This window comes from Chryseobacterium sp. WX (genome assembly GCF_029542485.1).
GTDB lineage: Bacteria > Bacteroidota > Bacteroidia > Flavobacteriales > Weeksellaceae > Chryseobacterium > Chryseobacterium cucumeris.
The window spans coordinates 3,285,524-3,343,194 of sequence record NZ_CP120710.1; the positions used below are offsets into that span (position 1 = coordinate 3,285,524).

A 57,671-nucleotide genomic window follows, 5' to 3' on the forward strand; every position below is an offset into this window, starting at 1 on the left:
TTTCTGACAATGCTTCAGAACCTACTCAGGCGATGCCACAGCAATCTGCATCTCCAGTTTCTAATGAGAATCCGTTTGCCGGAGACGACGATGATGATTTACCTTTCTAATTAAAGAATAAAGATCAAATATAAATCCTGCTTTTTGAAGTGGGATTTTTTTTCTAAAAATGGTCCGATTAGACAAAAACGAGATTTCATTTCCTGACCCTGAGCTTTATGATGGTCATGAGGGAGTGGTTGCTTTTGGTGGCGACCTGTCTGTAGAACGTATTTGGTTTGCTTATCAGCTGGGCATTTTTCCATGGTACAATCCCGGAGAGGAGATCCTTTGGTGGTGTCCAGATCCAAGATTTGTTCTTATTCCTGAAGAATTAAAAATCTCAAAATCAATGAGAAAAATCTTAAATAGGAATGTTTTTACTTTTTCTGAGAATAAGAATTTCAAGGAAGTCATCAGGAACTGCCAGCAAGCCACCAGAAAAGGGCAGTCAGGCACATGGCTTTCTGATGAACTGATGGAGTCTTTTGTTCAACTCCATGAATACGGCCTAGCCAAAAGCATTGAAGTGTGGCAGGATGAAGAACTTGTAGGGGGTTTTTACGGATTGCAGATTGGAAATGTATTCTGCGGAGAAAGTATGTTTGCTAAGGTAAGTAATGCTTCAAAGGCAGGATTTATCAATTTTGTGGAAAGCAACAAGAAAAATATTGAAATAATTGACTGTCAGTCACATACCGAACATTTGGAGAGTTTGGGGGCAAAAATGATTCCCAAAAAAGAATTTCTAAAAATCTTACACGAAAATAATGAACGCAGATAAAGAAAAGTGGGTTCTTCTGGTTGTCCTCAGCATTATCTGGGGATCATCCTTTATTTTAATCAAAAAATCACTGGAACACTTCAATCCGTTTCAGGTTGGATCTTTAAGAGTTCTTATTGCCGGCATTATTCTGCTTCCGGTTGCTATTTCCAATTACAAACTTTTCCCTAAAAAACATTTGAAATGGTTGATTCTGGCTGCTTTCACCGGAAACTTCATCCCCATGTTTCTGTTTCCGATTGCTGAAACCGAAATAAGCAGTAGTATTGCAGGGATTATCAACTCCATGATGCCTATTTTCGTCATTATTGTTGGAGCTTTGGTATGGAAGTTCGAAACAACTAAAAAACAAATTGTGGGCACATTGATAAGCTTCACCGGAGTCTGTATCCTCGCATTTGGAGGCGGAGACAGCGGAGAATTGAAAATGATCCCGATTCTGTTGCTTTTATTGGCTACTTTATGCTACGCAATGAGCACAACGACCGTGAAATCCAGACTAATGGAGGTATCTTCCACGGTTTTATCTGCTTTTGTTTTCTCATTTGTTTTATTACTTCCGTCCATTATCGCCTTAACAGGCACAGGATTCTTTTCAGAGTTCAGCTTTTCAAAGGATAATCTGATGGGACTTATGTTTGTCAGCCTTTTATCTGTTTTCGGAACCGGATTGGCAATGATGATGAATTATCGTTTGCTGAAAGTTTCCTCTCCTCTTTTTGCTTCAACGGTTACTTTGGTAATGCCAATCGTTGCAATTATCTGGGGAATCATTGATGGTGAAAAACTCACTTATTTACAATTTATAGGAGCCGGAGTTATTATTGCCGGACTCATATTTTTAAGAACAAATACAAAAAAATAAAATCATATTATAAATTAAATTATATTTGGATGATTTAACTTATAACTATGAAAAAACTTCTACTTTTTGGGGCTATAGCCTTATCTACACTTTCTTGTTCCAACTCTGATGACACTCCTTTCGACAACAGTGATCCGTCTAATCAAAGCGTAATTCTTCCCACGAAGATGACAATGGATGGTATTGTAATGAAAATCAATTACAACGGAACCAAAATCATCAGTATGATTAACAACATTAATCATGGACAAAGAGTGGAGTTCTCTTATACCGATGATTATGTTTCCGGGATTAAACATTACGAAAATAATGTTCTTGAAAGCTCTGTAGAATATGGATATTCTAATGGGCGCATGGCTTCGGCTGTTATAAAGGAATATTCCACTACCGGAACTGTACAGAATACGATTGCATTTACTTATAACTATACCAGCAATACGGAAATCAATGTAAAAAGACAGACGAATTCAGGAACTGCCGGTTCTTATACGATCAACAGTGTATTTACGTACAGCAATGGAAATATGGTAAGTAACGTAGGATCAGGAAACGGAATCGTCAATGGAAATACGGTTAATTATACAGAAAAAGAGACTTATACCTATACTGATAAGAACTATCCTTTCAAAAATGTCAAAGGTTTTGACAAAATCATATTCAATGGAAATGAAAGCAGTGATGGGATAAGCATGCTATTTTCGAATATTAAGAACAGCTTAAGCACTTATAAAGGAGAGTTTACCAATACGACTGCCGGAGGAGGAACAGCAACCGGAACAACGTCTCACAAGTATACAACTACTTTTAATACTGCCGGTTATCCATCTGAAGAAAGCAGACAATCTCTTGATGTGAATGGAAATGCAAATACCAGTGTTCCGGATAAATTTTTCTACGAATACAACTATCAATAAAAAAACCTGCATTTCTGCAGGTTTTCTGTTATTTGTTAGAGACATCTAGTTCTTTTTCTTCACTTTATTGGCCTTGACCTTTTTCACTTCGTCTTTAATGAAAGGATATTTTTTCTGCATATCCTTAGCTAAAGAAGGATCAAGTTCCAATGCTTTTTGAAGAGATTCCATTCCTTTATCCTGTTCTTTCAGATTGTAAAAACAATTGCTCAATTGATAAAACAGCTCGGCTCTGTGATGTTTTTTAATGGCTCTGTTCAAGACTGTTACCGCATCTTCATACTCTCCTACTAACATTAAAACTTCTGAATAGGCATACCAGTTGTAGAACCTTGAAGGTTCAGCATCCACCAGTTTTTTAAGACAAGAAAGGCTTTCTTCAAACTTCCCCGAATCGATGAATAAAAACGCCAGTCTCTTCTGATAGTCAAGATTGTTTTCATTCAGCTGGGTAGCTTCTTTGGCAAAATGTAATGCTTCAGACATTCCTCCCATTTCTTCATAAAGATAAGACTGTTCCATCATCGCAAGATAAAACTGAGGGTCTTCTCTCAATGATTTTTGGAATGAATTTAAAGCTAAAATAGGCTGTTTTAAAGCCTTGTTGCATAATCCGATCTTATAAAAAGTAAATGCTTTTGTATATTCCAGCTCCAGCATTTCTTCATAAGTTTCGATGGCCTTCTGGTATTGTCCCAAAGCTTCATAACAGGCTGCTTTATTGGCATATACTCCTACAGAGTTTGAGTTGATTGCCAGTAAATAGTCATAGCCTCTTATCGCTTCATCATAATTTTTTCTGTTGAAATAGAATTGACCGTATTCAAACCAGGCGGTTTCAGAATAAGGGAATTCATCTAAATATTCATTAAGAAAGGCAATAGCCTCCTCACTCTTATTCAGGTCACTGAAACACACCATACAGTTTTCCAGCGAATATTCATCCGTAGGATCTTCTTTCAGTGCTTTTCTGTAATGTTTAAGAGCGTTAAAAGGATCTCCGAGATTCACATATTCATCCGCAATAAAGTTGTGGAGAAAGTTTTCTTCTTCCTCTAATGTCAAAGCTTTTTTACAGATTTCAATGGATTTTCTGGGATTTCCTAGGTTCGAATAATACTTGGCGTAGCAAACCAAAAAGTCTGTATGCTCCATAGAAGCACCTTTCAGTTCGTCAATAAGTTCTTTCGCCGTATTATACTCTTCCCACTCCAGAAGGATCTCAAGTCTTTTGATCTTGATATCCAACGAATTGGGATGAAGCTTTAGCCCATAATTAACAGCCATGTCAGCGTAATTAAAGTCACCAAGCTCCAAATAATAAACAATAATGTCTTCTAACTCTTCGGTATCGAAGTAGAATTCGTCATTGTTTTCCATCATTTCCTCGAACTTTTTTACAAGTTCATTTCCAAAATACTCTTCCAATAGTGTCCTCTTTGTCGGCCCAACGCTTGAATTTGCTTACAAACCTCGGCAAACGTTTAGTTAATAATACATCTGAAACTGATATTCAAATATTTATGCAAAGTTGCAACTTTTTTTTGAATATTCCATTTCATAAATTTCTATTATAAAAATAGTAAAAAAAGAAAACCGATAAAAGGATTGTGGATAAAAAAACGGAAATTGGGGTTAAATTCTTATGACCAGACGTTTTCCGCTTTCTATTTCAGCGTTCCATATGGTTTCGATATCTTTAATATCAACTTCGTGAGTTTCCATTTTAATTTCCCCTTCAACTGCTGCCTGAAACATTTCCGGGATAATTTCCGAAAAAAGTAGCGCTGATTCTTCTTTTGTCCAGCTTCCCAATCCTGATCCTGAAATCTGAATATCGGTTCCTCTGAGGATCTGAGAAGACAGCTGAATGGTATCCCCGCTCATTCCTCCTATCGTTACAAGCTTTGTTTTATGGGAAAAGGTTCCGTCTCCTTTGAAAGCAGACAAAATCATTTCTACAGAATGACCCCAGACATAATCTATGATAATATCTATCGGTGTTTCCTGATGAATTTCTTTTATTTTTTGTTTAAAATCATTGTCCTCCAATTTTAGAGAAACGATCTCATCAGCACCCAGTTCAAGTAAAGACTGCAAAGATTCTTCATTTCTTCCTGTAACAATAATTTTCTGTGCTCTATATAATCTGGCGATCTGGACAGCAATTCTGCCTGTAATTCCTGTTGCTCCATTAATCAGTACAGTATTTCCAGGCTGTATTCCTGCTTTGAACTTTAATGCCATTGCTGAGCCCATAACGGCGTTGGGCAATGCTGCAGCCAGAGAAAAATCAAGTCCTTCAGGAATTGGAATGATCATCTTTTTATCTGCTACAGCTTTTTCGGATACAGTCCCTTTTTTGCTGAAAAAATAGACTTTACTTCCGTTTTCCAGATATCCTGCGCCGTCTGTTCCGATAACCGCTGGCTGGTGTTTCTGATTTTCTGTTGAATAATGATTTCCACCTGCTCTGGCTCTGTCGAGATTTTTAATTGATGCGGCTTTTACTGAAATCAAAATTTCATTTTCCTGTACTTCAGGCTCCTGGAAATCTGCATATTGAGGAATGCTTCCTTTTGCAAATACTACGGCTGCTTTCATTCTTTTAATTTTTATACAAAATTAGGAGTGTAGAAGGCTGTGAAGCGATAACATTTGTTATCAGTTTGGAAAAGGGAGCTGGAAGCGGGAGGTTGGGAGTTTATAAAGCCGGTAACAGAGTTAACAAACGCAGCAATCGCTAGGAAACATGATATTGTTATTATTATTTGTTCACAAGGACATTTCGTTCAGCAAAGAATAGCTACCCTTGATGAGTGGAACACCTTTGCGAGCATTTTTATTATTCTTCGCGAACATCGCGTTTAAAATTTAAACAGGACAAATACAAAGTAATGCGGTGTCTTTTTAAATCTCCAGCTTCTGGCTTCCATCTTCCATCCTCTTAAAGTCCTTCTTTCAATATTTTGCTTTTGATTCTGCTGAGATGTACAGTAGTAATGCCAAGATAGGAAGCAATATAATGCTGGGGAACTCTTTTGATGATCTCAGGTTTTTGTTTAACTAAATTCAGATATCGCTGCTGCGGAGTATCCTTAATGAATGAAAAGAAATGCTTCATATAATCGAATACCCTTTCGAAAAGAGCATCCATAAAAAGATTTCTAAGCTCCGGATTTTCGTAAACTTCTTCCAGAAAAGCTTCCACATCAGGTTTATTAATTTTGTATAAAATACAGGGTTCTATGGTCTCAAATGAAACCATACTTGGTAAACCTTTTTTAAAGCTTTCAAGAGAGGAAAACATTGTGTTCTCAGGGAAAAACTGAAAGGTAACATCTTTTCCGTCATTATTATACCAGGCTCTTACCATCCCTTTTTCAAGATAATAGGCATTGCAGGAAACTTCACCTTCTTTTAAAAGCAAAGTCTTGGCAGGAACATCCATACGCTGGAAGCTGCCCAGAAATTTTCTCCACTTTTCTTTAGGGAAAGGAAATCTGTTTTTAATATGTTCAAACATTTCTGGTATAAAAAAAGAACGGACTGTTTGTCCGCTCTTCATATATTTTTAGATTAAACTCTTGATTTTAGCAATGATATCATCTCCCAACTGATCTGCCTCTTCCTGAGATTTAGCTTCAGTATAAATTCTGATGATTGGTTCTGTATTGGATTTTCTAAGGTGAACCCAGTTGTTTTCAAAGTCTATTTTAACACCATCTACTATAGAGACTTCTTCATTCTGATATTCCTGTTCCATTTTGCTTAAGATCGCATCTACATCAATCTCCGGCGTAAGTTCTATTTTCTTTTTACCCATGAAATAGCTTGGATATCCTGCTCTTAATTCAGAAACGGTCTTGTTTTCTTTAGCTAAATGTGTTAGGAATAAAGCGACTCCTACTAAAGAATCTCTTCCGTAATGCAATTCAGGATAAATAATTCCTCCGTTTCCTTCTCCTCCGATCACCGCATTTTTCTCCTTCATCAAAGTAACAACGTTTACTTCTCCTACAGCACTTGCAAAGTATTCTGAATTGTGGCTTTGTGCTACATCTCTCAATGCACGGCTTGAAGAAAGGTTGGAGATTGCTACTCCATTTTTATTTTTCAACAGGTAATCTGCAACGGCTACCAGGGTGTATTCTTCCCCGAACATTTCTCCTTTTTCATCAATCAAAGCCAGTCTGTCTACATCCGGATCTACCACCACTCCTAAGTCTGCATTTTCTTTTTTCACAAGATCACAGATATCTCCCAAATGTTCTTTCAACGGTTCAGGATTGTGTGGGAAGTGTCCCGTAGGTTCACAATATAATTTGATGGTTTCACAACCTAATTTATCTAAAAGCATTGGAATAGCAATTCCTCCTGTAGAGTTTACAGCATCAAGAACTACTTTAAAATTCTTTGCTTTGATTGCTTCCACGTCTACCATCGGTAAATCCAGGATCTGCTGAATATGGATATCAAAAGCATCGTCTCTTGTTTCATATTTTCCAAGATCGTCTACTTCTGCATAGTTGAAATCTTCGCTTTCTGCCAAAGCCAGTACTTCAGCTCCGTTTTCACCACTGATGAATTCTCCTTTTTCGTTTAATAATTTAAGGGCATTCCATTGTTTTGGATTATGAGAAGCAGTAAGGATGATTCCACCGTCTGCATTCAGCTCAGGCACCATTACTTCAACAGTCGGGGTTGTAGAAAGACCCAGATCTACCACATTAATTCCTAATCCCTGCAATGTAGCTGTAACTAAAGAGGAAACCATCTGGCCAGAAATTCTGGCATCTCTTCCGATGATAAGGGTAAGATCTTTTTTGTTTTTATTATTTTGAAGCCAGGTTCCGAAAGCGGATGCGAATTTTACAACATCCAGCGGTGTTAAGTTATCATTTACTCTTCCACCAATGGTTCCGCGAATTCCGGAAATAGATTTTATTAATGACATGATGTTTTTGCTTTTATTTTGTTCTTTCTGAATTTTTCCAACGCAAAGATACTTAAAAGACCCTTCAACTTATAGAACCGGAATCTTTTTTTGGACTTTATCGTAGGTATTTTTCACAACTTTCGGTGGTGCAAAACGATACCCAATATATAACAGTCCATAAAGGTTATTATTTTCAACTGCTTCTCCGTTTTTCTGATACGTGTAAGCCCTAAAGTTCATCCTTCCCCCAAAAAGAAAGCGGTCTGAATTATATCCCACGTGAAGACCTCCTTCCATTCTCAGGGTTACAAACTGTTCGTTTTCTTTCTGCTCATTGTTCTCCTGGGAGCCTGAAAACTGTCCTCCAAGTCCTACAGAAAGGTAGGGAGCAACATTCACTTTATCTCTTATAATCCAATTATAAAAGTATCCCATATTGGCCCCTATTTTATACTGAACTTCCTTGTTTTTCACTTCATTTATTGTATTGGTGAAAAAGCTGACATCATAATCCAGATAAGGAATCCAGCTTCCACTGCTTTTTTTCTGCCATTCACTGTGAGTATATACACTTTTGGCTGAGAAGTTTTTATTGAACACATACGATGTTGTTCCTCCAAAACTCACCACTTTTAAGTCTGGAAACTGTAAATAAGCATCTGCTTCCTGCCAGTCCGGAACAAAATCTTTCATATTTTCCACGTAAAACCCTTTTACTTTTTTATAATAAAAAGTCTGGATAAATCTTTTTGGAAAAAACCTGAAGCTCAGATCTGTATAAGAACTTTTCCCTTTCAGATCATCCTCATTATTTCCCGGGATAAATTTTGGGGAAAAAGAGAGGGTTGCACTAATGGCACGGTAGTCAATAGATACGGACGTTCTTGTTTTGTTATTGATGGACAGTTCCATTTTATCATTTCCTCGCTGGGAAAGAATATACTTTTCAAGATTGGTATCCAGATTAAGGCGGATCATCACCTGATCTCTATACGATTTTACTAGTGTTGTATCTGTCTGACACCTAGCGTAAAAAATGCATGAGAACAACAAGAGAACTGAAATTGTGTTTTTTAGAGTCAAAATAATTAATATTTTCAAAGGATGAAAATACTATTATTTTTTGATTTCTATTAAACCTTGTTTAAGAACAGCCGCAATCTTTATCGCAGTTGGTTCTTTTGGAGCTGAATTTCTTAGGAGCGAAATTTTTTTTAAGTACTTTAAATAAAGAGTAACAAGCAAATGCTACAATTAATACAATAAGTACGTACTGAATGATTAATGATGAGTCCATTACTTTAAAATCTGATATACTATCATCGACACAAAATATGCCAAACCTGTCATCATGACTACCTGAAAGCCAGTCCATTTCCAGCTTTTGGTTTCTCTGTAGACTACTGCAAGTGTAGAAACACACTGCATTGCAAATGCATAAAAAAGAAGCACCGAAATTCCGGTTGCAAAACTGAAGACTTTTTCACCGTTTGGTTTTACATCTCTTCTCATTTTATCAATAACTTTCACTTCCGGAGCATCATCTTCCAGGCTATAGAGCGTAGACATTGTTCCTACAAAGACTTCCCTTGCCACGAAGCTTGTAAGGATTCCTACTCCCATTTTCCAGTCGTAACCAAGAGGAGCAATTACAGGTTCTATTCCTTTACCCATCTTAGCAAGGTAAGAATGGTCTAAGTGAACATCTGCAGCTACAAATTCATTTGTTTTCTGGCTTGGCCCGAAATAGCTTAAAAACCAGATAATGATACTTACGATGAAAATTATTTTTCCGGCTCCGGTAATGAAGTCCCATACTTTTCCTAAAACCATTTTAAAGTCATATCCGAAAAGTGGTTTTTTATAGGCTGGAAGATCCATTACGAGATACGTCTTTCCTTTACTTTTAATAAATCTTTTAAGGATTGCTGCAGAGAATAAAGCGACTAAAAACCCAAGGAGATACATTCCCATCAGGACTAGTGCTTTGTATTTGATTCCTAAAAATGTTCCTTCTGATATAATCAGTCCGATAATGATGCTGTAAACAGGAAGTCTCGCAGAACATGTCATAAATGGGGTTACCAATATCGTAAGCAATCTTTCTTTTACATTTTCAATATTTCTTGTAGAGATCACCGCCGGGATCGCACAGGCAGTCCCTGACACAAGGGGAACGATACTTTTTCCGTTAAGCCCGAAAGGACGAAGTAATCTGTCCATCAGGAATACTACTCTTGCCATATATCCTGAATCTTCCAATAAATAAAGGAAATACAAGAGAATTCCGATCTGTGGTGCAAAAACCACAATTCCTCCGATTCCGGGAACGATTCCATTTGAAATCAATGAATTAATTGGTCCTTCAGGAAGATGTTCGCTTGTAAATGCGGCCAGCCAGGAGAATGTATCTTCAATCCAGCTCATCGGGTATTCTGCAAGGAAGAAAACACTTTGAAAAATAATCAGCAGAATAGCTAAAAAGACCACATAACCCCAGAATTTATGAACCAAAACTTTATCCAGTTTCTCGGTTAATAATTCTTTGAACTGAGCCTTTTTAAAAATAACATCAGCCAGTATTTTGTCAACATTCTGGTACCTTCTTACAGTTTCCTGAACCTGTAATCTTTTAGGAACCAAACTTTTAGAATCAGGTTCATTGAGCTGTTCCATTACTCCGCCGATTCTTCCAAGATCTGTTCCCAGAGAAAGGCTCATCCATGCTTTATATTCGTTATCGAAACCTTTATGTGCTGCCAGTTTCTGAATAAAGTCTCTGTGTTCGTTTGGTGTTTCAAAAGAAAGTTGATCTGTTTTTACGAATTCATTGTTATAAACAGCTTCCCTTACTTCATCAATCCCGATCTGTTCCTTGGCATTGGTCTGAATAATTTTAATGCCTAATGCTTCGGAAAATTTTTGAATATCGATAGTAATTCCTCTTCTTTCTGCCTGGTCAATCTGATTGACAATCAGAATCATTGGAATGCCAAGGTCCTGAATCTGCTGAAACAACAGCAGCCCTCTTTTTAAACTTAATGCTTCAAGAATATAAACAACTCCTGCGTAGTTTTTCTGCTCGTCAATAAGATATTTGGAGAAAATGGCCTCATCTTCTGAGCTTGGGTATACACTGTAAGAACCTGGAAGATCTATCACCTCAACTTCTTCATTTTTGTATATGTAGTTTCCCGAATGACTTGCAACGGTAACGCCGGCGTAGTTCCCGGTCTTCTGCTTTTTGTTGCAAAGCGTATTAAAAACCGTTGACTTTCCTACATTAGGATTCCCGACTAAAAGTATCTGTTTTTTCTTGTTTTCCTGCATTAATTCAATTCTTCAACAATGATGTAATCTCCTTCTTCCTCACGAAGAGCAATCCGGCTTTTTTCTGCTCCAAATTCTACATACATTGGCCCGCTGAACGGAGCCTGATACAAAATTCTGAAAATGGTCTCCGGAAGAAGCCCCATTTCAATAATTTTATTGGGCATTTTAAGATGGTCGTTATCATATCCCAATATCTTCCCCATTTTATTTTTAGGGAATCCACTTAATTTATGTAATCCTTTCTCTTTCAAAGCCTAATTTTTAGTCCTGCAAATATACGCTATTTAAATTTAATCTAAATAACGTTTTGAGATAAAAGAAATAAGCCCAGACACATCGTTGTATCTGGGCTTATTTATATCTTATTAAGATTATCCTTCTGCTCCAAGCTGAAAACAATGAACAGGAGGCCCCGCAATTACAGGACCAACAGCAAGTTCAATAGCGCATTTTTCTTCTGTAGTCAATTCCTTTTCCCTCTCTTTTGCAGTTGTGGATAATGTAATAGGTTTTTGTAGTTGATCTGTTTTTTCAATAGTCTTCTTAGTGACTAAAACAGTTTCTGTTGCCTTTTGGGGCTCCGTATTTTTATTTGGAGATTCATTTTTAGCAAATAGCAATGCAGATGTTGTCAGCAGAACTGCGACAATAGATTTTTTCATGGTATAATTTTTAAATTAGTTTTAGCAAACATATGAGAATAAAAAATAAAATCAAATTTTTTCAGAGAATTTTTTAAAAATTCTGCTGGTCAAACGTAGAATTTACCTGATAAAAAGAAATCAACCCAAACACATTGCTGTATCTGGGTTGATTCAAAATATAATTTAGTTGATATGAAGTCTTACTTTTTCTTCTTGTCAGAAGGCTGTTCTTTTTCTATGGGATTATCATTGGACCCGAAGAAATCTTTCACCTGCTTTTCCAGCCTTTTCATGAAATCTCCTACAGTTCCGTCTGTTCCCGGCATGGGTCTGCTCATATTCTCTGCAGTCATATATGGACGGGATTCTGCAAAAGGATCTGCTTTGTATCCTTCATAAGATTTAAGAAACTTTTCTTTTGATGTAGGTGTTACTGTATTGCTCATCATTCCCATCTTAGCATTGATCTTATCGGCATATGATAATTCATCATAATTTTCGATCTTTTTATTTCCGCTCAATTGCCATGAATAGTTTTTATCAGCGTCTTCGATTTTTACAATCAGACCAGGAAGTCCTTTAAATTTGTAAGGTCCATCCTGAAAAGGGATATCCGAACTGAACCATGCAGTCCATGTTCTTCCTCCAAATTCAGTAGTTGCTTTCTGAGCATTGTACGCGCCTATTTTTTGTTTATCTGGTAGAATACTCCATTGCAGCTTCGGATCGTCTTCATATGAGAACAGATTTCTGCTGATTCTGTCTACATACTGTACTTTCATGTCAGGATAAGTCTTAATAATTTTATATGAAAATTTCGGCCACCTAATCAACTTGGTCATATCCTTAAAAGATTTGGTTTTCTCCATTTCTTCTATCTGAACTTTAATGATAGAATCCTGAGCCGGCATTGTATAATCCTGGTAGATTGATTTCTTTGGGGTAATATCAAGAATAGTAATAATCTTATCCATTCTTGCCGAATCTTTTTTCGGCTTAAAAGTCAGTTCATAAAAGAAACGGTTGGCTGTTTCTTTTGACTCCTGAGCTCCTGCAAATGCAAAAAGAGCAATAAGAAATACTGAGAATAACTTTTTCATTGTAGCAAGTTTTATATAATTAGTAATCACTTGTCTTCTTTTGTTACAGTTTTTCTGAAATTTTATTTTTCGGTAAAAAATATTCACCTGTTTCAAATCTTTACTAATTAAAAAATTATGATTCTCTTAAAACAGTTTCATATTTAAAACGCTTACCTTTAAGTTTCTAAAAAACAAAATATTATGGATACCTTATCTCAATTAAAATCCGAACTGGAGGGAGAGTTCCAAACCACAAAAAAATTTATTGAACTATTCCCTGAAGGAAAAAACGATTATGCTCCGCATGAAAAAAGCATGAAAATGATGCCTCTTGCTACCCATCTGGTAGAAGTTTTTGAATGGCCGAACACTATTTTAAAAACTTCGGAACTGGATTTTGCCAAGGGAGATTATAAACCTACCATTCTTTCTACAAGAGATGAACTCATGAAAAAACTGGAAGATGATTACCAGTCTGCAAAAACAGCATTGGAAAACAGTACAGAAAACGATCTGAATCCCAGCTGGACGATTAAAAATGATGGGCACGAACTGGCAAGCTGGAGCAAGTACGGAGCCATCCGGCATGCTTTAAACCAGATTACGCATCACAGGGCTCAACTGGGAGTGTATTACAGACTAAACAATATTCCTTTGCCGGGAAGCTATGGGCCTTCAGCAGACCAGCAAAGCTTTTAATTTCAGTATATCTCAATAAAAAACCAATCCGTATGGATTGGTTTTTTTTTATTTAAAGTTGAATTTTACACTTAGCATCACCTGACTTGGGCGGAGTTGCATACTTGTTTGTGTGATATTCGTATTATCAATATCGATTCTTTCAAACACTCTCTTATTTGCTATATTCATCCATTTTAATTCAAAATCAATTTTCTTTTTAGCCCATGAGAACTGATATGAAACATCAAAGAAACCATTATTATACTTTATGTCTGCAGATTTTGAATTGATCTGATCCCAATAAAACCCTATGGTATGGTTTTCTAATGGATAGAAAAATACGTTAAGATTGTGGCTGTATCCTTCTGACTTTCCTTTATTATCTGTAAGGAAAATATTAGATGTCTTATTCCATGTTTTAGATGCGTTAAAATCTACACTCATCCATGAGAAATAAGTATTGTTAAATTTAATTCCTAGCGTATTTCCATTTGTTTTATTATCAATATTATCAGTATTTCTGATGGATTGAGATTTAGAAATGGTATTGTTATAACTTAATGAAGCATTGGTTTTAAATTTTGGAAAATACTTTCCTATTTCTGCATAATAGGTATTGCTGGTCCTTTTATTTTCTTTCTCCAAGTATTCTGTTACTCTGAAGCCTGATTCATTAACGATACTTGAAGCAATAAGGTTATTTTTTGCATCACTTATTCTATATCCAACGTTAAAGAAAAGGTTATTTAACGGATTTCTGTACTCCAATCTTGTTCCTGCATTTTTAGTAGTAGTCTGAGGGATCGGATTTTTAGGGTTCATCACATTAAATCCTCCTGGACTTGTGAGAATATATCCTGCATAAGCTGTCTGAATATCTCCGAAGTTATTACTAATTCCTCCATTCAAACTCGCTTTGAAGAAGGAAGCAAATGAATATTGAGCAAAAACATTAGGAGTAAAAGTTACTTTACTTAATGATTTGGAAACATTTCTAAATGCATCTTCAGCCTTAATATTATTGAAGTTTACAGGGAAACTTGAAAATAAACTCCATGACTCAGATTTATAATTGATTCCTACGGAAGCCGATGGATTAACTCTCGTAAATTTCAGATCATTTTCATAAGTTAAATTTGCAAAATCCGGTTTATTATCTACAGTACTTCCATCAAAATTTGTTGTCAAATTATCAGTTGAAAAATCAAGTCCTACCTGTGGTGTGAATGTCCATCCTTTTGAAGTGAAACTGATATTTGCAGAATGTGATGTATCTAAAGATTTAATCCTGAAATATTGCAAAGCAGTACTGCCTGGTGTGAATTTTATGGTTGTAAAATCAGTACTTCCAGGTTCTTTATATGGAAACTGTAAATAATTGGCAGGAGAAATTTCTAAAATCTGTTTATCATTCTGATAGCTCAGATAGGATTTGAAATTCACCATTTTTTCTTTCCATGGAATAATTGTACTTAAGGAGTTCTGGAAAGATGTTGTAGGTGATTCCAATGCTTCGTTTCCTATCCTGTAACCCTGCTTATCATTTCTTTCTGCAAAAGCCCTATCTGCATTCCAGAATTGAGAGAATGTTGTTGTATTTTTAAAGAATCCTTTTTTTGCATTTTTTGTAAAAATCAGTTCTCCTTTTAATTTGTCTGTATAGAAATTGTTCAGGAACCTTGTTGTATATTGTGTACCCTGCTGGATATCTCTAGTAACACTATTAGACTCTCTTTCCACCGCATTATTGGTATAGTTGGCATTGGCTTTAAGCTCCCATTCTTTCTTTTTATCAATATTGGTAAGATAATTTGCTGACAGATAATGAACACTGTTCATCAAATATCTTTTTACAGGAAGATCAGGTACGGATGCATTCTCTACACTTAGCCAATTATTTTGCGAGATGTTACTTCTTCTTCCTTCCCATGAGCTTCCAAAAGCCAGAATATTTCCTTCATTTTCCACCTGCTCACCCATGTTATTGGTTTTATAATTGACAACCCATTGGCTTTTCTGCCCGAAAAACATAGGCGTCAGTTTTACATTCCAAAGCCACGGATCTCCAAATCCGGTTCCTACTTCTCCTCTTCCAGTCATGGTGACAGAGTTTTTCAGTTTGATATTGATGGCTGCCTGATCTGAAGGGACTTTATCCTGAAGGATTTTTACCGGCTGGTGGTTCTCCAGAACTTCTACTTTCTGTACAGCATCTTTAGGAAGGGAATTGTTGATGGTTCCATAACCTCCTTCCATAAGGTCTTTTCCGTTGACGTAGAATTTATTGATGGCATTTCCCTGATAAAGAATTGTTCCGTCCTTGTTTACTTCAATTCCCGGAATCTTTTTCATTACATCAGCAAGGGTTCTGTCGTTTTTACTATTGAAAGCCTTAAGATCGTAAGAGATGGTGTCGCCTCTTGCGGTGATCATTTTGGTTTTCAGCTGTACTTCTTTAATTTCTGTAGCTTCAGACTGCATTTTAAAGTTCAGAGTCTGATCGCTGTTATTAATTTGCTTCGTAAGAGGTTTCTGATTGAATGCTTTCACTTTTAAATCCACATTGGATTCAGCGGATGTAAAAGTTACTTTATATTCTCCTTTGGAATTCGTAATGGCATAAGCAAGAATAGCATCTTTACCGGGCTCTTCTATCGTTACACTGGCGCTTGGTATTGCTACCCCGTCATCATCCGTGATCTTTCCTGAGATCGTTTTCTGGGCGAAAGTAAGCACCGTAAAGAAAAGCATCAGAAATAAGGAAATATTTTTTTTCATACTTATTATTTGCTCAATTAGTTAATGGATATTGTTTTTTGTTACACTTTTATAAAGATGAATTTTATAGATAAAAGTTAAACCATTATCACTACAAACATAGTGATAATTTTTAAGCTTTTGATTTTCTTTGAAAAAAAGAAATCTTTTTAAGCAGATTCACAATCTGTTTATCCGCTTTTGCGAATATTTAATTTATCATAAAATGATGTTTGGCATAAAAAATTTGCAAAAGAAGTGATGATTTATTTTTTGATTTATGTAACATAATCTGAATAGATTTTGTCTTATTGATTAGATAAAAGAACAATTTTAAGCAGGAGCTAAGAAATTAATAATCTTACTTATTCTAAATAGGAAAATCTGATTTGAATCATAGATTAAAAAAAAATTAAACACTGGTACATCAATATATATTTAATAATTTTGTAACATAAAATTTATAAAATGGGAATTATTTTAAAGCCTATAGATGTTGTAGATGACATTTCGAAAGAAGAATTCTACGAAAAATATCTGAAGCCAAGAAGGCCCGTTGTCATCAAAAATATGGCAAAAAAATGGCCTGCTTACCAAAAATGGACGATGGAATATATGAAGGAGGTTGTAGGAGATGTGGAGGTCCCGCTATATGACAGCTCAAAGGCAGATCCTTCTGCTCCCATCAATGCATCAGCAGCAAAAATGAAGTTTGGAGATTACATAGATCTTATTCAGCGAGAACCTACTGATCTTAGAATTTTCCTATTCGACCCCATAAAATATGCTCCTAAACTTTTGGAAGATTATATTTCTCCTAAAGAATTAATGGGTGGCTTTCTTGATAAATATCCGAATATGTTCTTTGGAGGAAAAGGTTCTGTAACCTTCCTTCACTTCGATATCGATATGGCCCATATTTTCCATACCCATTTCAATGGAAGAAAGCATATCCTTCTTTTCGACTATAAATGGAAAGAACGCCTTTATCAGATACCCTATGCTACGTATGCACTTGAGGATTATGATATTGAAAATCCGGATTTCACAAAATTCCCGGCACTGGATGGTGTAGAAGGTATTGAATGCTATCTTGAACATGGTGATACTTTATTTATGCCTACAGGATGGTGGCACTGGATGAAATATCTGGACGGAAGTTTCTCAATTTCCTTAAGAGCATGGGACAAATCATGGGCAGTAAAAGCACATTCTCTATGGAATCTTACCGTACAGCGTAAATTTGACGACATTATGAAGTCGAACTTTAAAAAGAGCTATATGGACTGGAAAGAGAAAATGGCAATTAAAAGAGCAGAAATGGCCTTGAAGAGAGGCTTACCAAAATAAAAAAAGACGTTTCACTTGAAACGTCTTTTTTTATTCTATTATAAATGTTATTTCTTAATCATTTTATAGCCTTTTTCAGTCTCTTTATCTTTGACCTTCACTATATAATTCCCTGCTGCAAGTTCACTTACATTTACAGTTCCGTTTTCTGTATCCATCGTTTCTTTTTTCACTAGCTTTCCGTTAAGATCATAGATGCTAATTTCAGAGATCTTAGTTTTATTTTTGATGTGTAAAACATCTTGTGCCGGGTTTGGGTAGATGGATGCACGGCTCTTATCCGCTTTTGCATCAGAAACCGATAAACTGTTTGTTGAAATCTGGAAATCGTCTATCCCTATAAACCAAACATCTTCTGTAGTGGAATGAAAAGCAATATAAATTGTTTGTCCTACAAAAGGAGTCAGGTCGTACGTATACTGATTCCACGAAGTAGGAGGTTTTACTGCTGCTGCGAGCGTGTTGGTAAGGCCTGCAATAGTAGGAGTTGTGGTTGATACTTTTATATCCACCGTCTCAGCAAGTCCTGCCCCTCTGTTTCTTGCCCAGAAAGTAAGCTTATCAGATACTCCTGCGGTGACCACTATAGCAGGGCTTATGGCATAATCATCATGGGAAGTACTGCCGTATTCCAATCCAAGGAAGTGGGTCCCAGAATGAGGAGCGTTGAATGAAGAGTCATAAGAACTAAAGGTTTCCCAGGTTCCAGGATCTCCACCATTAATTATTGTCCAGTCAGCAGGCATTGTTGCCGAATCGAAACTTTGAGAATATTGCGCCAGTAAACCTATTGGTATAAAGCACAGCAATGTTACGAATTGATAAATTTGTTTCATAGTGTTTGTTTTTGATACTAATTTAATAAAAATATAAAACATTGATTAACAAATTACTATAAAAAAACAAAAAAATCATCAGAATTTTTGTGAAAAAATATTTACAACACTCTGTAAACGGGATACTGTCTGAATGTTTTTTCTTCAAAATAAGGAGAATGTCTGTACACCCAATCTAATTGTGCATCTCCATCTTCTGACAGCTTTTTATCCGATGCTTTGGCAGCTTCAAACGCTTCTTTCAATTTTTTATCCTTTTTCAAAAGTTCAGCAGCTGTATCTTCGAAAATATAAGCGGAATAGTATTCTTTCTGTGCCAGAATTCCGTCAAAGAAATTCCAATTGAAAAATGAGTCTAATGCTTCAGGTTCAAGGGTTTCTATAATATATTTTACACCAGGCTGATTGGTTGAAACCAGATAATCTCCGGCTGTAAATACCCTATTTTTCTGCGTAGCATCAACCGTAGTTTCAAAATGCAGGTAGTGCCCTTCATAAGGATTTTTAACGGTTTTAAAATCTTTAATTTTATAGGACTCAACCGTTAAAGTACTGTCTTTCTGTATCGGTTTCATCTGAATATTATTTCTTTTAAATTCTTCAATCACCCGGTACTGCGACTGCGGAATTACATAATATTTTGGAATGGTAATATATCCCGTTGGAACAGCCGTCGTAAAGAGTTTTATATTCTTCGTAAAAGGCTTATTTCTGTCATAATACAGTCTTGGTTTGCCTGAAACTTCACTGGGCTTATATTTTCCTTCATAACCTTTAAAATCCATAGTAGAGAACTTCGTAGAATCTATTTTCCAACGGATTCCGTATTGTTTTCCAGCCTGATATTGTTTTAGATTTTCTATTCGAAGCTGCTTTATTTTATGATAATCTTTATCTAAATTCCGTAGATTCACCTGCATATATTTGTAAGTGGCATCTACCCTTTTATCATAAGGCTTCAGCATATGGGTTTCAGGAACTGTTCCCAGAGAGTTGAAAAGGGAAGTATATCCTGTAGAATATCTCGGAGAATCTTCAAATGAGGCAAATCCTACTTCCGGAACATCTCCGTGGATATTGACATAGGGAGTACTATCATACCCCAGTTTTTTCATATCCTCAATATTTTTAGCCTGATAATCATTGTAGAAATAATTTCCAAGGGTATTTCCCAAACGTTCTTTAAATGTAGAAATATAGGTGAACGTACATTGATAATCTGCTCCGTTGCTGACATGGTTATCGATAAAAATATCCGGTTTCAACCATTGATAGATTTCCTGAAAGCTTCTTGCATTTTTAGAATCTGCTTTGATAAAATCTCTGTTCAGGTCATAATTCCTTGCATTTCCTCTGAAACCGTACTGCTCCGGTCCATTTTGATTGGCTCTCGAGTAAGATCCTCTGTTCAACATTCCACTGACATTGTAAGCGGAAATCGCAGCAATAATAAAATTCTGCGGAGTTTTAATTTTTTTAGCCGCAAGATCTCTCATCAACATCATGGTAGCATCTATTCCATCCGGCTCTCCCGGGTGAATTCCATTGTTGACAAAAAGAATGGCTTTGTCTTTTCTTAATTTTTCAAGGTCTTTTTCAGGAAAGGGATTATAAACCACTACATAAATTGGCTTTCCGTTGTCATCTTCTCCTTTTTTAAGGTACTGAATAGTATTGAAATTTTTCGCCAGATCCTGATAATAGCTGTTCATTTCGTCGTAGGTAACTGTCTGATTTCCGTTCCCTTTTTCAAAAGGGGTCTGAAATGATTTTTGAGCCAAAAACAAGGTAGAACTTAAGGTGAATAAAAGATATTTCAGTTTCATTGAAGTCATATTTTCAGACTTTAAAATTAATCATCTTTTGTGAGAAACGGGGATGTGCTGGCAGTCAAAATTGCAAAAGATTGAAAAGTTAAAGTTGTTTTGCAGATAAAAACCTAACAGGTTTTGAAAACCTGTTAGGTTTGTTCTCAACAGTATTAATTTCGCCCTTTTTCTTTTGGATATAAGGAAGGAAGCGGATCACTTTGCCAGAATTGCTTGGAGTCAATATCCATGATGGATAAAGATCCGGTATAGGCTGCTCCGGTATCCATATTCCAGATATTAGCTTTATTGGCTGGTATTTTGATCCCAATATCAAGAGTAGGCGTATGTCCGATGAATATTTCTTTATACAATAGCAGTCTTTTAGGATATAATTCAGAATTTTTCGACAGTTTTTTATCCATTGCCACGGCAGTTTCCCAAAGCGTTCTGTCCCAACGGTAATTGCTTGAGTACACTTCTTTTTCAGGACCGTGCATGGAAGCGTATCCGGCATGAATAAACAACCGGTTCTGATCATCAATATGATAATTTTTCATCCTTTGAAAGAATTCGAGATGAATATCCAGATCTTCAAGAGAATAATCAGCATAACTTTCTACTGTACTTTTTCCTCCATTGAAAAGCCACAAATCAGGTTTTTGTCCTAAATTCAACCAATCTTCACACCATGCATCATGATTCCCTTTGATAAAAATACATTCCTGTCTTTCAGAAAGCTCCAGTAAGAACTGTACGACTTGTGAAGATTCGCTCCAACCATCTACATAATCTCCGAGGAAAATCAGTTGATCATTTTTCATCACTCCTGCTCTTTCAAGAACTTGTTGTAAGGCTTTAAACCCTCCGTGGATATCTCCTATGACTAATGTTCTGCTCATTTTACTTCGAAATATATTTTGCATCTACGAAATCTGTTAACCAAACCCCGTTTGCAGACTGAAAGAAAGATAATCCTTCCTGATGCATTGTTCCGGTTCTGATCGTAAGAATCACAGGTTTGCCGTGTCTCATTCCGACCTTTGCAGCAGTCTCTTTATCAGCACTTAAGTGTACATGCTGACGGCTTCTTTTTTCAATTCCTTTTTCTAAAATAGAAGAAATATTGGCTTCTGCTGTTCCATGGTACAGAAATTCCGGAGGCTGTTTGGCTTCCAAAGCCAGGTCAATATCAATAGAGTGTCCCTGACTTGCTCTGATCATTGTTTTATCTTCATTAAAAGCAAAACGTTTTTTATTGTTGGTTTCTACCACCTCATCTAATTCTTCGGAGGTAAAATATATTCTTTTCTTTGCTGATTTCTCCCGCAGTTCTTCTATATCTGCCCAACCGTTTTCATCGAGCGTAAGCCCAATGCTTTCAGGCTGATGCCGCAGGATCAGGCTTAAAAATTTACTTATTTTTTTCTTTTCTATTTCGTTCATGGATTGTGTTTTAATTCATTAATTTTTGGTGTAATTTCTCACACAATGCTTCAATATCATCCTTTCTCACCAGCTCAGAAAGCCATTCTTGTGGAATATTTTCATATCCATAATAAATTCCGGCAATTCCTCCTGTGATAGCTCCAGTTGTATCGGTATCTTCCCCGAGATTGACGGCCTTCAAAACAGCTTCAGAATAGCTTTCTGAGTTTAAAAAACACCATAGAGAGGCTTCCAGGCTGTGAAGAACATAGCCGCCGCTCTTAATTTCATCTTCAGGATATTTGGAAATATCATTTTTTAAGATCCTTCTGAAAAGTTCAATTTCATTAGGATTAAATCCTTGTTCTTCAGCATATTTTAAAGTGATATTCTGTGTTTGCTCATATGCTTCTTTTTTATTCTTTCCTTTCAACAGTTGAATGGCAAAAATGACATAGATGAAACAGGCAAAAACAGAACGGAAATGGCCGTGAGTTATTGTAGAAACCTCTTTTACCGTCAGATAGAGTTTCTGAATATCATTTTCCTTCTCAAGATAGAAAGCGAGGGGAAGAATTCTCATCAGAGAACCATTCCCGTTATCTTCTTCAAAAATATTTCCTGAAAATCGTGCACTCTCACCTTTGATTAATCTCGCCAGAGAATGTCTTGTCGTTCCTCCAATGTCAAAAAGCCTTCCATGGGCAGTCCAGTGACCGTATTTATTCCATTTTACGAAACTCTGTCCGATTTTTTCCAGATCATATCTTTTGGAAAGTTCATCAGCAAGGCAAAGTGTAAGAGAGCTGTCATCACTCCAGGTTCCTTTGGGTTGGTTCCATGACATATACTCCAGCATTTTCGTTACCGGAAAACGTTTTAAATCTTCTCTTTTTTTGAATTCTACAGGAACGCCAAGAGCGTCACCTATGCAAACACCCATAATTCCAGCTTTTACCTTATTTTCCATCAGGCTAAATTGACTAATTTATCAAATAATATTTTCATTCCCTGAGTGGCTGTTTCCTTCATTACTACAGCTCTCTGTCCGTATCCGAATCCCGTTTCATTAGGATTGATGACGATTAAAAGACAATCGTCCTTGATATCATGAATCAGTCCTGCTGCGGGATATACCTGCAAAGAAGTCCCGATAACCAGAAGAATATCCGATTCTTTTACGATTTCTCTTGCAGTCTGATATAAAGGAACATCTTCTCCGAACCAAACGATAAAAGGTCTTAATTGCGCTCCATCTTCAGCTTTATCACCAATTTTAATATCATCCTTCTGTTCATAAATCAGGTTTTTATTGTTGCATGAGCATGATTTGAACAGTTCTCCATGAATATGAAGAATCTTTGTAGATCCTGCTCTTTCGTGAAGGTCATCAATATTCTGGGTAATAATCTGAACATCAAAATATTTTTCCAGCTCAACCAGTAATTGATGCGCTTCGTTAGGTTGTACTTCATGCAGCTGGCGTCTTCTCTGATTGTAAAATTCCAGAACCAAAGCTCTGTCTTTTTTCCAGCCTTCCGGACTTGCTACATCCGTTACATTATGATTTTCCCAGAGACCGTCTCCGTCTCTGAAGGTTTTTATTCCGCTTTCGGCACTGATTCCGGCGCCGCTTAATATGGTTAGTTTTTTCATTGGTTTTTAATTTTTTCTAGTAAAACCTGGCCAGCAACAATAATCAACACGATTATAATAAAAGGAGCTACCAGAATCCCTAAAAGGGTATTTCCTATTCTTTTAAGTCGCTTTGGTCCAAATTTATCTTTCGTTTTATAATTGATAAAATCTACAAAATTTTCTTTATTTGTAAGCTCTTTATCATATCCTCGCCAATCAAAATTGGTCATAAAGTCTCCAAAAATATACAGATCGGGAGATTCAGGATGTGATAAATTGAAAAAATAAAAGGTTTCAAAATCCTGTCCCACCAGAGGTTCATACTCTATATTATACTGAAAACAAAAAAGACTTTCGGTGCTCAGTAAGCCTCTTTGCTTCAAAGCATCTTTCAATTGATTTTGGTATTTTTTCAGCTTTACAATATCATTTTCCACAGGGAAAACATTTGATTCTTTTCCAGCATGTTGAAGATAATAAATATAAATTTCAGGAAACTGCAGATTCAATTCTTTCTGAAGAAAAGCAATTTCTTCATTTGCCAATCCCACGTTAGGATCTTCAGGTTGATCTACGAATCTGAAATTATTTTTTTTCACAGTTGTAAAAGGTCTTTATAAATATTTTCATTTTCATCATCAAAACAGACAAAAATAACTTTCTCAATATTATATGAATGAAATTTTCTGACTTCATCTACCGCAATTTTTCCTGCCAGTTCTTTTGGAAATCTATAGACTCCTGTACTAATATTAGGAAAAGCAATCGTCTTCACACCAAGGCTTTCTGCCAAATTCAAAGAATTATGATAACAGTTTGCCAGAAGAATGGATTCCTTTTCTTCGTGACCGTTCCAAACTGGTCCTACTGTATGAATAACATATTTTGCAGGGAGATTTCCTGCATTTGTTACTACCGCTTCTCCCGTTTTGCATTTTCCTTGTCTATTTCTGATCGCAACACATTCTTCCAATATCTGAGATCCTCCCACTCTGTGAATAGCTCCATCTACACCGCCTCCCCCAAGTAAGGATGAATTGGCAGCGTTAACTATTGCATCAGCTTGGATTTTTGTGATGTCTCCTTTTATTAGTTCTATTTTCATTGTATTTCTTCAAATGGTTTCAGCATTTCTTCTTTCTTGGTAAGCACTGCGAAAACCACTCTTTTAAATTTATTTTTATATTTTCCCTGAAGATATTTCCCGAATAATCCTGCAATTTCTTTTGGATCATTTTTGAAGACACCGCATCCCCAGGCTCCTAAAATCAGAACTTCATTTCCTTGTTGTAAAGCCAGTGAAAGCATTTTATCCATTCTAAGATCCATTGCATCAAGAATTTCATGTGCTCTTTCCGGTTCCTGACGTTTTACCACCCCTGCATTGACTGCCGGAGACGTGATGAAATTACACAGAACAGGCTTAGGAAGCAACTCTCCCTTATCTTTCCTGAAAACAGGAACTTTAGGACTGTAAATCATTGTATCGGTATAAAAACAGGATTCCATTGCACGATGAATTGTGTAATAATCAAATGCCTGAAGTAAGCTTTCATACAGTCCGGAAGTTCTTGCCAGACTTTCTTCCTGTGCTTCTGCTCCATTGATAAATCCTCCACCCGGATTTTTTGCTGATGCAAAATTGAGACACATGATCTTCTCCTGATTTTCTTCTTCGGATAATTGTAAAATTGCTTTTAAAGAACTGCACTTCCAGGTTTCAATTTTTGTTTCAAAACTGATTTCCGGCAACGGAGATTCTTTCATTTCAGAAAGCTGTTCCGGAGTGAAAAGAGAGGTTTCTTTTTTACTGATTTCCAGCTCGTTTTCTATATTTATTTTTTCGTTATGTTCGTTAATATAATATTTTTTAGCTAAGATATCCAAAGTATCTTTTGCCATTCCTTTATTAGTCATAGTTAGTTTTTTTATTTTGATCATCAAATCTTCCAACTCAGCACTTGCAGCCTTCTTAAAGTCATCTCCTATAAAGACTTTGATTACTTTGATATCTCCTACAATTGCCTTATTAAAGCTGTTAAGATCCTCAGAAGGAACCCATAATTCATTGTGATTTCTAGCCCCGACATTCTGTGCAGGATATTGATCCGTCACTTTTTCCAACACCTCAAACCGGGTTACAAAACCAAGATAGTTTCCAGCTTCGTCTCTGGTGTTCCATTTTTCTGCAATCTCTGAAGCATATTCTTCATTAAGAACGGGGTAAAAAATGGGCTGCCATTCCAGTCTTGGAGGAAATTTTTTAAATCCGCTTTCCATAATCAAGATCATTTCTTTTTCTCCTACTGGTCTATATAATGTTGTTGTTTTCATGACGTTCGTTTATTTGGTTATACTGTGGCTCCAATTCTGTAAGCCAGTTCTTTTGACAGAGGATAGTTTTTTTCTACCGGCAGCAGTTTTTTTGCCTTATCAAATTCTCCCGACCTGGTAAGATTCAGAATCTTCTTAACCAAAGGAGAATAATCCTCTATTTTTACAATCCATTCTTCATTGAACTCCTCAATCAATGCGCGGCTGATTCCTACCTGAATGGAACGGTAATTCAGTTTTGCTCCTTTAATATTCCTTTCAGGATCCCACTGCACATATATTCCGGCATTTTCAAAATCTTTTTCCCATTTTCGGGGATCGGGATAGACCCTTTTTTCAGGTGAAGTAAGAATTGCTTTGCCTAAAGCTTTCTCCCAGGCTTCTCTTTTAATATGTAAGGCCAGGGTACATTCCTGATTGCATTTCTGTCCATAATTGCTGCGCTCCATCATCCAGAGAAAAGAAGGCTTTATCCAGGTCATCCTGCTGAATGAAAAAGGAGCTGTAAATTTCTGATTCTCTACGGCTGATTTTGCAATTGCTTTATTATAGGCTTGGTAGACAATCAGCGTGTCATTTTTATAATCTGCTCTTATTTCAAATTCTCTCATTGTTGGTTAATTTATTAAAAATCATACACATATACCTCCACATTCCTTACAAGCAATGTTCTTTCGATAATAGGTTCAATTTCTTCCCATTTTCCTCCTGCCAGTCCACATCCGATTCTTGGCATATGAACGCTTGCGTTCAACAGCAAAGCTTCGTTGGAAAGTTTTTCCAGAGCTTTTTCAATGGCATCATACCGAACAGGGACACCATTACTTCCGGTTTTTATTCCTTTTTGCCCGATTATATTGGCTACAAAAATGTATTTTTCAACCTGAACCAATTGAATTTCTCCTAAAGCAAAATTATTTTTACTTCTGAAACGGTGCCAGTTTCTATATTCTTTTTCCGGCTCTTCCCATCTTTTGGAAACTGCCAGTACAAAACCTTTTCCCCAACCTCCGATATCATTGCAGATGTGGGCGATGATCTTTATTCCTTTGGCCTGTGGGACCGTAGCATCCCCTTTTAAATATTGTATAGTTTTCATGGTTATTTTCTTTTATTCTCTATCATATCCTCCTCTCCAAATAAAATTAACATTTTTAACTGCTGAATTTAAAAAATCCGTTTAAAATCTTTAGAATAAGGAGAATAGGATCCATAGACAACATCAAATTCCTCATCAAGATTTTCTACTTTAAATTCCTCATCAATCTGATCCAGACAAGTAATGACAAGATTTTTTTTAACCGGAAATGCATAAGCTCCATCCAGTTTTAAGGCATAATTCAGCAGTTTGTAATCTATTTCTCCGGTTCTTAGCTCCTTTTGATATTCATTGAATATACAGGTTTCTTCTTCATTGTTTTTCAGATTCATTTCTTTTTCATTGCTCATCCAGCCGTTTCCATGACGGGTTGCATAACTTCTGGTCACATAATACATTTCAATATCTTCAATCTTTAAAAGCTTACAAATCTCACAGGCATTTTTTGAAGTCGTATGTGCATAAGTCACATTGGGAAAAACGCCATGGTCCATATCGAGTAAAATACCCTGACTTCCTTCGAAAATGAGGTGATCAAACGAAGCCAGGTATTTATAATCATTTATCTTCCAATCAATAGCTTCAATAGCATTTAAGAAAGGTTCTAAAAGTTCACTGATCTCGCCTTCTTCTACAAAACCATAGTAATAGGCAATTCCTTTCAGTTTTTCTATCAGCATTTCTCTGGGTGCTATGAGGTCTATAGCAAATAGTTTATAAGGACTTTCGTTTCTTTTCATCGTGGCTCCCACTCCTTTTCCGCAGGTTCCGTGTTCCAGATTACGGGCATTTGTTCTGTTCTGCCATACATCGAAAGGAGTTGTCAGCTTTGCCAATGGATGGATATGCAGCTCAATGTTTCCGTTCTTTGCTTTTAACTCTTCTCTTTCATTCAGAAGAAAAACCGGATGAATCGTACAATGCTCGGTAAAGTAAGAAGGCAGACCACGAAGTGCACCACTGGAAAAACTGGAATGCACATGCTTTCTTTCATTCATCATTACGGTATGGGCAGCCTGCTGTCCTCCTGAAAATCTGATCACAACAGCTTCCGGATTCTGAGAAGCCAGAAAATCTGTGGTAATTCCTTTTCCTTCATCACCAAAACCAAGTCCTATTACTATTTGCGCCTTTTTCATGTCTTTTAATTTTTGAGGTTTCTAGTATTATCATTCCTATTTTAGGACGACATTGACAGGTTTCTAAAGCATCTGAAACTGATCCAATCCTCCTGTTCCTGTTGTTCCCATGCTTTTGCTTTTAAACTTATCACAGATAATGTTTTTAATAACATTCGGAATGTCCCTGTGATCTGCTATGGAAATACAGTTTTGTCCTAATAATTCTTTCCAGCCTCTGTCTGCTCTCAGTGCCTGATCGGAATGCAAAACACTGATGTGGTATACTTCATATTTTTTCTTTGCTTCTTCCAGCAGTTCAAAATGAGTATAGGTTTGCTGTCCTTTTCCCATGATTTCCCTGATTGCAGATGCAGAAAGTATTTTTAAACAAGGTTCATCACCTACGGTAAACAATAATCCTTTTTGTCCTCTTTTTTCAAACGCATCTGTTCTGGTGTGAAATGCTGCAAAATACCACGCTAAAAGATAGCTTTCTCCAGCATTTCCACCACCTCCGGACTCAATATAAGTTCTTGTGAGCCACATATCCAGTTCTTCATCTCCTGATTCGAACTGTCCCACCTGAAGCGGATAACCATCACATTCATGATCTCCGATTCCAAGGAATAATAAGGCCGGATCAGGAACGCCTCCCTGGATAATTCCGCCCATGAGTTTCGGTAATCCATCTCTGATCAACTCATGAGGAATATGTCCCATACTTCCGGTAACATCTAATCCTAAAATAATGGGAACTGAATGAGGGTGAACTTCTGAATCTCTGGATTCCCTGAAAGAAACTCCATGAGGATTCATCGATTCATGAGCTATTCTTTTGGCATTCTGAGTGAAAATTTCCCCTGCGGATTTTGTTCCGTAACCTGCTTTTCTTGCTCTGTCATAACGAGCTTCTAAATCATATCTTGTACTTCCCATGACTATAATTTTTTTCCAAATAAATATTCAAATCTCTTTTGGGTAACTTCGAGCTGAATATTCAGATTTCTGATTGTTAATGATAATTCCATGTCTTTCTGAACGAATGCTTCGGGATTGAAATCCACAAAAGTCAGACTGTTTCTGTCTAAAGGACTGATATCAATAAGCCCTTCCTGTTCGCGCTTGAGTCTTTTAATTTTTAATTCGATATCTTCCACTCTGCGCCTGTAAATCAGTTCGGAATCTGCTCCGATGATTTTTGCACGGTCTTCTCTGATCTGATCATTATTTCTTTGTAATGATTCGATAAATCTGGGTTTTAATTCATCTTCCATGATCAAATATTTTTATTTGTGTTAAAATTACGCTAATCAAACAAGACATAGCAATGCCTTTCTCCGATCCTGTTGACTTATACTATTGAATACATTATATCTGTTCTCACAACATATTTCAAGCCACTGATCAGTGTTTTTCCTTCGTGTCTTAAAGGGTGGTGAAAAACAAGAGCGGTTCCTTTCTTCGGAGCTACTGTAAACAGGTTTTCAAATTCTGTTTCTCCTCCTTCAAAATCATCATTCAGATAGATCATAAAAGTGTAGAAACTTTTCTCCTTTTCATTTCGGATATAACTTACATCTCTGTGCATTTTGAACTGCTGTCCGGGAGCATATTTATAAATCCTGAGCATTTCATTAAAGTTAAAAAGTTGATATCCATCACATTCCTGAGGCAGAAACTCTACAGCCTTATTAAAAAGCTCTTCAGCAATTGCAGTATCAAAAACCATCAGTCGGTCATTATTTCTGATTCCTTTATTCATCTGCTGGCGTCCGAATACATTGATTTTTGCTTCTTCAAAGACTTTTTCCTGCGAAAGACTGATATAATGATCACATTCAGTCTCAGTAAGAAAATTTTCAATCAGAAATATTTGTGGGTGTAATTCTATTTTTTCCATAATTAATATTTTGTGTCTGGTTTGTGTTTTATCTTCTTAATTCATCTCTTACTTCCATCAAGGCAAATCCTAAAAGGTTTTCTCCGTTCCATAATAAAGGGTTTTCTGCTCTGTTATCCGTTTCCAGCATCCCGATTCCCCAAATTCTATCATAAGGGCTTGCCTCCACCAAAACTTTGTCTCCGGTTGATAAAAGAAAGTCTTTAAATTTCTGATTTTGAGAGAATTTCAAAAGATTTCCCTGAGTTACAATCTGATATTTATGTTCATCCCACTGTTTCGGATCAAAGTTTTTTACTTTTCTACCCAGAGCTTTTGCCTGATTCGGAGTAGCGGCTTTTAAAATTTCCTTTTCCATTTCAACATCATTAAATAATCTTGCTTTTGCAGCCATCATATAATGTTCTGCTGTTCTATAGGTATTTCCGTTTTCTTCAAAACTTCCTGGAAACCATTGGCTTAAACATGATTTGGTAACAATATCTTTTGCCGTGTGTCCCCAGAAAAAGAGATATTTTATCTTTTCTTTTTTTTGAAAGCGTTCTATAATATTTTGTAAGGTATATTTCATGATTGCGTTATTTTGACACAAATTTAAAAGAATATCAGTCTTTGCACCAAATTTATTTGTGTTAATTTTACGCTAATAAATATAATTAATTGATTTTCAGTAACAATAATTTAATCTTAACAAACACGAATAACACAAATTTTAATCACAAATGACACAAATTTGATAGGTTTCAGCTAAAACTGGTGGAATTTGATCTTAAAAATTGTTATTACATCAATGTCATTCTAAACACAGACTGAAGGTCTGCGAACGTAGTTCAACAGTGTAGTGAAGAATCTAACCAATTACGAGATTCTTCCTCCGTCAGAATGACTGAAGACCGATAATACAATCCGGAGTTAGATATTTCCTATTGAATGTCTTAATACTGTTTAATGTGCATTCCGAAAATGCCTGTAAATATTAATTAATATTTGTGCAAGACATTTGTGAAATCTGTGTTTAAAACAATCTATTTAATCTCAAAGTAAAAGCCCTGCTCTTCAAGCTCCTTATATTTTTCTTTATTGAAAGTAAAAAGTTTTCCGGGTCTCCCGCTGCCTTCTTTTTTAACGTTGTTGGTTTCGTTAAGCAATCCGTAACTCATGATTTTTTTGCGGAAATTTCTTCTGTCAATTTCTTGTCCGACAATGGTTTTATAAAGATTTTCAAGATCTGAAAAAGGGAATTCTTCATTGAGAAGATTGAAGCCGATTGGCTGGTATTGAATTTTTGTACGAAGTCTTTTTAGAGCAGTTTCAATAATTGTTTTATGATCAAAAGCAACTGAAGGAAGTTTATTGATACTAAACCATTGTGCATCTTCCGCATCCGAATCGGCAAACAATTCATGGTAAGACGGGTTTACAAGACCTAAATAAGCCACAGAAACCACTCTGTTTCTTGGATCACGGCCCAGATTGCCAAAAGTATACAGTTGTTCCAAAAAATCGGGCTTTATACCGGCTTCTTCATACAATTCTCTTTTTACCGCATCATCTACACTTTCAACATCAAGAACAAGCCCTCCCGGAAGTGCCCAGCCTCCTTTAAAAGGTTCAATATTTCTTTTAATCAGAAGGATCTGAAGATCTTTTTTATCAAAATATCCGAAAATAACGGCATCTACAGCCACTTTTATATCCTGTAATTTTTTTGGAGACTCCATAAATTGATTTGCGTTACGAATACACAAAGTTACAATTTATGGTTGTATTAAAAAATAATTTCCGTTATAATAAAAGTTCTTATCTTTAATTTATCTTTCTAACCATCTTAAAACTAAATCATTATGAAAAATTTATTAACAATTCTTTCCGTTGCTATTCTGTTAATAGCTTGTGAGAAAGGAAAAACGACAGCTTCCACTGGTTCTGATAAAACAGATTCAGCTTCTACATCTGAATGGAAACCTGTAGATTCCGCAACCGCCATGAAAGACTGGATGGCATACTCAACTCCGGGAGAAATGCAGAAAATGCTTGCAAAATCTGATGGAACCTGGACAGGAGAAACGACAATGTGGATGGAAAACGGAGCCAAACCTATGATGAGTAAATCTGAAGCAACCAATAAAATGATGCTTGGCGGACGTTATCAGATCACAAATCACAAAGGAGACTTTATGGGAATGCCTTTTGAAGGAATGAGCATTGTGGGATATGATAACGCAAAGAAAAAGTTTGTTAGTACGTGGATCGATAATATGGGAACCGGAATCATGCATAGCGAAGGCGACTGGAACCCTTCCACAAAATCAGTTGAATTCAAAGGGAAAATGACAGATCCTTCAAGACCTGGAAAAGACTGTGATTTCAGAGAAGTATTCACCTTTGTGGATGATAATACTCAAAAGCTTGAAATGTATGGCCCGGATTTCAAGACCGGAAAGGAATATAAAACAATGGAAATAAAATATACGCGTAAAAAATAAATGCATTAAAAAAACCGCTTCTGATGAAGCGGTTTTACTTTATAATAGATTAATAATTAATCATTTAATTTTAGTACAGCCATGAACGCTGATTGTGGTACTTCTACTCTACCAATCTGCTTCATTTTCTTCTTACCTTCTTTCTGCTTTTCCAATAACTTACGTTTTCTGGAAATATCCCCTCCGTAACATTTTGCGGTAACGTCTTTTCTCAAGGCCTTAATCGTTTCTCTTGCGATTACTTTCGTACCTAATGCAGCCTGAACAGCAATATCAAACTGTTGTCTCGGGATCAGCTCACGAAGCTTTTCACACATTCTTTTACCGATATAATAAGCATTAGAATCGTGAATCAATGAAGATAAGGCATCTACCATATCACCATTGATCAGGATATCCATTTTTACAAGCTTGGAAGCTCTGAATCCGATTGGATGATAATCGAATGAAGCATATCCTTTAGAGATAGATTTTAATCTGTCATAGAAGTCGAATACCACCTCAGCAAGAGGCATATTGAAAATTAACTCTACTCTTTCTGATGTCAGATAACTCTGGTTAACAATTTCTCCTCTCTTTTCAATACATAAAGTCATTACTGCTCCTACGAAATCGGATTTTGTAATGATAGAAGCCTTTATGAAAGGTTCTTCTACTCTGTCCATCGTTGAAGGATCCATCATTTCAGACGGGTTATTGATCAGAATGGGAACTTCAGGTTCTTTTTTAGTATATCCAAAATAAGATACGTTTGGTACCGTGGTGATTACGTTCATATTAAACTCTCTGTCAAGACGTTCCTGAACAATTTCCATGTGCAGCATTCCCAAGAATCCGCAACGGAAACCAAAACCAAGAGCGGCAGAACTTTCCGGTTCGAAAACCAGAGAAGCATCATTCAGTCTTAATTTTTCAAGAGAGAATCTTAATTCTTCAAAATCCTCAGAATCGATTGGATAAATCCCCGCAAATACCATTGGCTTTACTTCCTCAAATCCGTCAATTGGTGCATCAGCAGGTTTTTCAAAAGATGTGATGGTATCTCCTACTTTTACTTCACGGGCATCTTTAATACCGGATACAAGATATCCTACATCTCCGCAATGGATCGTTTTCTTGGGAACCTGCTTCAGTTTTAATGTACCTACCTCATCAGCTCCATATTCCTTTCCTGTAGCGAAGAATTTGATCTTTTCATTTTTAGTGATGCTTCCATTCACTACTTTAAAATAAGCTTCAATACCTCTGAACGGGTTGTATACAGAGTCAAAGATCAAAGCCTGCAGTGGGCCGTCAGGATCTCCTATCGGTGCAGGAATTCTTTCAACAATCTGCTCTAAAAGGTTATGAACACCTTCTCCTGTTTTACCGGAAACTCTCAATACATCTTCATATTCGCATCCGATAAGGTTCATGATCTCATCGGTTACTTCTTCAGGATTTGCAGACGGAAGGTCAATTTTATTCAAAATCGGAATGATCGTTAAATCATTTTCCAATGCAAGATACAGGTTACTAATAGTCTGTGCCTGAATACTTTGCGCAGCATCTACAATAAGAAGTGCACCTTCACAGGCAGCAATAGAACGGGAAACTTCATAAGAGAAGTCAACGTGTCCCGGGGTATCAATAAGGTTTAAAATATATTTTTCTCCTTTATACTCATAATCCATCTGGATAGCATGTGATTTGATTGTAATCCCACGTTCTTTCTCCAGATCCATATCATCCAGCGTCTGAGACTGTAATTCTCTTTGGGTAACGGTATTCGTGTACTCCAATAGACGGTCTGCCAGGGTACTTTTACCATGGTCGATATGAGCGATTATGCAAAAATTTCGTATGTTTTTCATTTAAGAATCTTGTAGTTTGCAAAGATAAGAAAATGCAGGAGAATTTTTCATTCTTAATTCTTTCTTTTAACTGAAACACAGATAACAATAAGAAGAGAGGTAAAATTTTCCCTCTTTTTAAATATTATTTTGTTTTGCCAAAGTCTTCCGGTAACACATAATTTCCGGTAAAAGGATCAAGATAAACTTTAGGTCCTACAGTATTCTTTCTTTTGCCTGATAAACTGACATCTATCACTGCACCAATAACGCCACCAATCAGACCTCCTGCTGCTGCACCAATTGTAACCCCGGTTGTAGCAGTTTCAGGAAATAATTCTGCTTTTGTTACCTCAATAAAAACACCCTTATCATCTTTAAAAATCTCAGTGTAACCCACAGGGATATTTTTGTAGGCAATGCCTTTATACACGAAACCATAAAAATGTCTTATTGCCGTTTTTTCCTCTCCTTTTATGGCCTTAGTAACGACTCCTTTATCATTAGTCTGCAAAGTAAATCCGGGTTCAGGATGGTGAGTAAAAAAGCTGTAATAGTCTTTATAAACTCCTTCTTTTAATTCATCTGCTTTTAGAATACTAAGTTTTTCTTTCAATACAGAAGTATAATCAGGAAAATCATTTTCTGAAATACTAAGTTTCCAAGGTGTTGCTTTATAAGATTCTTTAAAAAGGTCAGTAAGAATTAAAGTTACTTTTCTTGCCAGACTTTGTGCCAGATAAGGAGTTGTTCGTGATGAGACTGTTGCTACAGTATCTATTCTATCAATAAAATGATATCCGTCTTCTTTCTTAACAAATGTACTTGCCTTTAATTCAAGCTTTCCAATAGAATACTTTTCCTTTTTATCTTCTGAAACATTCAAATTTTCAAGCAAAAAAATCATCTCATCATTTCCCCTTACCGTATTGTATTTATAAAACCAATCCTGTATGTCTTTGCTGGCATTATTTTCGAAAATAACTTTCACCTCATCCTTATGGTACATCACCATTCCGATTTCCTGATTACCTCTTTGATCTATCACTGTAAGACTTTTGATAGAGTTTTTGTTATCTTTAATAGATTTTGAAAGATCAATGGTTTCTGTTTTCTGACCCAATAATACTAACGAAAATAATAAAAAGAAAAATGCTTTTTTCATAGATAGAATTTGTGGTAAAAATAATTTTTTTATTGTAAAAATTAAACGGCTCTCACAGAAAGATCTGTAAGAGCCGTCCAACATTAAAAAAATAAACTATTATGGGTTCTGTCTGGATCCAGAAGCGTCATGATTTCCGTGAGGTTTTCTTTCATCCATTTTATCTTTCATCATCTTTTCGGATTGAAACAGCTTCAGAACTTTTTGGCAGGGAATTACCTGCTGCATTTTATCTGCATATTTTTTTCTGTTATCCAATAACTTCTGTCCCACTTCAAAACTTTGCTGCAGCTTAGCTTTAGCTTCTTCATCTGATAAAGTTTCGGGATCAAAATTGGAATTAAACTGACTTTTTATCTGCTTCTGGCTATCCAGATATTCGTTATACAATTGTGTAAATTCGGCTTTATCATCCGGATCAACATTCAGATTATCCATGATCATATTGTTCCTGAATTTCTTTAGGAGGTCTTTTCTCTCTTCCGGAGAAAGATTATTGATGACTTCTTTCCTTTGTTTAGGATCCATCTTTTTCCAATCATAGTCTGTCCTTTGGGCATTTAATCCAAAGCCATAAATAATCAAAAACGTCAATAATATCTTTTTCATTTTCTTTTAATTATAAATATCCAAATAAACGTCCTGAGTCGAATTACTTGCTAACTCTGCAATTTCAGAATTAGAAAACGAGTCCAGATATTCATTCATTCGTGTTTCTTCTTTTTTCTTTACAGTTTTCACCGGTGTAGGGCTCTCTGTTGTTTTTTTTGTTTCGCTTACACTTTTAGAAGCGTAAACATTGTTATTTTTTTGATTTTCAACTGTTTGATTGTTATTTTCAACAGAAGTTAAATCAGATTTTAAAGTTTCATAAGCCAGCTCGCTTTCTGTTTTAGGCTCTCCGTTATTGGCAACATAGGTTGTTTTAGAGTTCAAAATTTGTTCCGTGGAATTGTTATCTGAATTAAAAACATAAGTTGCTCCAAAAATCAAAGCCAGCGATGCTGCTGCAGCATACATCCAGTTCAGCTTAAAGACAGGTGCTTTTTTACTTGCCTTTATATCATTCATAACGTTCTCCTGAATATTTTGAAACAAATTATCAGGAACTGTGTAAATGTTTTTACGCTCTAATTTTTCTATGTCGAACTCTTTCATCTTTGTTGGTCAAAAATTATTTTTCGTAATTTTCTTTAATAAAATCTTCTATTTTCTGTTTGGCATAATGATAATTCGTTTTTAGCGTCCCTACCGACATATCTACAATTTTTGATATTTCTTCGTAAGGTAGATCATCATAATACCGCATCATAAATACCAGTTTCTGCTTTTCGGGCAGGCTCTGTATAGCGTTCTGCAGTAAAATCTGTATTTCTTCAGCATCACCTTCTGTATTATCTGCCACAAGATTCTGCATATGATACTCCGGATCCTCATCAGTTTTCTGCATTTTCTTCATTTTGTTAACCTGCTGTAACGCTTCGTTGGTAGCGATTCGGTACAACCAGGTATACAACTGGCTATCATTTTTGAACTGATGAAAATTCTGATATGCTTTAATAAAAGTTTCCTGCAAAGTATCCTGTGCAAGATCTCCGTCCACAATAATTCTTCTTATGTGCCAGTATAATCTGCTTTGATAGGCGTCCATCAAGGCACGAACCCCTTTATCCTGGGTCCGTGGATTCTGCATCAACGAAATAATTTCCGCGTCCTTAATCTTCATAAGATGCCTTCATTGTTTTGGATTACAAAAATAGCTGAAAGTTAAATTAAAAATTCAATTTTCAATGTAAATATTAAAAATAATATGAGACACTTACGCAATAAACGTGCCTATATTGAAGTACAGAATTTCTGAAGTGTTCTTCTTTTCCCGGCTCAGCTTAAAATCTTATATTTGTTATATGCAAATTGTAATCATCGGTTCCGGAAATGTAGCCTATCATATGGCAAAAGCTTTCACTTTGAAAAGTATTCCTGTAGCCCAGATTTTTGGGAGGAACGAAAAAGAATTAGGTAAAATTTCTGAAGAATTAAATATTCCTTATTCCACAGATCATCTGGAAGAAGCAGATCTTTATATTCTTTGTGTAAGTGATCATTCTGTAGAAGAAGTCTCAAAAATTATTACAAGAAAAGATTGTCTGGTTGCCCATACCTCAGGATCTCTTCCAAAAGAAGTGCTGGCTGGTGTGTATAGAAAATCCAGCTTCTACCCTTTACAGACTTTTTCAAAATCCAAAGAACTTGAATATGAAAAAATTCCATTTTTTATAGAGGCGGAAAATGAAAAAGATCAAAAAATATTGTTTGATCTTGCTTCAAAGATTTCAGAAAGAGTGATGGAAAGCAATCACGAAAAAAGAAAATATATTCACCTGACTGCTGTATTTGCCTGCAATTTTGTGAATCATCTTTTTTCAAGAGCTAAAGAAATTTCAGATTCCCAGGATATTCCGTTTGATTATTTCTTACCCCTCATTGATGAAACGGTTCAGAAAATTCATGAAATTGAACCCAAACTGGCACAAACCGGTCCGGCAGTAAGAAATGATGTAAGGATTTTACAGCTGCATGAACAGTTATTAAAAGACGAGAGTCTTGAAATTTATAAAACAATGAATCATTCTATTCAGAAAATGTATGAGCTATAAAGAGAAATTAAAAGATATTAAGGCATTTGTATTTGATGTTGACGGAGTTTTCACTGACGGAAGCGTATATCTGCTTCCCGGAGGAAACATGTGCAGGGTAATGAATGTCCTTGACGGTTATGCAGTAGTAAAAGCTTTAAAAAACAATTATTTAATTGGGGTTATTACGGGAGGAAATGATGAGATGGTAAAGCACAGAATCAATTACCTGGGTATTCAGGATTACTATCCGAAGTCTCACAATAAAATGAATGATTTTGAAGATTTTAAGAAGAAATACAATCTTAAAAACGAAGAAATTCTGACCATGGGTGATGATCTTCCGGATATTCACATCATGGAAAGCTCAGCCATTGCGGCATGTCCTGAAAATGCGGTTCCTGAAGTAAAAGGAATTTCCGATTATATTTCTCCTAAAAAAGGAGGAACCGGTGCAGTTCGTGATGTCATTGAACAGGTAATGAAAGTTCAGGGGAACTGGCATGACGATAATACTCAATCTGTATAAGTATCTGTATGAAATTACTTTTAGCATCACAATCCCCAAGAAGAAAAGAACTTCTTTCTAGTTTAGGCTTTGAATTTGAAGTTGTAAAAATAGACTGTGAAGAAATTATTCCGGAAAACATCAAAATAGAAGATGCTGCGGCTTATCTTTCTGATTTAAAAGCTTCAGCCTTTAGAAAACTTGAAGCGGGCGAAGTACTTCTGACTGCTGATACGGTAGTCGCTATCGATAATCAGATCCTGGGAAAACCAAAAGATGAAGATGACGCCTTTACTATGCTTCAAAGTCTTTCGGGAAGAACGCATCAGGTCTATACGGGCATTACCATCAAAACCGTCAATACATCCATTACCGAAACAGATGTAGCCGATGTTACTCTGGACACTCTTTCTGATGAAGAAATAAACTATTATATTCAGAATTATAAGCCTTTTGATAAAGCAGGCAGTTATGGTATTCAGGAATGGCTGGGAATGGCAAAGATCACAAGCCTTACAGGAAGCTATTATACCATTATGGGACTTCCTACCCATCTTGTTTATAAAATCCTGAAAGAATCTTCTCTGATTTAAAAGATTATCAGGTTTAAAACTTCCATTAAAGAAGAAATAAAATACTTCCTGACGAAATATAAATATTATTCATTATAAAATTTTATTATTTTTACAAAATCATCAAACTGCTGATAATAAAAAGCAGATTAGCGAGTTATATTGAATAATGAAAAAGAATATATTATTCCTTTTAGTCATATGTCTTGTTGCTTCATGTGCTACCAAAACGAAAAAGCCGGAGCAGCGATCAAGAGTATTGAAAGGATTTTCCACATATTATAACACATTATTTAATGCAAAAGATGCATTAAACAGTGAGTTTACCACAAGAGACAAAGGGCATAAGGACAACTTTTATGCTCCCTACATTCCTATTCTGACTTATGAAGAACAGCCTTTAGGAAGTGATCTTGGACAGACTGAGGCTTTTGCCGAAAATTCGATGAAAATGGCTGAAGTAGCCAACAGACCTTCTGGAAGAGGTAATTCAGGAATTCCCAATATTCCCGGCGGACCTCAGGGAAATGGCCCTTCAAGACCTGACGGGGAACAGACCAAAGGAGCCACTACTCTCGAAATTGCAGAAGCAAAAGCTTTAAAAGCAATCAATAAATACTCCGTAACCAGAAATGGTGAGGAGAAAAATAAACAGATTTTTGATGCCTACATGATCCTTGCCCAGGCAAGAATTTATCGGGGTAAATCTCTGGAAGCACTTGATGCTCTGAATTATGTTTTCACCCGTATGAAAGATGACAAAAGGATTCCACTCGCGAGAATCTATCAGGGGCTTGCTTATGATCAGATCAAAGATTATCACAGAGCGCATGAAACTTTTGCCAAACTGAAAAGTGAAGATATCAGTAAAAGCTATGCAAAACTTCTGAGTATTTACTATTCCGAATCTTTGCTTGATGCCGGGAAAAAAGAAGAGGCCGCCAAAGAACTTGATAATGCTTTTGAACTGAACAGCAACAGAAAACTGAAAAGCAGAATCGCTTATCTGAGAGGTCAGGTGCTGGAAAATCTGAATCAGAATGATAAAGCAAGAGAAAGCTATGCTGCAGCGTATAAATATGCCAGTGATTTCGAATTTGAAGTAAAATCTCAGGTTGCCATCGCCAAAACTTTTAACGGTAAAGGAGACTATGCAGGAGCCAAAAATTACCTGGAAGGAATCAGTAAAAAAGGGATGTATGGCTCCAGAAAGAACGAATTTTATTATGCCTTAGGTTTAATGGCTAATAAAGCAGGCAAAAAGGATGAAGCACAGCAATTCTTCAGAAAATCACTGTTTGAAAAGGTTTCTGATCCTCAGATCCGTGGATTGGCTTATTATGAAATAGGAAAAAGCTATCTTGACAAAAATGATTATATAGGGGCCGGAAGTTATTATGATTCTGCGCTTGCCGTAATGACTTATGAACCATCAAAAATCCTGTTAAAAGATCAATCCGAGTATATTAAAAAGATTTCCAAAAACTACTATCTGATCAAAAAGAATGACAGTATTCTTTCTCTGGCAAAAATGAATGATGCTCAGAAAACAGACTATTTCACAAAATATATTGCCAAATTAAAGATTAAAGAAGAGAAAGAGGAACAGGAAAGGAGACGTGCAGAAAGAAGTAAAGGTTTTGATACCGGAGATTACAGTGCCAATTCTATTTTTGCCAATAGCGGCAATTCTTTTGAAGACTTTGGAGTCACTACAAAAGGTTTTTATTTCAGCAATTCAGGAACGGTAAGCAAAGGAACCTCTTCATTTAAGCAGATCTGGGGAGACCGTGCCCTGGCCGATAACTGGCGTTCTTCCAAGAAGATGGCCTCCATTGAAGATATGAAAAATGAAGCGTTGGGAGTAAACTCAGCGCCTAATCCAAGACGTTTTGAGCCTGCGTACTATATTGAACAGATTCCTACAGATCAGGGAAAATTATCTCAGTTAAAAAAGGACAGAGATACCGCCTCATTAGGTCTGGGAATTATGTATCAGAATTATTTTACCAATACTCCACTGGCCACGAAAACACTTTATGATCTTGTTGATGTAAAGCCGGAAGAAAAAGTGATGTTACAGGCATTGTATGAGATTTTTGCCATGAATTATGAGAAAAATCCACAGGCTTCTGAAAGAGCAAAACAAATTCTCTTAGCTGATTATCCTTATACTTCTTACGCTGAATTTGCCAGAAATCCTAAAAATAAATCATTTGTAAAATCAACTGAAGAAGTTGAAAACGAATACAAAAAGGCATATGCACTATTTGAATCAGAAAAATTTGTGGAAAGTAAAGATATTATAGATCAGACGATTCAGAAGTTTCCGAAAGATGCTCTGGTTCCTAAGCTGTATTTATTAAATGCTTTCAATGCAGGAAAATCAAGTGGAAAAGAAGTTATGATTCTGCAGCTGGAACAGATTGCCCTGAATTATTCCAAAACACCTGAAGGGATAAGAGCTAAAGAAATGCTGAATTATCTGAAAAGTGACCTCAGCTTCCAGGCAACGGACAACAAAGGAAATAATATTCCTCAACAACCATCAGGAGCACCTGTACAACCTAACACCCAAAATACGGGAGTTCCACAAATGAATAGTGGAAAAGTACAGAAGCTGGATAATATAAGTACAGCTCCACAAGCAAGCCCGGGGCAACCACAAAATCCTAAAAAACCTACTGAGACAAAATCAGGATCGAAGATCCCGCCAAGACCTCAATAAAATAAAAAGCGAAGATTTATTCTTCGCTTTTCTTTTTCTTTACTCCATGGAAATCTTTGAGATAAAAAGGCTCAAAATAAGCCATATCTTCAAATTCTTTGTTTTGTATTTTCTCCAGAGTCTTTCTGATGAGATATTGTGCAGAAGGATAAACATCTTCTTTAAAAACAGCATCAGGGAGATTCAGAATTTCTTTTGCTTTTTTAGCGCCATCCCCTATAAACAGAATTTTTTTATCTTTAAATTCTTCAAAAGATGTTTCATCCAGAATCTTGGCTTCGGTCTTGGATAACTCCTCCCCTGTTTTACCGTCATAAACGGCCGTATAAACCTCCATTCTCCTTGCATCGATCAAAGGTATTATAAAATCGTAGTTATCGCCTAAAAAGGGCTCTATCATGCTTTCAAGAGAATTCACTGCTACCAGAGGAACTCTGAGTCCATAACAAAACCCTTTAGCAGAGGCAGCTCCGATTCTTAGGCCGGTATAAGATCCGGGACCTTTTCCTAAAGAAACGGCTTCGATATCTTTAAGCGTAATCCCCGCTCCTTCCAATGCCCACTCTACATAAGTGTGAAGACTTTCAGACTGTTTATAGTTTTCAGAAACTTCTTCACAAAGGCACAATAACTTCTCATTATCTGATATGGCTACTGAACAGTTTTTCGATGATGTTTCCAGATATAGAATTTTCATTTTTTTGTTTTAAAGCTAAACAGCAAAATCGCATTTAATTTTCTGCAAATTTACTTCATTATTTTGGACTATTTTCTATAAATCGTTCTTGGCTCAGCCTGAGCACTTGGATAGATAGTCATATCTGAAATAGTAACGTGTTTCGGAGCATTTACACAGTAAGCAATGGCATCAGCAATATCTTCTGCTTTCAGGGCATCATATCCTGCATACACCGTTGAAGCCTTTTCACTATCGCCTTTGAACCTTACCAGAGAGAAATCGGTTTCTACAGCTCCCGGCTGGATATTGGTTACTTTGATTCCAAATTCGGTAAGTTCCAGTCTCATACCTTCCGAAATAACGTCTACTGCTTTCTTTGTTGCACAGTACACTACTCCATTCGCATAGGTTTGTCTTGCTGCTACAGAACTGATATTTACAATATGACCTAAATTTTTAGTTTTCATAGTTGGAATGATCATTTTGGAAACATACAGTAATCCCTTCACATTTCCGTCAATCATAGAATCCCAGTCGTCCGTCTTACCAGCAGAGAGAGGATCTAACCCATGAGCATTGCCAGCATTATTAATCAGAACATCAATATCTTTCCAGTTCTCAGGAAGAGAATTAATAGCTGCTTCCACTTCTTCAAGATTCCTTACATCAAATATTAAACTAAATATTTCGGTGTATTGGGAAAGTTCTGTTTTTACAGACTCCAGCACCTCACTTCTCCTTCCACAAATAATAATTCTGTTTCCTTGCTTTGCAAGAAGCTCTGCAGTGGCTTTACCTATACCGGAAGTTGCACCGGTGATTAATATTGTCTTCATAAAATTGGTTGTTAAATGTCCGAATGCACTCCTCTATCAATGTCATGATTCTGTTACATTCAAACATTGTTGTATTGATTTATTAGTTTGCATCAAAGGCCTGAAAAGCATCTTTGATATGGTCAATAACTAAGTTTTTTTTATCATCGGGAAGAACGGAAATAATATCAAATCTGGCTTCCTGGTCTTTATGACATTCCTCAAGATAGTGATTAGCTGCAGAAACAATGGATTTTATCTTTGTTTTGGTTACAGCTTCCTGAGGGAGCATAAAGGCATCCGTGGATCTTGCTTTCACTTCCACGATAATAATCAGATTATCTTTCTCAGCAATGATATCAATTTCGTTTTGCTTAAAACGAAAGTTTCTGGCCTTAATGGTATAGCCGTTTTTCTGAAGATAATCAGCAGCGAGATTCTCTGCTATTTTTCCAAAATCATTATGATGTGCCATAGTGTATAGTTAAGAGTTTGGAGACAGGAGAGTAGTGCTACTTTAAAAATCTATTTTTACTTTAGCATCCACTTTTATTTTCACGTTTGCACCAATTAAAAGTGGTCTGTTGTCTTTAATATGCCCATTCGGGAAGGCAAATACTACCGGGAAATTATACTTTGAAATTCTGTCTGAGATCAGTTTGTAAACGAACTCATCAAAGCTATCTTCATAGTTTTTATTTTCCTTTTCATCTCCCATATTGGTCATTCCACCAACAATCAATCCTTTGATTTTGTTGAAGACACCTGCCAGCTCCAGACTCATAATCATACGGTCCAGTGCATAGAAGTTTTCTCCTATATCTTCAATAAACAGAATCTTGTCTTTAAAATCGAATGAATATTTCGTTCCCAGAAGAGCGTAGATAAGGGCTAAATTTCCTCCAACCAATTCTCCCTGAATATTCCCTTTTTTATTGAATGGGTGAGATTTTAGGACGTATTTAGGCTTTTTGCCTTTAAGGATATCAAAGATCAGATCATAGCTTTCATTTGTCACTCCAAAACTTGATGTCTTAATGGTCTGTCCATGAATGGAAACAAAACCTTTTTTTAACAGATAACTTTGTATGACTGTATTGTCTGAATATCCGATATACCATTTCGGGTTTTCTGTAAAGTTTTTCAACTTCAGGTGCTGAATAAGATGCTGGCATCCGTAACCGCCTCTTGAAGCCCATACAGCTCTTATTTCCGTATCGTTTAAGGCCCAGTTGATATCTTTTGTTCTTTCCTTTTCTGTTCCGGCGTAATTATATCCGTTTGAAAATTTAGTGTAGAGATGTTCTCCGAGAACGGGTTCAAAACCTCTGCTTTTAATCATTTCTATTCCCTTTTCCAGTTGAGTAGCATCTACTGCACCTGCAGGGGAAATAACAGCTATTTTGTCTCCTTTTTTAAGAGACTTTGGAAAGATCATTTTTTTCATTTTGCTTTTTGATATTTTACTTCTTTCTTTTCTGCTTCCTCCAGTTGTTTTTCAAATTGGTTGAACTTTTTAAAACTCTGCAGGAAAATAAAGAAACTGAATATAATAAGAATACAGCCAACAACTCTTCTGATCTGGTTGGCCAGTTTTTGTGTTAATTTATCATGAAATTGTTTGGCAAGAAATATCTTGGCAAGATCTATAGACAGGTAAGTGGCCAGTACTATACTGATGTATAAAATAAAACTGCTGGTGTCCGGATATTGATTCCTTACGGAAATTACCGTTACCAGCCAGAAAAGGATGACTCCTACATTCAGAAGATTAAAGAAAAAACCGTTGAAAAAGGTCTTAATATAATTTTGACCAATGATCTTTTCTTCTCCGGGCAGGTGCATTTTGGTTTTGGTCACCAGCATTACAATTCCGTAGATGAAAATAAGAATAGAAGTGATCCTGTAAAAACCTGGATGTTTATCAATTAAAGAAACAATATCCGTACTGGCATAGTACGCCGCTACAATGCATAATAAATCTGCCGTAATCACACCAAGATCCAGTGACAGGGCATGTCTGGGGCCTCTGGAAAAGCTGGTTTCAATAAGCAGGAAAAAAATAGGTCCTATGAAAACCAGGCTTAGCATAAATCCTAATATGACGGCAGATAGTACAAGTTCTAGCATTAAGTAGTGTTTTAAAATGAATAAAAATTCATTTCGTTTAATACAAAGTTAGACTTTATGATTTAATTATTCAATAAAGTTATGATATATCAAGTGGATTTTAATAACACTTTAATGTAATTTTTTATTAAGGAATAAGAGAGGAGTGGAGAGTACATTTCATACTTTTTATATTTAGAAAATAAAAGGCTGACGGTTCGGTAACACATCAGCCTTTATAATTTTATCAACAGTCTTCTTAAAGACTTAATTCTTTACTTCACAATCTGGAAGTCAAGCTGCTTCTGAATCAGATTGGCTTTCACCACCTTAATCTGAACTTCATCTCCAAGCTGATATTTATTTCCATGTCTTATTCCGTATACAGCATGGGTTTTCGCATCATACATATAGGAATCATCCACAAGGTCTCTTAACTTGATCAAACCTTCAGCACCATTCTCAGGAATTTCAACCCAGAAACCAAACTCAGCTACTCCGGAAATCACTCCTCTGAATGTTTCTCCCAGATGTTTTTCCATGAATTTTACCTGCATGTACTTGATGGAATCTCTTTCCGCATCTGCTGCCAGTCTTTCCATCGCACTGCAGTGTTTTGCCTTTTCTTCAAGCTCACCTCTGTTTGGAGATTTTCCTCCATCCAGATAATGCTGAAGAAGACGGTGTGCCAGCAAATCGGGATAACGACGGATAGGAGAGGTGAAGTGGCTGTAATACTCAAAACCTAAACCATAGTGGCCGATTGGTTCCGTAGAGTATACCGCCTTACTCATACTTCTCATCGCAAGAGTTTCAATCATATTTTCTTCCCCTTTTCCTTTTACATCATGAAGAAGTTTATTCAAAGACGCAGCCACTTTTTTGGTATTGGCCAAATCCATTTTATATCCGAAAGTAGCAACGAAGTCTCTCAAAGATTCCAGTTTTGCAGGATCCGGATCATCGTGAACCCTGTAAATAAATGTATTGTTGGTGATCTCACCTTTTCTTGAAAGTGATACAAATTCTGATACTTTTTTATTGGCTAAAAGCATGAATTCCTCGATCAGGTGATTGGAGTCTTTACTGATTTTAAAGTACACACCGATCGGTTCATTATTTTCATCAAGATTGAATCTTACTTCACTTCTGTCAAAAGTAATGGCTCCTTTTCTTATACGTTCATGACGCATTATTTTCGCCAGCTTATCAAGTGTATTGATTTCTTCCGCCAGATCTCCCTGTCCGGTTTCGATACGCTCCTGAGCTTCTTCATATGTGAATCTCCTATCTGAGTGGATTACTGTTCTTCCGAACCACTGCTTTTGAATTTCAGCATTATCATTCAGTTCAAAAACAGCTGAAAAGGTATATTTATCCTCGTGCGGACGAAGGGAGCATACATCATTACTCAAAACTTCCGGCAGCATCGGCACAACCCTGTCAACAAGATATACTGAAGTAGCTCTCTGATAGGCTTCATCATCCAGAATAGTTCCCGGAACTACATAATGAGATACGTCTGCAATATGAACTCCGATTTCCCAGTTTCCATTTTCCAGTTTTCTAATGGATAAAGCATCGTCAAAATCCTTCGCATCCTTAGGGTCAATGGTAAACGTACAGATACTACGCATATCCCAACGTTTTGCCACCTCGTCATCTGTGATGCTTCTGTCGATTTTATCTGCATCAGCTTCTACTTCTGATGGAAATTCGTAAGGAAGACCATATTCTGCAAGAATAGAGTGGATTTCCGTTTCATGTTCTCCCGGAGCACCCAGCACCTGAATGATTTCACCTTCCGGGTTTTTGTCACCCGGTCTCCATTCCGTCATTTTTACGATCACCTTATCTCCATCTTCAGCATTGTTGAATTTTCCTTTCGGAATAAAGATATCTGTGTTGATTGTCTTTTTATCACAAACCACAAACCCAAATTCCTTATGGGCAACCTTCTGAAACGTTCCTACAAATTCCGTTCTGGTACGTTCCAAAACTTCCAAAACAGAGCCTTCCAATTTCTTTCCTTTATAATGATAAGTTATAATAAGAACTTTATCTCCCTGCAATGCGTCCTTCACATTTTTGGAGTGAACGAAGACATCATCTTCCAAACCTTCCACACTTACGTAAGCATTTCCACTTTGGTTAAAGTCAATAGTTCCGGTAAGCGTTCCTGCGATTTTCAGGTTCACAATGTATTTTCCTTTTTCAACTTCTTTAATCTTTTCAGATCCCTGAAGTTTATGCAGCGCCTGGATCACAAGTTCTCTTTGTCTTGGATTTTTGTAATCTATCCCATCAGCGATCTGCTTATAATTATAAATTTTGGATGAATTTGCATTCATAAAACGGAGGATCATTCTTCCGATCTCCATCATCTTTAAATCATTTTTATGACTTATATATTTTCTTTTTTTTGGCATTTTAATTTTTATTTTAATTGTTTTGGTCTTATCTCAATTAAGACCTTTTTCTAAATCTTCCTTATTAGTTCCTTAGTATAAGGTTATTCAATTTCATCATTAGAATCTTTCCGTAAATCATCAGAAATTATCTTTCAGTTTGCTTACAACGGGAGCTTTAGTTTTGTATAAATTTAATACAATTCTGGAGAAGAAAAGAGAAAAACCTTTTATTAAATATATTTCAAATATAAGAAAGGCTTTGGAGAATAATAGAGTGTAATTTCTATTGGACACTGCAAATGTACGAATAAAAAATAAATAAGGCTTGTAAAGTGATTTACAAGCCTTATTATAATTAGCAAACTGCAATTTTGTCAACTCTGTTCTGGTGTCTTCCACCTTCAAAGTCTGTTGAAAGAAATTTATCTACAATTTCAAGTGCCAGTTCTTTAGATATAAATCTTGCCGGCATTGAAATCATGTTGGCATCATTATGCTGTCTTGCCAGTGTTGCAATCTCCGGCATCCAGCATAAAGCGCATCTTATCTTCTGATGTTTGTTAGCAGTGATCTGAACTCCGTTTCCGCTTCCACAGATCAGAATTCCCAGCTCATTTTCTCCGTTTTCCACAGAGGTTGCCGCAGGGTGTACAAAGTCTGGATAATCCACACTGTTTGTGGAAAACGTTCCAAAATCCTGAACATCAAAAAGTTCTGAAAGGTAGTTCTTAACAATCTCCTTATATTCATAGCCTGCATGGTCCGCTGCGATAGCAATTTTTCTTTTCATAATACTCTTATTAAGCTTTATTAGATTCTATTTCCTTACAAAGGTAAGAATAATAACAATTCGTGTTAGTAAACCCTGAGTTAATTGTGAAAAGGTATGTGAATAACTGTGGAAAACTTTTCTCAACTTTCTATTTTTAAAGATCAATTTATTTCGTAATAGAAAATCTTTTCTCAAACTTTTACCACAACTTTCCAGATGTTTTCTTCAGCTATCCCCAGATTTTTCCATAATAAAATAACTAATAATGGCTTCATCTCAAAGTTATCAACATTTGTTAATAAGTAGGTGAAATAGCGGGTTTACAGAGATTTATATTGTGAGTTAAATATGAGTTGAGTAAAAGTTGAATGTTATCAATTTTTAGCATAAAACTTATCCCCGAAATTCACAACACTCAACAACAACTACATTATTCTTTTTTTTAAAAGAGATAAAATTGTTGATTAATGGGTGATTGGGTTCGGGGAAACTTTTTGAAAACTTTTATTTTAATCAAACTGTTGAAAAAGTTTAAAACCTTACATTTGTGAAACAAAAATTCAATGAGATTTATGAAATTGTTCTTGCGAGATTTTTCCGAAAACTAAAACGGATTTTGAGCACGACGGTTTCATAGGGCTTAGCAAAAAATAAATCTACTTATGAAAACAATCAATGATCTTAATTTTAAAGATAAGAAGGCTCTTGTAAGAGTGGACTTTAATGTTCCACAGGACGATCAACTGAAAGTGACTGACAACACAAGAATTGTTGCTGTGAAACCAACAGTGGAAAAGATCCTTAATGATGGTGGTTCTGTCATCTTAATTACACACCTTGGAAGACCTAAGGGAGAGGTTAAAGATGAATTTTCTCTTAAACATATTGTTGGCGAAGTTTCTGCTGTTTTAGGACAAGAAGTGAAATTTGTTGATGAGTGTATTGGAGAGAAGGCAGAGCAAGCAGCTGCAGATTTAAAACCAGGAGAGATCTTACTATTGGAAAATGTACGTTTTCATAACGAGGAGGAAAAAGGAGATGCTGCATTCGCAGAGAAGCTTTCAAAGTTAGGAGACGCTTATGTAAATGATGCATTTGGTACGGCTCACAGGGCTCATGCTTCCACAGCAGTAATCGCTCAATACTTTCCGTCAACTAAATATTTCGGTTTACTGATGGCTAGAGAGCTTCAGGCAATCGATAAAGTATTAAAAAGTGGTGAGAAACCAGTTACAGCTATTTTGGGTGGATCTAAAGTTTCAACTAAAATTACCATTATAGAGAATATCCTTCCTGCAGTAGATAATCTGATCATTGGTGGAGGTATGGCATTTACTTTTATTAAGGCTCTTGGAGGGAAAATCGGTAATTCTCTTGTAGAAGAAGATAAACTTCCTTTGGCCCTTGAGATTTTAGGAAAAGCTAAAGAGCACAAAGTAAAAGTATATCTTCCGTCTGATGCCATCATCGCTGAAAGCTTTAGTAATGATGTGGAGAGAAAAGAAGCTGATATCTATGCAATCCCTGAAGGATGGATGGGACTTGATGCGGGTCACAAATCGAGAGATCAGTTTAATGATGTATTGTTGAATTCAAGAACTATTCTTTGGAACGGTCCTATCGGAGTTTTTGAAATGTCAAACTTTGCTGGTGGCACAGTTGCTTTAGGAGAGAGTATTGCTGAAGCAACAAGACTTGGTGCTTTCTCTTTAGTTGGAGGAGGGGACAGTGTTGCTTTCGTGAAACAATTCGGATATGCTGATCAGGTAAGCTACGTTTCTACCGGTGGTGGAGCCATGCTTGAAAGTCTTGAAGGACTTGAATTGCCAGGGGTAGCTGCAATCAATAATTAATAGAAAATAAAAGATATTTCAAAGCCTGCTAATATAATTAGCAGGCTTTTTTTATTTCTTAAACTTAAAGAAAATCCTTTATTGATCGTAGTTTTAATGCTATTTTAGATATAACTTCTAGTTATATAGAGATGGGTTGAATTATCTTTCAGAGACTTATGTTTTTAATGAAATTTATGATCAGAATATTCTTAGAAAATTTACGAGTTTATGTGATTTTATTTATGGTTTTATTCTCATTTTACTTTGATAAATGACCATTATTTTTGCAAAACAATTGATATAAAAAGCGGTATTTTTTCTGTGAATTATACTTTGTATTTCGAAAAATATAGAAGGAGTAGTTGATATGATCTTATGAAGATTAGTAGAGGATTTGAAGGAAGGTTTATGATTTTTTCTTCCCATTGAAAAGTGATTCTATTTGTTTTTTTTTAAATTATTCTGGAGAGATAGGTTTCACTTTATCTTTTTAGGAAATAGTATTTTAGATTGCTTTAGTATTTAAATTTCTATTAGAAAATGGAGATATAAATTTTTGAAAATTTTAAATTCAATCATTTATTTATTTCACATTATAGTGATAGCTTTTTATATTATTGATTATTAATCATTAAACTTATTTTTTAACTATTTTTCCTTATTATTTTCATGTGATATTCTTACTAAAACAATAGAAATCCATAGGTAACTATAATAAAATGAATAAGTTAATTTTTTTTTGAATTTTTAAGATCCGTTTACATGATAAATTTAAGTAAGTTTTAATTTTTTATTCTTTAGACTTAAAAATTTGCCATGAAGTTTTAACATTGTTTAGGTGCTTCCAAGTTTTAAATTTTTGTTCAAGTATTGATTTTTGAAACTCTCTGTATTTTTATCTTTTCCTTTTTTCGTAAAAAAAATACAACCTTTCAATTTTTATCAATTTTATTTTTTGAAGTAGGGAAAAATTATTTTTATTAAAAATGGTAGAGTGGAGTAGGGGAGCTTTTTTTTTATCGTGGAATAATTACCTTAAGAAGAAATTAGATTTTCTTTTTTTGTCGTCAGAATTATATTTACCAAATCAGCTTTAATTTTTTCTTTTAATAAAAATGTCGAAAAATGAACTTCATAAATAGCTTAAAAATCAATTTTTTCTCTTTTTTAGAGTGTTTGTATCTTATTTTATTTTGAAGCTGAATTGAGGCTATTTCTGTAATAATTTATCTTGTTGAAACTAAATTTCTTCTTTTCTTGCTGTTTTTTATGCTTTTGTTGAAAACTGAATGAGAAGGTTTAGTAAAATCTTAAGTACATAAAATGCTGTGTAGGTGATGGACATTTTTCTCAACTTTAAAAAATAGAGTAGAGTAGATATTTTTATTTTTTTTTATTTGATAAAATTGACGAAGAAATTATTATTCGGATATGATATTTAAAAAGAAAACTCAGGAGAAAAATCCTGAGTTTTTATTTTTTAAGCTAAAACGCTGAAAATTGACCTTCATAAATAGGGTAAAAATCGATTTTCTATCTTTTTTCGATAATATATATCAAACTTGAAAATTCGTTCGAAAATAATGCCTTTACGTTGGAAATTGTTCCAAAGATCACTGCTTTTAACCAAAATAGAGGTGATTTTTTGTATTTTTCGCTCAACATAGAGATGTAATACGAATCAAGAACTAAAGGTTTGATCTTTCTCATTTTCCAGTCAGGATTTTTGGAAATCAAATTTTCCATACCATTTTTTGAAAAATGATAGATATGTCTTGGAACATCATAAGCGGCCCAATATTCTTTATAATGTTTCGCATCATAGGAAGTAGGGTTGGGAACTGCAATCACAAGAATTCCTTTTTCTTTTAATTTTTCATGAAAAACAGCAAGCATTTCATCCTGATTCTCGATGTGCTCAAATACATGCCATAGTGTAATAGCATCTAAGGTATTTTCCTCAATTTTGTTAATATCATCTAAAATAGAAGCCTTGGTTATTTTTCCTTGTGCTGCTTTTCTGGCATCAGAATCCGGTTCAAATCCATAGGTTTCAAAATCATTTTCAATGTATTTTACAAATTCTCCTGCGCCGCATCCATAGTCCAAAACTTTAGAACCTTTTTTTATTCTGTCTATCAGGATATTTTTTTTGTACTGAAGATTGAATGATTGAAGAAACTTATAAAGCTTTTCTTTCAAACTTCCGGAATCCTGGTGATGAGAAATATAATCTTCACTTTCATAATATCTGGAAATATTGGATGGAATAGGAGTGGTTTTAAAAACTCCTTTTGTTTCAGTCTCTTTGATCTCAAATATTTCCTGTGAAAGAAAATGATCTTTTATTTTCATTGAAGTAAATATCTTTTATATGATAAAAAAATTAAGATATTCAGAAGTGTTTTACGCTTATAAATACCTTAATTTTTGTTTTTATTTTCTAATGTTTCACGTGAAACATTTTTTTAACGCCCTAGGTAAACCAATAAAACATTAATATCAGCAGGGGAAACTCCGCTTATTCTTCCAGCTTGTGCAATAGTCTTCGGACGTACATTAGACATCTTTTGTTTTGCTTCTGCAGATAGGCTGCTTAGCTTTGTATAATCAAAATCTTCCGGTATTTTGATATTTTCCAGACGATTCAGCTTAGCTACATTTTCCTTTTCTTTTTCAATATAACCTTTATATTTGATATTGATTTCAGCCTGCTCTCTTACTTCATCGTTATATTGGGTAGAAACTTCTTTAATAAAATCGATTTCATCCAGTTTTTCTAACGTCATATTAGGCCTGGTAAGGATTTGTGCTGCTCTGTACGCCTGATCAACAGGGCTGCTTTCAATAGACTCCAGGACAGGGTTAATAATACCTGGTTTTAAAGAAGTTTCTCGAAGGAAATATTCAAGTGATTGACTTTCAGATATTTTTGTTTCAACGCGTCTTAATCTGTCTTCTTTTGCCAGTCCTAGCTGATATGCTTTCTCTGTTAATCTGATGTCAGCATTATCCTGTCTTAAAAGAAGTCTGTATTCTGCACGTGAAGTAAACATTCTGTAAGGTTCTTCAGTTCCTTTTGTAATTAGGTCATCAATCAATACTCCAATATAAGCTTCATCTCTGTTTAAGATAAAATCTCCCTTTTCATGAACTTTATTGTGTGCATTGATTCCGGCAATTAATCCTTGACCAGCTGCTTCTTCATATCCGGTTGTTCCATTGATCTGTCCGGCGAAATATAAATTATCAATTAATTTAGTTTCGAGGGTATGCTTTAATTGGGTAGGAGGGAAGTAGTCATATTCAATTGCATAACCCGGACGGAAAACTTTTACATTTTCGAATCCTGGTATATGTTTCATTGCTTTGATCTGTACATCCTCTGGAAGAGAAGAGCTGAAACCGTTGACATAGATCTCTACTGTTTTCCATCCTTCCGGTTCTACGAAAAGTTGGTGTCTGTTTCTTTCTGCAAAACGGTTAATTTTATCTTCAATACTTGGACAGTATCTAGGACCTAAGCTTTGAATCGTTCCATTAAACATTGGACTTCTGTCGAAACCTTCTCTTAAAATATCGTGTACTGTTTCGTTGGTATATACGATATGACAGCTTAGTTGTTTTGTTAGTTTCGGAGTGTCAAGATAACTGAACTTTTGGGGATTTTCATCACCTTTCTGTTCTTCCATTTTTGAATAATCCAAACTTCTTCCGTCTACTCTCGGTGGAGTACCGGTTTTCATTCTTCCTGCCTCGAAACCTAAAGTGACCAGTTGTTCTGTAATTCCAAAAGCTCTCGGTTCGCCCATTCTTCCTCCTCCTAATTGTTTATCTCCAACGTGGATTAATCCGTTAAGAAAAGTTCCGTTTGTAAGAACTACAGATTTTGCTTTAATCTCAATTCCTAAAGAAGTAACCACTCCGGCTACTTTATTATTTTCAACAATCAGTTGTTTCACCATATCCTGAAAGAAATCAAGATTGGGAGTATTCTCTAATGCTAAACGCCATTCTTCGGCAAAAAGCATTCTATCATTTTGGGTTCTCGGAGACCACATCGCAGGACCTTTTGAAAGATTCAGCATTTTGAATTGGATCGCAGATTTGTCTGCCACAATTCCGGAATATCCTCCCATTGCATCAATCTCTCTTACGATCTGTCCTTTTGCGATTCCGCCCATTGCCGGGTTGCAACTCATCTGTCCGATGGTCTGCATATTCATTGTAATAAGCAGTGTTTTTGAACCCAAGTTAGCTGCTGCTGCTGCTGCCTCACAACCTGCGTGTCCTGCACCTACTACTATTACATCATATATTTCTGAAATCATTTTTATCTCGCTTGTTTTAAGCTTTAAACCTTATCTTTATAACCAATGTTTCACGTGAAACATTTTTGGAGAATGCACTCTAGGTAAACTTATATTGTTGCTAGAATAGAGTACTTTAGATATGGGACTTTAAGTGATTCTTCAATTTTAAAACTTTAAATCCCTGTATTTATCCAGGTACAAATCTTCCATTCTCCGCATCTCTTTTTCTTCCTCTTCCGTCTTGTCTTTATAGCCTGCAAGATGTAAAATACCGTGGGCTAAAACCCTTCTTAATTCTTCTTCATAATCTCGGGAAAGGGTAGAGGCGTTATCAGAAATGCGCTGCAAAGATACGAAAATCTCAGCGCTTATTGTCTTACCTTTTACATAATCAAAAGTGATGATATCTGTATAGTAATCATGCTGCAAATAATCCTGATTGATCTTAAGAAGATATTCGTCATCACAGAAAATGTAGTTGATTTCTCCTAATTTTTTTCCTTCTGAAAGAATAAGATCTTCCAGCCATTTTTTGTAATCTGTACTTACCGATTCTGGTAAGTTTTCGTAAAAGAACTGTATCATTTTTTTAAAACCAGTGTCCTAATATAACACTGAATATACCTTTTTGGTTATTTTTTAGGGAGTGGCTGAAGTTTACTTTTATCTGCCCGAAAGGAGATTTGTAACCTGCCGTAATTCCCAGTGAGCTATAATTTACTTTAACTGCATCTTCAAACTTAATATCGTTTGATAAGTTGGCAAAGGTAAAGTTTCCGCTGATAAAATAGTTTTTATTAAACTTAAACTGAACATCATTTGATGCCAGTATGACATTGTTTGTATACAACTGGGCGAAATAGAATCCACCAAAACTTTTAAAATTAATGAGATTCTGCTCAAAAATTCCGCCTAATCTGTATTGGTAATAACCTGGAAGGTTTTCACCGATAGTAACTCCTCCAAACAGATTGAGACGATAGCTGAATTGTTTGCTTAGCGGAATATTAAGCTTAAGGTCCGCTTTGATCTGAATGATTCTTTTATCAACTTCAGACTTTAAAAGATCTACAACCTTTCCTTCTGCTGCAAAATAAACCCCTTTTGTAGGGAATTCCTTATCATCCTGAGTGTCGGTCTTAATAAAAACATAAGGGTTCAGAAAACGGCTGTATCGCCTGTTATCTCCATTGCTGTTTTCTGCTTTAAAATAATCGTGGCTAATACCGCCGCCAATGGCAAATTTATCCTTCCAGGTAGACTGTATATAAGCTTCATTTCTGATCCATTCCCAGCGGTCTACTACATAGTTATCTACATTCTTTATATCAAAGCTCATTCCTGATGAATAGAGGCCAACTCCCGGAATATATCCGTTATCTACAAAATAATTAAGGTAATATCTGAGACGATCTCCTACAACGAGATCCACCGAAAGGTTTGAATTTTTAAATAAAAGCCTTTTTGCAGAATAATTCAAAAGAAGTCCCGTTTTAAAAACTTCGTCATAATGCAATCCGAATTTTAGAAAATGACGGGCATCATCTTCAGTGACGTAAAGCTTCAGGTAATTGGCGTCATTCTCCTGAACGATATCATAATTGATAAATTTGTAGTTGTTGGTAGCAACCAGTTTATCTATCATTTTATTAATGCTTCCATAGGTCTGTAAGGAGGGGAGGCGTAGTCCCATTTTTCCCAGCGTGTAGTTTTTACCATAAATTTTGCTTCCTTCAATAGAAATACTGTCTATTTTATAAACATTCGAATATATAGGGTTCACCTGTTGTCTGAGACGGTCAAATGATCTCTTTGGAAGTTGGTCTAATACCTGGGAATATTTCATACCTTCCACATATCCGCTGTCCAGAATTTTCTTTTTATCATCGTAGCTTGTAGCGGACATCCCTTTCAGATTGGGTTTAATATTGATATCTGTATATCTGTATTGTCTTCGGGTATCTCTTTTGATACCGAAATCTATGACCTGGTTTAGAATGGCTATAATATTGTTTAAATCTTCTCTTTTAGAAAGATCCTGATTAAGATCCACACCTATGACGATGTCAATTCCTTTGTCCTTTAAAGGCTTTGAGGGGTAGTTTACCGTCATCGCTCCGTCAATATAAATGCTGTCCCCAATTTTTACCGGATCCATTAAAGAAGGGAACGCAGAACTCGCCATAATAGACTGTACGAGATCTCCCTTTTCAAAAATCTGCATATTGCCGCTTTCAAGATTGGTAGCGACACAAAGGAAAGGAATAGGCATTTTGGAAAAGTCCTCAATATTGGAAACGTTTTTAAAAAGTTCTTTCAGAAGATAAACATTTCTTTGTCCGGTACTGATAGAGGAAGGAAGTGTGATTTTACCGTTTTTGAGCGGAATGGATAAAAGATATTTGTCTACAGATTTATTGAAAAAGCTGGCTTCCTGCCGGGACTTTGGATCCATAATAAGAGAATAGAAATCTGTATCCATGACTATTTTTTCTATTTCTTTTCCGGAGTATCCGGCGGCATACAATCCGCCTACGATAGCTCCCATGCTTGTTCCGGAAATATAGTCTACTTTCACTCCCAAAGAATCCAGTACTTTAAGAACTCCGACATGTGAAAAACCCTTGGCACCACCACCGGCGAGAGACAGCCCTATTTTTGGATTCTTCGGAATTACCAGATTTTTTTTTACCTGAGAATGGATCAATAACAGTGGGAATATGAAAAGCAGAATCAGGAGTTTTCTCATAGTTAATCTTTTATATAAATCCGTTTCACCCGCGGGGAAATGGAGGTTAATACTTCATAGGTTATCGTTTTGCAGTATCCTGCGAATTCTTTTAAGCTTGGTTTGGCGTTGAAAACAGTTACGGTATCACCTTCTTTTACGTTGGGAATATGGTCTACATTAATCATCATCATATCCATGCAGATATTTCCGACGATAGGTGCAAGAGTTTTATTTACACCTACATTTCCTACCTGATTTCCGATCAATCTTGGAATTCCGTCTGCATATCCCACAGGAATCGTTGCAATTCTTGTAGGATGATCTGCTTTATATCTTCTGCTGTAGCCTACAGATTCACCATTTTCAACGGTTGATATCTGTGAAATTACGGTTTTAAAGCTTACCACAGATCGTAATTGTTTCTGAATTTCAGGATCTGCAGATTCTCCCAGCATACCAATACCGATTCTCACCATGTCATGCTGATGATCTTTATAGCTGGTAATTCCTGCCGAATTCAGAATATG

The 57,671-nt window shown here is 35.9% G+C and carries 56 protein-coding genes (2 of these 56 running past the window's edge); 12 read left to right on the forward strand and 44 right to left on the reverse strand.

Going from position 1 to position 57,671, the window contains the following annotated elements; genetic code table 11:
- The 4 genes in view from PZ898_RS14765 to PZ898_RS14780 are tightly spaced (at most 59 nt apart) and all read left to right on the forward strand, a layout consistent with a single transcriptional unit that may run on beyond the window.
- Positions 1 to 110, forward strand: the final stretch of a protein-coding gene (locus PZ898_RS14765; RefSeq protein ID WP_103288684.1) for a DUF3127 domain-containing protein. It extends 268 nt beyond the left edge of the window; only the last 110 of its 378 coding nucleotides appear in the window; its start codon lies off the left edge, out of view; the stop codon is at positions 108 to 110.
- 59 nt (positions 111 to 169) lie between these two features.
- Entirely contained in the window at positions 170 to 823 is a 654-nt protein-coding gene (gene aat, locus PZ898_RS14770) for a leucyl/phenylalanyl-tRNA--protein transferase (RefSeq protein ID WP_277693633.1), read from the forward strand.
- On the forward strand, positions 810 to 1,688 hold the full coding sequence (locus tag PZ898_RS14775; protein ID WP_062672733.1) for a DMT family transporter: 879 nt from the start codon (positions 810 to 812) through the stop codon (positions 1,686 to 1,688). Before aat ends, PZ898_RS14775 begins: the two co-directional genes overlap by 14 nt.
- A 47-nt stretch (positions 1,689 to 1,735) precedes the next feature.
- A complete protein-coding gene (locus PZ898_RS14780) occupies positions 1,736 to 2,602 on the forward strand; it encodes a hypothetical protein (protein ID WP_183037420.1) in 867 nt (288 codons plus the stop codon).
- Positions 2,603 to 2,647: 45 nt separating this feature from the next.
- Here the strand turns inward: PZ898_RS14780 and PZ898_RS14785 are convergent, their stop codons facing one another.
- From PZ898_RS14785 to PZ898_RS14825, 9 genes are all read right to left on the reverse strand, one after another.
- Positions 2,648 to 4,030, reverse strand: coding sequence for a tetratricopeptide repeat protein (locus PZ898_RS14785; RefSeq protein WP_062672737.1), 1,383 nt, complete (start codon positions 4,028 to 4,030; stop codon positions 2,648 to 2,650).
- Positions 4,031 to 4,237: 207 nt separating this feature from the next.
- Positions 4,238 to 5,206 carry a zinc-binding alcohol dehydrogenase family protein gene (locus PZ898_RS14790; protein ID WP_277693634.1) on the reverse strand — a complete coding sequence of 323 codons (969 nt, stop codon included), beginning with the start codon at positions 5,204 to 5,206 and terminating at the stop codon, positions 4,238 to 4,240.
- Between the two features lie 343 nt (positions 5,207 to 5,549).
- Positions 5,550 to 6,128 carry a Crp/Fnr family transcriptional regulator gene (locus PZ898_RS14795; protein WP_277693635.1) on the reverse strand — a complete coding sequence of 193 codons (579 nt, stop codon included), beginning with the start codon at positions 6,126 to 6,128 and terminating at the stop codon, positions 5,550 to 5,552.
- A 48-nt stretch (positions 6,129 to 6,176) separates the two neighbouring features.
- The gene (gene glmM, locus PZ898_RS14800; protein WP_062672741.1) at positions 6,177 to 7,559 is read right to left on the reverse strand and encodes a phosphoglucosamine mutase; all 1,383 of its coding nucleotides are present in this window, start codon (positions 7,557 to 7,559) and stop codon (positions 6,177 to 6,179) included.
- Between the two features lie 69 nt (positions 7,560 to 7,628).
- Complete coding sequence (locus PZ898_RS14805) at positions 7,629 to 8,519, reverse strand: DUF4421 family protein (RefSeq protein ID WP_062672743.1); 891 nt, start codon at positions 8,517 to 8,519, stop codon at positions 7,629 to 7,631.
- Between the two features lie 318 nt (positions 8,520 to 8,837).
- Positions 8,838 to 10,871, reverse strand: coding sequence for a ferrous iron transport protein B (gene feoB / locus PZ898_RS14810; RefSeq protein WP_062672744.1), 2,034 nt, complete (start codon positions 10,869 to 10,871; stop codon positions 8,838 to 8,840).
- Positions 10,871 to 11,077, reverse strand: coding sequence for a FeoA family protein (locus PZ898_RS14815; protein ID WP_062673746.1), 207 nt, complete (start codon positions 11,075 to 11,077; stop codon positions 10,871 to 10,873). Before PZ898_RS14815 ends, feoB begins: the two co-directional genes overlap by 1 nt.
- Positions 11,078 to 11,245: 168 nt before the next feature.
- Positions 11,246 to 11,536, reverse strand: a complete 291-nt coding sequence (locus PZ898_RS14820) for a hypothetical protein (protein ID WP_062672746.1) — start codon at positions 11,534 to 11,536, stop codon at positions 11,246 to 11,248.
- Between the two features lie 182 nt (positions 11,537 to 11,718).
- Positions 11,719 to 12,618 carry a GLPGLI family protein gene (locus PZ898_RS14825; RefSeq protein ID WP_062673748.1) on the reverse strand — a complete coding sequence of 300 codons (900 nt, stop codon included), beginning with the start codon at positions 12,616 to 12,618 and terminating at the stop codon, positions 11,719 to 11,721.
- A gap of 183 nt (positions 12,619 to 12,801) precedes the next feature.
- Between PZ898_RS14825 and PZ898_RS14830 the strand changes: the two genes are divergently transcribed.
- On the forward strand, positions 12,802 to 13,299 hold the full coding sequence (locus PZ898_RS14830) for a DinB family protein (protein WP_062672748.1): 498 nt from the start codon (positions 12,802 to 12,804) through the stop codon (positions 13,297 to 13,299).
- A 48-nt stretch (positions 13,300 to 13,347) separates the two neighbouring features.
- On the opposite strand, the gene PZ898_RS14835 is transcribed toward PZ898_RS14830, so the two are convergent.
- Positions 13,348 to 16,059, reverse strand: coding sequence for a TonB-dependent receptor (locus PZ898_RS14835; RefSeq protein WP_216443616.1), 2,712 nt, complete (start codon positions 16,057 to 16,059; stop codon positions 13,348 to 13,350).
- 447 nt (positions 16,060 to 16,506) lie between these two features.
- Here PZ898_RS14835 and PZ898_RS14840 point away from each other — a divergent pair, with 447 nt between their 5' ends.
- The gene (locus PZ898_RS14840) at positions 16,507 to 17,388 is read left to right on the forward strand and encodes a cupin-like domain-containing protein (RefSeq protein ID WP_062672752.1); all 882 of its coding nucleotides are present in this window, start codon (positions 16,507 to 16,509) and stop codon (positions 17,386 to 17,388) included.
- 47 nt (positions 17,389 to 17,435) lie between these two features.
- On the opposite strand, the gene PZ898_RS14845 is transcribed toward PZ898_RS14840, so the two are convergent.
- From PZ898_RS14845 to PZ898_RS14925, 17 genes are all read right to left on the reverse strand, one after another.
- Positions 17,436 to 18,224: a choice-of-anchor J domain-containing protein gene (locus PZ898_RS14845; protein WP_082798752.1), complete on the reverse strand. Its 789-nt coding sequence runs from the start codon at positions 18,222 to 18,224 to the stop codon at positions 17,436 to 17,438.
- 101 nt (positions 18,225 to 18,325) lie between these two features.
- Entirely contained in the window at positions 18,326 to 20,050 is a 1,725-nt protein-coding gene (locus tag PZ898_RS14850) for a hypothetical protein (protein ID WP_277693636.1), read from the reverse strand.
- 155 nt (positions 20,051 to 20,205) lie between these two features.
- Positions 20,206 to 20,934: a metallophosphoesterase family protein gene (locus PZ898_RS14855; RefSeq protein WP_120232293.1), complete on the reverse strand. Its 729-nt coding sequence runs from the start codon at positions 20,932 to 20,934 to the stop codon at positions 20,206 to 20,208.
- A gap of 1 nt (position 20,935) precedes the next feature.
- The gene (locus PZ898_RS14860) at positions 20,936 to 21,478 is read right to left on the reverse strand and encodes an RNA 2'-phosphotransferase (protein ID WP_277693637.1); all 543 of its coding nucleotides are present in this window, start codon (positions 21,476 to 21,478) and stop codon (positions 20,936 to 20,938) included.
- Positions 21,479 to 21,488: 10 nt separating this feature from the next.
- Complete coding sequence (locus tag PZ898_RS14865) at positions 21,489 to 22,430, reverse strand: ADP-ribosylglycohydrolase family protein (protein WP_277693638.1); 942 nt, start codon at positions 22,428 to 22,430, stop codon at positions 21,489 to 21,491.
- Positions 22,430 to 23,116: an NAD-dependent deacylase gene (locus PZ898_RS14870; RefSeq protein ID WP_277693639.1), complete on the reverse strand. Its 687-nt coding sequence runs from the start codon at positions 23,114 to 23,116 to the stop codon at positions 22,430 to 22,432. Before PZ898_RS14870 ends, PZ898_RS14865 begins: the two co-directional genes overlap by 1 nt.
- A complete protein-coding gene (locus PZ898_RS14875) occupies positions 23,113 to 23,697 on the reverse strand; it encodes a hypothetical protein (protein WP_277693640.1) in 585 nt (194 codons plus the stop codon). Before PZ898_RS14875 ends, PZ898_RS14870 begins: the two co-directional genes overlap by 4 nt.
- Positions 23,694 to 24,203, reverse strand: a complete 510-nt coding sequence (locus tag PZ898_RS14880) for an O-acetyl-ADP-ribose deacetylase (protein ID WP_062672767.1) — start codon at positions 24,201 to 24,203, stop codon at positions 23,694 to 23,696. Before PZ898_RS14880 ends, PZ898_RS14875 begins: the two co-directional genes overlap by 4 nt.
- The gene (locus tag PZ898_RS14885) at positions 24,200 to 25,432 is read right to left on the reverse strand and encodes a TIGR02452 family protein (RefSeq protein ID WP_277693641.1); all 1,233 of its coding nucleotides are present in this window, start codon (positions 25,430 to 25,432) and stop codon (positions 24,200 to 24,202) included. Before PZ898_RS14885 ends, PZ898_RS14880 begins: the two co-directional genes overlap by 4 nt.
- A 17-nt stretch (positions 25,433 to 25,449) precedes the next feature.
- Positions 25,450 to 26,043, reverse strand: a complete 594-nt coding sequence (locus tag PZ898_RS14890) for a DUF4291 domain-containing protein (RefSeq protein WP_277693642.1) — start codon at positions 26,041 to 26,043, stop codon at positions 25,450 to 25,452.
- Between the two features lie 14 nt (positions 26,044 to 26,057).
- Positions 26,058 to 26,531, reverse strand: a complete 474-nt coding sequence (locus tag PZ898_RS14895) for a macro domain-containing protein (protein WP_123278742.1) — start codon at positions 26,529 to 26,531, stop codon at positions 26,058 to 26,060.
- A 68-nt stretch (positions 26,532 to 26,599) separates the two neighbouring features.
- Complete coding sequence (locus PZ898_RS14900; protein ID WP_277693643.1) at positions 26,600 to 27,670, reverse strand: adenylosuccinate synthetase; 1,071 nt, start codon at positions 27,668 to 27,670, stop codon at positions 26,600 to 26,602.
- A 63-nt stretch (positions 27,671 to 27,733) separates the two neighbouring features.
- Positions 27,734 to 28,588 (reverse strand): hypothetical protein, encoded by an 855-nt coding sequence (locus tag PZ898_RS14905; RefSeq protein WP_277693644.1) that lies wholly within the window; start codon positions 28,586 to 28,588, stop codon positions 27,734 to 27,736.
- A gap of 2 nt (positions 28,589 to 28,590) precedes the next feature.
- Positions 28,591 to 28,926 (reverse strand): hypothetical protein, encoded by a 336-nt coding sequence (locus tag PZ898_RS14910; protein ID WP_277693645.1) that lies wholly within the window; start codon positions 28,924 to 28,926, stop codon positions 28,591 to 28,593.
- A gap of 77 nt (positions 28,927 to 29,003) precedes the next feature.
- Positions 29,004 to 29,552 (reverse strand): 2OG-Fe(II) oxygenase, encoded by a 549-nt coding sequence (locus PZ898_RS14915; protein ID WP_277693646.1) that lies wholly within the window; start codon positions 29,550 to 29,552, stop codon positions 29,004 to 29,006.
- 28 nt (positions 29,553 to 29,580) lie between these two features.
- Positions 29,581 to 30,123 (reverse strand): NADAR family protein, encoded by a 543-nt coding sequence (locus PZ898_RS14920; protein ID WP_277693647.1) that lies wholly within the window; start codon positions 30,121 to 30,123, stop codon positions 29,581 to 29,583.
- Positions 30,124 to 30,577: 454 nt separating this feature from the next.
- Positions 30,578 to 31,273: an NUDIX domain-containing protein gene (locus PZ898_RS14925; RefSeq protein WP_277693648.1), complete on the reverse strand. Its 696-nt coding sequence runs from the start codon at positions 31,271 to 31,273 to the stop codon at positions 30,578 to 30,580.
- Between the two features lie 123 nt (positions 31,274 to 31,396).
- On the opposite strand from PZ898_RS14925, the gene PZ898_RS14930 reads away from it, so the two are divergent.
- The gene (locus PZ898_RS14930; RefSeq protein ID WP_277693649.1) at positions 31,397 to 32,038 is read left to right on the forward strand and encodes a DUF1579 domain-containing protein; all 642 of its coding nucleotides are present in this window, start codon (positions 31,397 to 31,399) and stop codon (positions 32,036 to 32,038) included.
- Between the two features lie 56 nt (positions 32,039 to 32,094).
- Here the strand turns inward: PZ898_RS14930 and lepA are convergent, their stop codons facing one another.
- The 5 genes from lepA to PZ898_RS14955 all read right to left on the reverse strand — a co-directional run bounded on the left by lepA (position 32,095) and on the right by PZ898_RS14955 (position 36,761).
- On the reverse strand, positions 32,095 to 33,891 hold the full coding sequence (gene lepA / locus PZ898_RS14935) for a translation elongation factor 4 (protein ID WP_277693650.1): 1,797 nt from the start codon (positions 33,889 to 33,891) through the stop codon (positions 32,095 to 32,097).
- A gap of 124 nt (positions 33,892 to 34,015) precedes the next feature.
- Positions 34,016 to 35,035, reverse strand: a complete 1,020-nt coding sequence (locus PZ898_RS14940) for a hypothetical protein (RefSeq protein ID WP_277693651.1) — start codon at positions 35,033 to 35,035, stop codon at positions 34,016 to 34,018.
- Between the two features lie 99 nt (positions 35,036 to 35,134).
- Positions 35,135 to 35,644 carry a hypothetical protein gene (locus tag PZ898_RS14945; protein ID WP_062672787.1) on the reverse strand — a complete coding sequence of 170 codons (510 nt, stop codon included), beginning with the start codon at positions 35,642 to 35,644 and terminating at the stop codon, positions 35,135 to 35,137.
- Between the two features lie 6 nt (positions 35,645 to 35,650).
- Positions 35,651 to 36,193, reverse strand: a complete 543-nt coding sequence (locus tag PZ898_RS14950) for a hypothetical protein (protein WP_062672789.1) — start codon at positions 36,191 to 36,193, stop codon at positions 35,651 to 35,653.
- 16 nt (positions 36,194 to 36,209) lie between these two features.
- Positions 36,210 to 36,761 carry a sigma-70 family RNA polymerase sigma factor gene (locus PZ898_RS14955; RefSeq protein WP_062672791.1) on the reverse strand — a complete coding sequence of 184 codons (552 nt, stop codon included), beginning with the start codon at positions 36,759 to 36,761 and terminating at the stop codon, positions 36,210 to 36,212.
- 181 nt (positions 36,762 to 36,942) lie between these two features.
- Between PZ898_RS14955 and PZ898_RS14960 the strand changes: the two genes are divergently transcribed.
- The 4 genes from PZ898_RS14960 to PZ898_RS14975 all read left to right on the forward strand — a co-directional run bounded on the left by PZ898_RS14960 (position 36,943) and on the right by PZ898_RS14975 (position 41,479).
- Positions 36,943 to 37,692, forward strand: coding sequence for a DUF2520 domain-containing protein (locus PZ898_RS14960; RefSeq protein WP_062672793.1), 750 nt, complete (start codon positions 36,943 to 36,945; stop codon positions 37,690 to 37,692).
- Positions 37,682 to 38,200, forward strand: a complete 519-nt coding sequence (locus PZ898_RS14965) for an HAD hydrolase family protein (RefSeq protein ID WP_062672795.1) — start codon at positions 37,682 to 37,684, stop codon at positions 38,198 to 38,200. Before PZ898_RS14960 ends, PZ898_RS14965 begins: the two co-directional genes overlap by 11 nt.
- 8 nt (positions 38,201 to 38,208) lie before the next feature.
- Complete coding sequence (locus PZ898_RS14970; protein ID WP_062672798.1) at positions 38,209 to 38,772, forward strand: Maf family protein; 564 nt, start codon at positions 38,209 to 38,211, stop codon at positions 38,770 to 38,772.
- A 148-nt stretch (positions 38,773 to 38,920) separates the two neighbouring features.
- Positions 38,921 to 41,479 carry a tetratricopeptide repeat protein gene (locus tag PZ898_RS14975; RefSeq protein WP_062672800.1) on the forward strand — a complete coding sequence of 853 codons (2,559 nt, stop codon included), beginning with the start codon at positions 38,921 to 38,923 and terminating at the stop codon, positions 41,477 to 41,479.
- Positions 41,480 to 41,495: 16 nt separating this feature from the next.
- On the opposite strand, the gene tsaB is transcribed toward PZ898_RS14975, so the two are convergent.
- The 7 genes from tsaB to rpiB all read right to left on the reverse strand — a co-directional run bounded on the left by tsaB (position 41,496) and on the right by rpiB (position 48,283).
- Positions 41,496 to 42,176: a tRNA (adenosine(37)-N6)-threonylcarbamoyltransferase complex dimerization subunit type 1 TsaB gene (gene tsaB / locus PZ898_RS14980; protein ID WP_216443600.1), complete on the reverse strand. Its 681-nt coding sequence runs from the start codon at positions 42,174 to 42,176 to the stop codon at positions 41,496 to 41,498.
- Between the two features lie 68 nt (positions 42,177 to 42,244).
- Entirely contained in the window at positions 42,245 to 42,994 is a 750-nt protein-coding gene (locus PZ898_RS14985; protein ID WP_123278731.1) for an SDR family NAD(P)-dependent oxidoreductase, read from the reverse strand.
- Positions 42,995 to 43,076: 82 nt separating this feature from the next.
- Positions 43,077 to 43,448, reverse strand: coding sequence for a YraN family protein (locus PZ898_RS14990; protein ID WP_277693652.1), 372 nt, complete (start codon positions 43,446 to 43,448; stop codon positions 43,077 to 43,079).
- 42 nt (positions 43,449 to 43,490) lie between these two features.
- Positions 43,491 to 44,420 carry an LD-carboxypeptidase gene (locus PZ898_RS14995; RefSeq protein WP_277693653.1) on the reverse strand — a complete coding sequence of 310 codons (930 nt, stop codon included), beginning with the start codon at positions 44,418 to 44,420 and terminating at the stop codon, positions 43,491 to 43,493.
- Positions 44,417 to 45,103: a LysE family transporter gene (locus PZ898_RS15000; protein ID WP_062672810.1), complete on the reverse strand. Its 687-nt coding sequence runs from the start codon at positions 45,101 to 45,103 to the stop codon at positions 44,417 to 44,419. The genes PZ898_RS14995 and PZ898_RS15000 overlap by 4 nt, the downstream gene beginning before the upstream one ends.
- Before the next feature lie 254 nt (positions 45,104 to 45,357).
- On the reverse strand, positions 45,358 to 47,511 hold the full coding sequence (gene rnr / locus PZ898_RS15005) for a ribonuclease R (RefSeq protein ID WP_277693654.1): 2,154 nt from the start codon (positions 47,509 to 47,511) through the stop codon (positions 45,358 to 45,360).
- 337 nt (positions 47,512 to 47,848) lie between these two features.
- Positions 47,849 to 48,283 (reverse strand): ribose 5-phosphate isomerase B, encoded by a 435-nt coding sequence (gene rpiB / locus PZ898_RS15010; protein WP_277693655.1) that lies wholly within the window; start codon positions 48,281 to 48,283, stop codon positions 47,849 to 47,851.
- Positions 48,284 to 48,927: 644 nt separating this feature from the next.
- Here rpiB and PZ898_RS15015 point away from each other — a divergent pair.
- Entirely contained in the window at positions 48,928 to 50,118 is a 1,191-nt protein-coding gene (locus PZ898_RS15015) for a phosphoglycerate kinase (protein ID WP_120232315.1), read from the forward strand.
- 1,515 nt (positions 50,119 to 51,633) lie between these two features.
- On the opposite strand, the gene PZ898_RS15020 is transcribed toward PZ898_RS15015, so the two are convergent.
- The 5 genes from PZ898_RS15020 to PZ898_RS15040 form a co-directional block, all read right to left on the reverse strand.
- Entirely contained in the window at positions 51,634 to 52,455 is an 822-nt protein-coding gene (locus PZ898_RS15020; protein WP_062672816.1) for a class I SAM-dependent methyltransferase, read from the reverse strand.
- A 113-nt stretch (positions 52,456 to 52,568) separates the two neighbouring features.
- Positions 52,569 to 54,431, reverse strand: coding sequence for a tRNA uridine-5-carboxymethylaminomethyl(34) synthesis enzyme MnmG (mnmG, locus tag PZ898_RS15025; RefSeq protein WP_277693656.1), 1,863 nt, complete (start codon positions 54,429 to 54,431; stop codon positions 52,569 to 52,571).
- Positions 54,432 to 54,578: 147 nt separating this feature from the next.
- Positions 54,579 to 54,998, reverse strand: coding sequence for an rRNA maturation RNase YbeY (ybeY, locus tag PZ898_RS15030; RefSeq protein WP_034694045.1), 420 nt, complete (start codon positions 54,996 to 54,998; stop codon positions 54,579 to 54,581).
- A gap of 4 nt (positions 54,999 to 55,002) precedes the next feature.
- A complete protein-coding gene (locus PZ898_RS15035) occupies positions 55,003 to 57,162 on the reverse strand; it encodes a patatin-like phospholipase family protein (RefSeq protein WP_120232319.1) in 2,160 nt (719 codons plus the stop codon).
- 2 nt (positions 57,163 to 57,164) lie between these two features.
- Positions 57,165 to 57,671 carry the end of a bifunctional UDP-N-acetylmuramoyl-tripeptide:D-alanyl-D-alanine ligase/alanine racemase gene (locus tag PZ898_RS15040; RefSeq protein ID WP_277693658.1) on the reverse strand. 1,941 nt of this gene lie beyond the right edge of the window, so the window shows 507 of its 2,448 coding nt (coding positions 1,942–2,448); the start codon falls outside the window, past its right edge; its stop codon occupies positions 57,165 to 57,167.

Excerpts from the sequence above, each read along its gene's own strand:
- aat (WP_277693633.1), top strand. The coding sequence starts at position 170 with ATGGTCCGATTAGACAAAAACGAGATTTCATTTCCTGACCCTGAGCTT.
- PZ898_RS14775 (WP_062672733.1), top strand. The coding sequence starts at position 810 with ATGAACGCAGATAAAGAAAAGTGGGTTCTTCTGGTTGTCCTCAGCATT.
- PZ898_RS14780 (WP_183037420.1), top strand. The coding sequence starts at position 1,736 with ATGAAAAAACTTCTACTTTTTGGGGCTATAGCCTTATCTACACTTTCT.
- PZ898_RS14790 (WP_277693634.1), bottom strand. The coding sequence starts at position 5,206 with ATGAAAGCAGCCGTAGTATTTGCAAAAGGAAGCATTCCTCAATATGCA.
- PZ898_RS14795 (WP_277693635.1), bottom strand. The coding sequence starts at position 6,128 with ATGTTTGAACATATTAAAAACAGATTTCCTTTCCCTAAAGAAAAGTGG.
- glmM (WP_062672741.1), bottom strand. The coding sequence starts at position 7,559 with ATGTCATTAATAAAATCTATTTCCGGAATTCGCGGAACCATTGGTGGA.
- PZ898_RS14805 (WP_062672743.1), bottom strand. The coding sequence starts at position 8,519 with ATGATCCGCCTTAATCTGGATACCAATCTTGAAAAGTATATTCTTTCC.
- feoB (WP_062672744.1), bottom strand. The coding sequence starts at position 10,871 with ATGCAGGAAAACAAGAAAAAACAGATACTTTTAGTCGGGAATCCTAAT.
- PZ898_RS14815 (WP_062673746.1), bottom strand. The coding sequence starts at position 11,077 with ATGGGGAAGATATTGGGATATGATAACGACCATCTTAAAATGCCCAAT.
- PZ898_RS14820 (WP_062672746.1), bottom strand. The coding sequence starts at position 11,536 with ATGAAAAAATCTATTGTCGCAGTTCTGCTGACAACATCTGCATTGCTA.
- PZ898_RS14825 (WP_062673748.1), bottom strand. The coding sequence starts at position 12,618 with ATGAAAAAGTTATTCTCAGTATTTCTTATTGCTCTTTTTGCATTTGCA.
- PZ898_RS14830 (WP_062672748.1), top strand. The coding sequence starts at position 12,802 with ATGGATACCTTATCTCAATTAAAATCCGAACTGGAGGGAGAGTTCCAA.
- PZ898_RS14835 (WP_216443616.1), bottom strand. The coding sequence starts at position 16,059 with ATGAAAAAAAATATTTCCTTATTTCTGATGCTTTTCTTTACGGTGCTT.
- PZ898_RS14840 (WP_062672752.1), top strand. The coding sequence starts at position 16,507 with ATGGGAATTATTTTAAAGCCTATAGATGTTGTAGATGACATTTCGAAA.
- PZ898_RS14845 (WP_082798752.1), bottom strand. The coding sequence starts at position 18,224 with ATGAAACAAATTTATCAATTCGTAACATTGCTGTGCTTTATACCAATA.
- PZ898_RS14850 (WP_277693636.1), bottom strand. The coding sequence starts at position 20,050 with ATGAAACTGAAATATCTTTTATTCACCTTAAGTTCTACCTTGTTTTTG.
- PZ898_RS14855 (WP_120232293.1), bottom strand. The coding sequence starts at position 20,934 with ATGAGCAGAACATTAGTCATAGGAGATATCCACGGAGGGTTTAAAGCC.
- PZ898_RS14860 (WP_277693637.1), bottom strand. The coding sequence starts at position 21,478 with ATGAACGAAATAGAAAAGAAAAAAATAAGTAAATTTTTAAGCCTGATC.
- PZ898_RS14865 (WP_277693638.1), bottom strand. The coding sequence starts at position 22,430 with ATGGAAAATAAGGTAAAAGCTGGAATTATGGGTGTTTGCATAGGTGAC.
- PZ898_RS14870 (WP_277693639.1), bottom strand. The coding sequence starts at position 23,116 with ATGAAAAAACTAACCATATTAAGCGGCGCCGGAATCAGTGCCGAAAGC.
- PZ898_RS14880 (WP_062672767.1), bottom strand. The coding sequence starts at position 24,203 with ATGAAAATAGAACTAATAAAAGGAGACATCACAAAAATCCAAGCTGAT.
- PZ898_RS14885 (WP_277693641.1), bottom strand. The coding sequence starts at position 25,432 with ATGAAAACAACAACATTATATAGACCAGTAGGAGAAAAAGAAATGATC.
- PZ898_RS14890 (WP_277693642.1), bottom strand. The coding sequence starts at position 26,043 with ATGAGAGAATTTGAAATAAGAGCAGATTATAAAAATGACACGCTGATT.
- PZ898_RS14895 (WP_123278742.1), bottom strand. The coding sequence starts at position 26,531 with ATGAAAACTATACAATATTTAAAAGGGGATGCTACGGTCCCACAGGCC.
- PZ898_RS14900 (WP_277693643.1), bottom strand. The coding sequence starts at position 27,670 with ATGAAAAAGGCGCAAATAGTAATAGGACTTGGTTTTGGTGATGAAGGA.
- PZ898_RS14905 (WP_277693644.1), bottom strand. The coding sequence starts at position 28,588 with ATGGGAAGTACAAGATATGATTTAGAAGCTCGTTATGACAGAGCAAGA.
- PZ898_RS14910 (WP_277693645.1), bottom strand. The coding sequence starts at position 28,926 with ATGGAAGATGAATTAAAACCCAGATTTATCGAATCATTACAAAGAAAT.
- PZ898_RS14915 (WP_277693646.1), bottom strand. The coding sequence starts at position 29,552 with ATGGAAAAAATAGAATTACACCCACAAATATTTCTGATTGAAAATTTT.
- PZ898_RS14920 (WP_277693647.1), bottom strand. The coding sequence starts at position 30,123 with ATGAAATATACCTTACAAAATATTATAGAACGCTTTCAAAAAAAAGAA.
- PZ898_RS14925 (WP_277693648.1), bottom strand. The coding sequence starts at position 31,273 with ATGGAGTCTCCAAAAAAATTACAGGATATAAAAGTGGCTGTAGATGCC.
- PZ898_RS14930 (WP_277693649.1), top strand. The coding sequence starts at position 31,397 with ATGAAAAATTTATTAACAATTCTTTCCGTTGCTATTCTGTTAATAGCT.
- lepA (WP_277693650.1), bottom strand. The coding sequence starts at position 33,891 with ATGAAAAACATACGAAATTTTTGCATAATCGCTCATATCGACCATGGT.
- PZ898_RS14940 (WP_277693651.1), bottom strand. The coding sequence starts at position 35,035 with ATGAAAAAAGCATTTTTCTTTTTATTATTTTCGTTAGTATTATTGGGT.
- PZ898_RS14945 (WP_062672787.1), bottom strand. The coding sequence starts at position 35,644 with ATGAAAAAGATATTATTGACGTTTTTGATTATTTATGGCTTTGGATTA.
- PZ898_RS14950 (WP_062672789.1), bottom strand. The coding sequence starts at position 36,193 with ATGAAAGAGTTCGACATAGAAAAATTAGAGCGTAAAAACATTTACACA.
- PZ898_RS14955 (WP_062672791.1), bottom strand. The coding sequence starts at position 36,761 with ATGAAGATTAAGGACGCGGAAATTATTTCGTTGATGCAGAATCCACGG.
- PZ898_RS14960 (WP_062672793.1), top strand. The coding sequence starts at position 36,943 with ATGCAAATTGTAATCATCGGTTCCGGAAATGTAGCCTATCATATGGCA.
- PZ898_RS14965 (WP_062672795.1), top strand. The coding sequence starts at position 37,682 with ATGAGCTATAAAGAGAAATTAAAAGATATTAAGGCATTTGTATTTGAT.
- PZ898_RS14970 (WP_062672798.1), top strand. The coding sequence starts at position 38,209 with ATGAAATTACTTTTAGCATCACAATCCCCAAGAAGAAAAGAACTTCTT.
- PZ898_RS14975 (WP_062672800.1), top strand. The coding sequence starts at position 38,921 with ATGAAAAAGAATATATTATTCCTTTTAGTCATATGTCTTGTTGCTTCA.
- tsaB (WP_216443600.1), bottom strand. The coding sequence starts at position 42,176 with ATGAAAATTCTATATCTGGAAACATCATCGAAAAACTGTTCAGTAGCC.
- PZ898_RS14985 (WP_123278731.1), bottom strand. The coding sequence starts at position 42,994 with ATGAAGACAATATTAATCACCGGTGCAACTTCCGGTATAGGTAAAGCC.
- PZ898_RS14990 (WP_277693652.1), bottom strand. The coding sequence starts at position 43,448 with ATGGCACATCATAATGATTTTGGAAAAATAGCAGAGAATCTCGCTGCT.
- PZ898_RS14995 (WP_277693653.1), bottom strand. The coding sequence starts at position 44,420 with ATGAAAAAAATGATCTTTCCAAAGTCTCTTAAAAAAGGAGACAAAATA.
- PZ898_RS15000 (WP_062672810.1), bottom strand. The coding sequence starts at position 45,103 with ATGCTAGAACTTGTACTATCTGCCGTCATATTAGGATTTATGCTAAGC.
- rnr (WP_277693654.1), bottom strand. The coding sequence starts at position 47,511 with ATGCCAAAAAAAAGAAAATATATAAGTCATAAAAATGATTTAAAGATG.
- rpiB (WP_277693655.1), bottom strand. The coding sequence starts at position 48,283 with ATGAAAAGAAAAATTGCTATCGCAGCGGACCATGCAGGCTATGAATAT.
- PZ898_RS15015 (WP_120232315.1), top strand. The coding sequence starts at position 48,928 with ATGAAAACAATCAATGATCTTAATTTTAAAGATAAGAAGGCTCTTGTA.
- PZ898_RS15020 (WP_062672816.1), bottom strand. The coding sequence starts at position 52,455 with ATGAAAATAAAAGATCATTTTCTTTCACAGGAAATATTTGAGATCAAA.
- mnmG (WP_277693656.1), bottom strand. The coding sequence starts at position 54,431 with ATGATTTCAGAAATATATGATGTAATAGTAGTAGGTGCAGGACACGCA.
- ybeY (WP_034694045.1), bottom strand. The coding sequence starts at position 54,998 with ATGATACAGTTCTTTTACGAAAACTTACCAGAATCGGTAAGTACAGAT.
- PZ898_RS15035 (WP_120232319.1), bottom strand. The coding sequence starts at position 57,162 with ATGAGAAAACTCCTGATTCTGCTTTTCATATTCCCACTGTTATTGATC.